We start from the raw sequence: 56,388 nt of genomic DNA on the forward strand, positions 1-56,388 counted from the left end.
GCGGCATGTACCTGCGTCTCTGACCCAAACGGAGCGGAATCATACCCGCGGATCGGGTTCGAATTGCGTAGCAACCGCTCCGTACGACGTTTTCCACGGCTACCCGATACCCGCTTTTCCGCTGTTTCCGGATGGAAACTAACTAGATATAGATAGTAGTTGTAGCAGCCTAAACTCGCTCACCCGCGCTGTTCTGGTAAACGCCCAGGAGAGGCGAGTCTGTGTTCCACGCCGGGCGGCTGGATACTGGGCTGGTGGGAACGATAGATGCACGAAACCGCCCCTCCCGCTCAACTCATAGAGAGGTGGGTAAGATGCGCACGTTACCCCTCCTGTAGGGTTAAAATAGTTTCGTCTGCGCCGGAGAGGCGCGCGGTGCGGCGCTGGAAGACGTCACGGGGTCAAGGGGCGGTGCTGGGTGGCGACGACGAGAGTGCCTCCGTAAGGGCGGCCGAGGGTCTCGCCGACTGTGTCGTGGGCGCGGCCGGACCGTTAGCCGTCTCGGAAAGGTAGCCGAGTGGCGGCACCGTCGGGCTGTATTCGCACTATGAATACACCCCAGCGCTCGGCTACCGGTGGAGGCCTGGTCTTCCCCAACCGGCTACTTACGAGACCAGATCACCTGGAACTCGAGCTCCTCGTCCTCGCCTTCGCGCTCATGTTCGATGTTGAACGTGGCATCCGCGGGAATGCGCAGCCGCTCGCCTGCAACCTGGATCGTGAACGCTCCTTCCTTCTCAATGGCGTCCGCGAGACGGCGGAGCTTCTCGGCGAACTGCTTCCGCGAGTACGTGCGTGTCAGATCACGATCAGGACGCATGCTGAAGTCTCATGGTAAGAGGGTCAGGAGAGGCCTAACGACAAAAGGGTCGGGGGTGCGGGGCCGGTGCGCAAGCCTTTCGTCACGCGAAAACATGGACGGCCCCGCATCCCCTGCAGCCGACTGGTAGGCGGCGGGAAATCCCGAGATCGACGAGAGCGTTACCGGCTGTAGTCGTATGGAAGCTCTGCCGCACCCACGCCAACGAAGTCGGGCTCCGGATCCGCGGTAAGCTGCACGGCCGAAATACTTCTCCTGCCCTCTAGGTAAGCCTTCGCGACGCGATGCATCCCATCCATCACGCGCCCGTCCGCACCCAGGATGATCGGATACTTGAGATCAGCCTCGGCGATCAGCCGAGCATGGTCCGCGACGGCCCGACAGGTGGCTTCGTCCGCCCCACCTCCGAACCAGAAGGGCTCATCGAGCTCACGAATCGCTCCGAGCGGCACCTCCACCCGCGGAGAATCGGTGGTCAGCTCGATGAGCCGATCGACGTCCCACGCGAGAAGACCCAGAGGAGAGGGACGCAGATGATATTGTTTCCGCATGGTGGCTTCAGGGCAGAGACCTGACGACACAAGGGGCAGGGGCCAGGGGCCCGGTGTCCGCCGCAACGCCCTGGTTCGGCGGCGGGTTGTGGGGGCGCATGTACGAACGGACGACACCGGATCAACCGTTCGCCGGCACCCACTCCACATCGATCCGGTATTCAACGGCACGCGGTGACGGGAGCGACTCCGCTCCAGACAGGTCGCCCGCACGCGGGAGCTCCGCTTCGGGCACCCGCCACCACGCAGCAAGGTACACTCCCTCGCTTACGGGAACCTCCAACTCCAACTGGCCAAACGCCACCCGCGCGCGATCTGCGCCCGCGGGCGCATCGTTCCAGAGGACCAGGGTGCCGACTCGATCGTCTCCAGGCACTGCCGTCCAGCCCGGACAGTTGCCGGAGCCGCCTTCCTCCCACCCGTCTTCGCCCCGATGGCAGTTCACACCATACAGATATCGTTGCCCCTGCGACCCAGTATCCAGGAGCACATAGGCGTCAGTGTCATGGGCGGCCCAAGCTACGACGCGCACGGAGCCTGGTGGGAACCCCGCGAGCACCGCATCCACAGGCGTCGTGTATGAGGTCATGAGCAAGAACGTGAGGATACGCACTCGAAAATTCCGAGCTACCGACGACTCGACGAACGTGTGCCACGACGGAAGCTGGAAGCAGATCGTTCGACGGCGCCGTCCAGCAGCCCCATTTCGGCATTGGCCTGCGCTGCGGCCTTCTTGATCGTGCCCATCGCGTGGATGAAGCGGCGCGGGAAGCGGATCCCGCTGATGGGGAAGTTCTCCACCGCGCGCTGGGTCTGCGCGGCGTACAGCGCGTCGGCGGGCACGCGCATCTCGCCGAGCGAATCCTCTCGATGCGGAAGCTGGCGGCGGGGGGCTGCTCACCGCGTCCTCAGGTCTGGAACTGCTTTTCAGTCAGTGGAACGCGGGAAAATGGCGACGCGAGGGGCAGGGCGAAAGTGCGGCGGACCCGGACGAGATGCCCCGCACGTGGATGGTTGAGAGGGGTCGGCAACGGGGTTGAGAGCTCACCGCTAGCTTCCGAATCGATTCTGGCCGGCATGCCGGTCCCGCCCGGCGGACGGACTCCGCCGCCCCTGTGCCCGAGGTGATTTCATGTCCACTCCCATCCAGAGCTGGCCCGTCCTTGACGCGCACCAGTTGCGCATGGTCGCCGAGTTCGCCTCCAGCCGGCGGAGGGTAGGCGGAGACCCCCTCTACGCGGTGACGGACCCGGAGTCCGGGGTGGCGGGGGCGGAGAACACGCTGTACTTCGTGTCGAGCCTGACCGAAGGCCAGGTGCCCCGGTTCGAGATCGACACCCGTGAGGTGGAGATGCGGCCGAAGGTGACGAAGGTGACGTTCGCGGTCGAGGGAGAGACCCTGACGGACAACCTGGCGGACGCGTACGACGCCGTGTTCTGGAGCGAGGCCGCGGTCGAGAAGTTCGTCCTCCCCTACTACGCGTCGAAGTCGCTCTGGGAGGCCGCGGCCGTACTCGACAAGCTGTCGATGTACTGGTACGGACAGATTCCGCCCGACACGGACATGGGCGAGGGCTTCCCGTCGCCCGTGCAATTCCTGGTCGACCCGCCGTTCGCCATCGCGCACACGCCCGACTCGGACTACACGTCCCTCGAATCCGACCTCCACCTGCTGTTCACGGAGGGAGCCGTGGTGCGGGCCCACCGGCTCTCGGACCTTCCGGACCTGCCGGCAAGCGCCGGAAGAGCGGGTCGCGGGCAGCGAACGCCCGCTGCGACGGGCGCCGCGTGAAGCTCCACTCCAGCAGAGCGCGGGCGGTCTCCGGCTGCCCCAGGAGCAGGTAGACGTACGCCTCGTCGTAGGCGAGCGAGAGCCGCAGCTCGGCATCTCCGCTCGCCGCGGCACGCGCCCGGGCAAGCATCGCCCGGGCGCTGTCCGTCTGCCCCGCCCGCGCCATCACCGCGGCCGCGACGGCCAGCCGGAAGACCGGGGCGTACGCGCGCCCCGCCCGCCGCGCCCGCTCGGGCGGGTCCAGCCGTTTGAGCTCCGCCAGGAGCCGGGTCGCGGCCGCGGGGTCCGCCGGCCGCGACGGATCGGCGCGCATCAGGGTCAGGCGGCACTCCACGAACCGCGGATCGCCGGGGAACCGCTCCGCGCCACGGTCGCAGAGCGCGCGCGCCTCGCGGTAGTCTGCGGCGTACAGCGCGGCGAAGTAGAGGCGCGACAGGATGGCGTTGGCCTCGGCAAGGTAGGCGTCTTCCTGCAGCGCCCGCCGCGCCATCGCCGCCGATTCGGCGGTGCGCCCCCGGTACCGCAGCACCTGGCTGAGCTTGTTCCAGGCGCTCGCCAGCCCCGGCTCCGCGGCCACGGCGGCGCGCAGGTCGCGCTCGGCCGCGTCTACCCGCGCGGCCTGCCCGGTGCTGTCCACCCCGCCGACCGCCTGGGTGAAGAAGACGGTGCCGCGCAGCTCCAGCGCGAGCGGGTTACCCGGCTGGCGGGCGAGCGCCCGCTCCGCGAAGGCCAGCGCGGTGTCGGCGCCCGCGGCCGGGTCGTGCAGCAGGGGCCCGCGCTGGAGCGCGATCCATCCCCGCAGCACCGTCGGCCGTGCCCAGGCGCGGTCCGCACGCTCGGCGCGCGCCAGGCGCGCATCGGCATCGCGGAGCGCGCCCAGCGCGGCGGCCTCGTCGGGCGCATCGTCGCCCGCCAGCATCCGCGCCGCGTCGTCGCGCGCCTGCTCGGCTTCGACCACGTCACGCCATGCCACGTCGCTGTGCGTTTCGGCACGCGTGCGGCGCAGCTGGATCTCGCGCCCCAGCCGGCGCCGCAGAAAGCCGGAGACCGAGTCGGCAAGGGCGTCTTCGAGCTCGAAGATGCCGGTCATCGCGTGCACCAGGGTGCGGCTCTCCAGGTGCGCCCGGGTGTTGGCGTCCACCAGCTGCACCGTCACCCGCACGCTGTCGCCCGAGCGCTGCACGCTTCCCTCCACCAGGCTCCCCGCCTTCAGGTCCGCCACCATCGAGTCGAAGCGCACGGGATGGTCGCGGTACGGCTTCACCCCGTTTCGCGAGATCACCTCCAGCGCCTGCACCTGGCTGAGGGTGTGGATCAGCGACTCGGTGAGGCCGTTGGCCAGGTACCCCAGCTCCCCGCCCTTGCTGTAGTCGTCGAGGTAGAGGACGGCGACCCGGCGGGGATCGTAGCCGGGGGGCGCCTGTGCCGCGGCTGCCGAAGGCGGCGGTTCGCCACGGGGCGGGAGAACGCTTGCCGCCGCACCCAGCAGCACTCCCAGCGCCGCCGCCGCCACCGGCTGCGCGGCCATGCGCCTCCATCCGCGCCGGCCCCGCCGCGTGCCCGTTGCCGGCGCGACGACCAGAGGCGTGCCAGGCGGCGGAAGCGCGTCCGGCCAAGGCGCGGCGCGGTCGCCTACGGCCGGTGGAAGAGCGACGCCGACGGACGGGAGCGTGTCTCCGTTCGCCAGCGTCGTTGAATGCAGCTCCGGCTGCGTCGCCCGGCCGACCAGCTCCTCCACGGTGTCGATCGTGACGCGTTCCTCGACAGCGTCACCCGCCGAATCCCCCGTCCGCATCCCGTCGACCGCTTGCAACGGCACCGGGGCGCCCGCCCCGGTCTCGTCCTCCGGTGGCGGGGCCGCGGCCGCGGGCAGATCCGGAGCCGCCATACGAGGGGCGGCACGGTCGGAAGTGGGTACGCGGACGGGTTCCGTACGCAGCCGCTCGACCAGCTCCTCGAAGTCCTCTTCCGGCTCCACCCCCAGCTCGTCGCGCAGGAAGGCGACGTGCTTCTCCGCGAACCAGAGCGCCGCCGCCCGCTCCCCCGACGCGTCGAGCGACAGCATCAGCCGCATGGCCACGCGCGAGTTGTAGGGGTCGAGCGCCACCAGCCGCCGCCACCACCCCGCGGCCTCGGCGGGGCGCCCCTCGCCGTCGCGGGCGGAGGCGAGGCACTCCAGCGCGCGCGTGTGGAGGCGGGCCAGCCGGTCGCGCTCCCCCTCGGCCCAGCGCTCGAACTCGGGCGCGTCGGCCACGGCGAACCCGTCCAGAAAGGGCCCGCGGTAGAGCGCCGCCGCCCGCTCCACGTCGCCCGCCTCGATCTCGCTCTCGAACGCCTCCACGTCGCTCTGGAGGATCTCACCGTTCAGCCCCACCTCGTCGCCCGACGAGACGAAGGCGTTCTCCCCCAGCTCCTTCCGCAGCACGTACAGCGACTCGGAAAGGAGGTGGCGCGCGGCGGCTGTGCGGTGCTCCGGCCAGAGGAGGCCGATGATGCGCTCCCGCCCCACCGTCCGCCCCCGCGCCGCCGCCAGGATGGCCAGCAGCGCGACCCGCCGGGTGTGCGCGGCCTTGCCGGTGACCGGGCCGTTTCGGCCCTGAAACGCCGCGCCGCCAAGGAGGTTGAGAGTGAACATATGAAGGGGTGGATACCGGGGATCACATTGATGGGACAGGAGATTGAGAGGTGGGGACCATAGTTAACCGCGCAACCGAGCCGGGCGCAACCCGCCCGCTTCGGGACGCATGGAGAGCAGCACCGCGCGGCCGCCGGACCGCCGCTCTCCGCCCCGCGGCCCCACTCAGGGGCCCTTGTCTCCAGCGCAGGGCCGGAAACGCCGGCCGAGCTTCGCGATCCAGGGTTCGTCACGCAAACGGCCGCACCGTGACGAAACGTTCAATGAGTGCGGCCACGACAATGGAGAACAACCATGTGTGCAGATGCCCAGAACTCGAGCAGCAACGCGCCGGTGCCGGACTTCGAGGCGGTGGGGTTCGGCGACGCCGAGGCCAACGACCTGACGCAGGCGCATGCCGCCCTGGGTGACGTCAAGGCCCTGTCGCTCCAGGTGTGCGTGAGCGCGACCTATGACCCCGGCACGAAACAGATCTGCTTCACCATTCCCATCTACGGCCAGAAGTGCGTCACGTCGCCGATCGGGATTCCGGTGGGCGGGGCGATCAAGGCCTGCGCCCAGACCTGCGGGAGCCCGCTCCCGCACGGCGTCCGGGTGTCCTTCTACCTGAACAAAGATCCGGCCCCTTTTTACACCAAGGTGTTCGGCCGCTGCTGAGACGCCGCCGAGGGGGGAGACGCGGGTGGCCCGGCCGCCGCGTCTCCCGCCGGCAGAAGCCGCACCCCGACCCGAGCCATGTCCACGAGAGCCCGGGGCCCGCCCCGTCCGCGGCTCGACGCCCTGCGACAACCGACGGAGAGTGCGCCCGCACTTTTCATCATCCATCCATGCACGAAGGAGCCACAATGAGCGCGATCGACCAGATCTACGACCAGATGGACCAGGTGTTCGGCGGCAACAATCCCATGCAGTACTTTACCCTGATGATGCCGGGGATGGTGCTGGACCTGGAGACGTACGCGTACGACGTCGCCGGCGAGAAGCCGGTGCGGGTGGCCGACGCGGAGTCGCGCCTGGTGAACCAGCTGTTCGACGTGTGCCAGGTGACCGGCACCTCCAACGGGCGCCAGCTCTCCAGCCAGTACCTGCAGGCCCTGGGGAAGCTGGTGCCCCGGTTCGATCCCGCGCTGGCGACGGTCAAGACGGCGCTGCGCGCCTACCTGGCGGAGCCGTGCACGTCGGTGCTGGAAGACGGGACCACGTTCACCGGCACACGGCAGGAGCTGTACTTCGTCCTGTACGACGCCTGGGCGCTCCGCAAACAAGCCTGGCAGCAGCTTCAGGACGACCAGCGCCAGAAGTTCCAGGCCCAGTTTCCCAAGGCCCCCGCCGCGGCGCTCTCGGCGTACGACGAGTGGTTCGAGACGGTAGCCGACGCCAACCTGATGCTGGTGGACGCGGCGGAGGCGCGGGTGGCCATCGTGCTGTCGCCGGCGGACATGGACGCCATCCAGGGCGTGCTGGAGGCGGGGACGGGCGGCGAGATCGAGGAGGCGCGCCGCAACGTGACGGACGTGCGCCTGCGCTCCACCAGCGGCGGCTACGTGTACCCGGTGGATCTGAGCCCGGTGGACTGGTTCGAGTCGCTGGTGAGTGACACCGACCCCAAGGACCTGCTGGATGCCCCCGCGTACCTGGCGCTCAAGCTCTCCGCCCGCCGGGGGGCGCTGAGCGCCACCATCAGCCAGGTGCTCTCGCTGCTCTCCAGCGCCACGGGCGACGTGGCCACCCTGGCGCAGAAGCTGAGCGACGCGCAGAACGCGTACGGCAGCGCGCAGAACGCGCTGCTCGGCACCATGACCGGCAACCTGGCCACTGCCGCGGACATGTACCTCGCCAGCCAGCAGAACGGCGGCGCCACGGCGGATCCCACCACCACCGACCTGGATCCCCTGGCCGGCCAGGTGGACGCCACGTCCGATACGCCGCCCTCGACACCCTCCACCTTCACGCAGGCGGACGTGGACGCCATCAAGAACGGCCAGGAGGCCCTGCTCCAGAGCCAGTCCGCCTACCTGACGGCGGCGCAGAACCTGGCGACGTCGGCGCAGAACCTGGCTTCGGCGGAGGCCACCACCTACGCGGGGCTGGAGCCGTACCTGGCCCGGCTTCAGCAGCAGGCCCAGGACCTGGACACGCTCTGGGCCCAGATCGGCACCTCCATGGCGAGCCCCCCGGCGGCCTCCGCCGCGCCCGCCTCCGGCACTCCCTCGCCCGCTCCGCAGCGGTCCGCCGCCTCGGACCGGTTCATGGACCTGACCTTCTACTTTTCGTCGGATGACATGAGCGACTCGTCCAGCCTGCAGAGCAGCGCCTCGCAGACCAGCTGGAGCGGAGGGCTCTTCTTCGGCAGCGCCGGCGGATCGAGCTCCAGTTCGAGCTCCAGCTCCATGCACGCCATGATGGAGGCCAACACCATGATCGAGATCGGGATGCAGGTCATGCGCGTGGACGTGGACCGCGGGTGGTTCGACCCCGGCGTGTTCGCCCTGACGGGCGACCTGGAGTCGCTGAACAGCACGCCCATCGCCGGGGCGCCGGTCACCACGTGGGGGACGACTCCCGTGGCGCCGGCCCCCGCCATCCTGCCCTGCTATCCCGTCTCGTTCCTGGTGGCCAAGGACATCACGCTCAAGTTCCAGGCGAACAAGAGCCAGCTGAACGCCGCACGGCAGGTGGCGGACAGCCAGTCGGCGGTAGGGGGCGGGTTCCTGTGCTTCAGCGCCTCGCATTCCGAGTCGTCGCACAGTGAGTCGCAGTCGGTCACCACGAGCTCCAGCACGAGCGTCCTCACCATCCACATCGGGTCGCCGCAGATCATCGGGTGGGTCATGGAGTTCACGCCGCAGGACCTGAGCACCCAGCCTTCGGACGGCCTCAGCATCCTGCAGTACCTCAAGAACAGCGAGACCCCGGTGCCCGCGCCTGCCCCGGGCTCCACCTCGAGAGTGCCGGCCAGAAGGGTGCCGGTGCCGGCGCTGGTGGGTTCGGCGGGCTGAGGGCCGTCCCTACGCGCCGTTTCCGAACGCGGCGGGTCACCGGGCGAGGGCCCGCTACGCAGCGGTAAGAAGAAACGCAGAGGAGCCGTGCCGCGGCACCTCTGCGTCTCTGCGTGAAACCCTCGGCGTCGCCGCCCGACCCGGCGGCGGCAGATTTCGCTGCTACTTTATAACCGCTTTGGCACCCGCGTTGGGCTCTGACGTGAGAGGCGCGCACCAGCTGCTCGGCTGAAGAAGCCTGGTCCCGCGCTGGGCGAGCCTGCTTGTCTCTACCCGTCCAGCTGGTCTTCTCGGCGCGGAGGTCCTTCACCCGACCGCCGCGCCGTCACCGCGGCACGTCGTGCGCTGCGGGTGGGGTGTGTTGGTGCGCAGAGAGGCTCGGCGGTTCCGGGCACACACCCGGGTCCGGGATAGCCGGAGAAAAGGTCGCGAGCAGCACCGAGTCGGAGGGCGAAGTGTTGTGGAACGCGTGGCACATGCCCTTCGGGATTACGATGGTAGTTCCCGCCGAGGCCTCGATGTTCGTTTCGGGATCCGGTCTCCCCGGCGATTGCTGGACCCATCCTTCGCCATCCAGAACGGAAAAGATCAAATCGGCGTTCGGATGGGTGTGCGGGAGCTCCTGGCCGCGAACGACCACGAGAACTACCATGACGCCGGTATCGGTGAATAGAACCTTCTTCGCCAGTTGCGGCTTATCAGGCGGCAGGCTGGAGATTTCCTCGCGCAGCTGATCCGCTACGGCCTCGATGCTTTCGCCGGACTGGCCGGCAACGATGAACATGGGAGTCACGGGTCCCCCCTCTGCACTTTGGCTGGTGCATGGATGGTTTCGTACGTCCACTTACCGCAGGCGCGGGGGACGATCCCCCGCGTCTGCCACGATGTTTGTCCAGCGGCTTACCGCCACAAGGGTCGGGTGCGCGGGGCCGGCGCACAAGACTTTCATCCGCCCGGAAACATGCAAGGCCCCGCATCCCCTGCAGCAAGCCTTGCGCGCTACCGCGATTCCGAAGCGCGTGGGGTGCCACACCCTGCGGCACTCCTTCGCTACGCACCTGCTCGAGGACGGGTACGATATCCGCACCATGCAGGAGCTGCTGGGGCACAAGGATGTAAAGACCACGATGATCTATACCCACGTGCTGAATCGTGGACGGCGCGCGGTCCGGAGCCCCCTGGACTGATCGGGCACCCTCGGCCGGAGGCCGCTTACCGACAGGAGCGGCACATCGGCAGACCCTGCCGATGCGGTGGAAGCGGCGTTGCGAGTCGGCATTCGGAACTTCATGGCCCGAACTGCCGCGATCAGAGACAACCTGGTGGCCGAGCAGGTGCAATTTGCCGAGGCGCTCGATCTGGATCAGCGTCTGACCAGCTTCCGTGAGACGAATCCGAACGCGCTCTGGCACCATCGGATGTCGCTCTACGGTCCCATCTGTGCGACCTGCGGCAAGCCGCTGCGGACCCCGGAAGCCAGCTTCTGTGCCGCATGTGGTGCCCGTCGAACCCCGTAGCCCGTTGCGTCGGCCCGGGGTCGGATCAGCGGTTCGGCAGTGAGACTTTCCGGAGTTCCTGCCAGTCGATCCGCCCGGCGTCGATAGGCGTGTCGGTGCCGTAATACTGCGTCGGGTTCCGGTTGTCGCGATAGACGTGGTTGGAGCCGTCCTGTAGCTTCACCCGCTCCCCGGTCGTCGGGTCGGCGTAGTTGGCCTCGCCCCGGATGCCGTCGATCCGAGTCTCCTGCTGCCGGTCCATCGAGCCCATGCGGTTGTCGAACGCCGCCTTGTCCCGGTCCATCGCCGCCATGCGGTCGTTGTGCCGGGCGGTGTTGGCGGCGCCCTGTTGCTGGATGTCATTCATCCGGGCGTTGTGCCCCCGGGTCATCGCAGCGGTGTTGGCGTCGATCTGCCCCATCGTCGCCTCGTGCTGCTGGCGACTCAACTCGCTGTTCGCCTGGGCTCCGCGCGTCTGGGCGGCCTGATTCTGTTCCATCCACGTCGGGTTCATCACGATGGATTCCTGGGCGACCACCGTGTGGCCGTGGGCGGTGTCCAGGTCGTCGGCCGTCTGCGTGATAGACGGGATCGCCATCCAAGTGGTGTAAGTGTCGTTGCCGATCTGCTGCACGTTCCGGGTGATGCGGCACTCCACCCGGGCCCGGTTGCCGTTGGGCAGGGTGCCGTCGACCGACCCGCGCGACTCCATCTGTCCGTTCGCGTTCCGCCGCTGCGGCGCGTCCATCTCGTTGCCGACGTTGCGCAGCTGAAACCCGTTCTGCGCCAGGAACGGCAGCAACACCTGCCGGATGTACGTCACGGGCGGCATCGGCGGCAGTTCGTCCGGAAGCCGGGAGATCGGCAGCCCCATCGACTGTTCCATGCCCCGGGTCTGCCGGATCGTCGGGCCTTCCGCGTGGTTGTAGGTGCGCGACGGCAGGTACTCGATCTGGGTGCGACCGTCGGGCGCGCGCAGGTCGAGGTAGATCTGATTCTGCGGCATCGCCCCCACCCAGCGCCGGGTGAACGTCTGCTTCGCCTGCCAGCTGCGCGGCACCTTCATCGCGAAGGCGACCAGGTTGCCCCGTTCAGGGTCGAGCACGCCCAGGAGGCGGTACCCGCCCTCGCCCGGGGATTCGGCGGATGCGGTCATCGCCTGAGGGTCCGAAGATGGGCTGGACGTCCCGTCGCGACCGGTGGAATCGGCGGCGCAGGTACCGGGTTCGGGCTGACCGCGGCAGGCACCCAGGCCCAGCGCGACGACGAGCAGCGACGGCAGGAAAGTACGCATGGTCTTGACGAATAGGAGTGTGAGTAACAACGACGCCGACAAGATACATCTACCGGAGCTGTGCACCTAACCATTTCGCAATCCTCCTGTTCGTACCATGCTTTCCTTCAAGTCCAAGATTCGGAACGAATAAATCCGAAGTGTAGCCGCCGAACGACACAAGGGTCAGGGGTGCGGGGCTGGCGCGCAAGCCTTATCATCGCGCGCGAAAGCATGCAAGGCCCCGCATCCCCTGCAGCCGATTGTTAGGCGGCCCGGCTGGAGGGTCGGTCAGCGGGCAAGTTGTCGCCGATTCAAGAGATTCCGAGTTCGGTTCTCCCATTCTCAGTCATGAACCAGCGCGGACCGTTTTTCCCCGTTCGATGTCCGACGAGGCCACGATCTACCAGACCATCAAGCAGACGAATTGCTTCTGCCTGACTCACCTCTGATTCCTTTGCAATGCCACTTGCTGAGCGGAGTGTCCAACGCCCAGGCACCAATGCACGAAGAACCCGATCTTCAGGCGAGTCGTTGGGAACACTCGTCTGGAGACGCACCAACTGATCTTCTACAGGTATGGCATCTGATTCGGTTTCCTTCGCAACGATCGGTTCGAGGACCGTTTGAACTCTGGCCAACTCCGCTTTCGCTTCCCGAACCTCCTCCCTCGTTTCGCGAGCCTCGCGAAGTATCCGATCTGAAAGCGTATTGATGAATGCCTTTGAGGAGATTGCGGCAACCAGGCAGAAGCCGGCAAACACAAAGAGTTTCGATGGGTCTGCGGCGACGTTGCTGCCACCCCGGATGAGGTCGAGGAGATTGCTCGAAATCATGTTCAAGAAGAGCGGTACCATGAAAGCCGCGCCAGTACCGACCGTTAGGCTCCGAGCCAAGCTGGGCTTCGGGGTATCGTCAGACGAGCTCAGATGGTAGTTGATCGCTCCGCCAAACAAGCCGGCCGACACTATCACCATCAGAATCCAGATGAGCGGATCCAGCATATGATCGTCATTGTGTGAGAGGAACGGGTCGCTACACCTCACGAACGTCTAACGACACAAGGGTCCGGGGTGCGGGGCCGCGCGCAAGACTCTCCTGCGCCCGAAAGCATGCACGGCCCCGCATCACCTGCAGCCGATTGTTAGGCCGCGCCTACGCAGATCGGGTGATAAACTCATTCCTATGCTGCTCGCCACCTCAGAATTGTGCCCCTCGCGCCGGTGCAACCTGGGAGTCCGGCTCAGCTGACCGGGTTATCCGATCGGCACGATGAGTCCGCGCGTCCTACCGGCGCACACAATCGTCGCAGGCTTTCGAACCGTTGCGCATCGTAAACGGGATTTAGCGCATACTCCAGTGGCTCAATGATCTCGAATAAAACGCTCAAGCCGTCGACAGTCGCAACTGCTCTCAGGAATTTCTTGGAAGCATATCCCGTTTCATAGAGCCGATGGGCCCGAACGAAGTAGACCTTAACCGCTCGTCGGGCTAGGTCAACCTGATGAGCCCACTCTTCTCCCTGGTCAAGAGCTTGCTTCCACTTTAAAGCGAAGTGTTCGCCGTGCTCTTCCCTGAACTGACGGAGACGCCGGAGTGCTCGCAGCATCTCGGGCGTCCCATATTCCGTATAGTAAGTAGAATATAACTGCCCCTCGGCTACTTGAGAGGTCGCCTTCGCCGCCTGCCAAGCCGCAACAGCAGCCACCACTGTACCGAGTGCGCTGGCGGCAGTAAAAACGAAACTGAAGGATTCCAGGCTGATCATCTCAGGACAGGCTCATGTGGTATCGATCCGATTTAGATGGCCGTAGATGCAGCGACGTCGAATGCAAGGCGCGGTTAAGATGACCTGCGGCTGCCGCGATGCTTGCCCAGCGGCCTAACGACACAAGGGTCAGGGGTGCGGGGCCAGCGCGCAAGCCTTCCGTCCGGCCGAAGGCATGGACGGCCCCGCATCCCCTGCAGCCGATTGTTAGGCCGCGAATACGGCCGGAGTTGCGCTTATCAGGCGGTGTTTATTCGTTGCCCGGAGTTTCCGACTTCACGCCTTGATCTGCGAGCGAGATAAGCTGAATGCCACGTTCACGCGCAGATTGACTGGACTGCATCGTGCATGACTTCCCATCCATCCACTTCTTGTAGCTCGGCGCGCTGGGGAACGACAACAATGAGAACGTTCGTGATTCTTCTCGCCGTCCTCTGCTGGGCGTGCACGCCGGAAACGGCTGAGAAGCGCACTGCCGCCGCTGGCGCCGCCGCCCCGAATCGCCCGGCCAGAACGCCGGCTACCACCCAAGCCGGCTCCAAGCCCGCGCCCTCTCCCTCTCCCTCGACCGACTCCGCTGCCGATGCCGCGGCGGAGCTGCGACGGCTGGTCGCGGCGCGACAGATGATCCGCTTTCAGCACGACGAGACAGACGTCAGCGAGTTCGAAGTCAGCGAGGCAAACCCTCCCTCGGCGTACGCAGGGGACTACGACTTCGGCGACTCCGAGGGGGAATCGACTCTGACGCTGTCGGTGCGGGGAAACGCCGTCACCGGCACCTTGGGGTATGCCGATTGGGAGAACGAGAGATGGGTCCCGAAGGAAGTGCGGCTCGACAGTGGCAGGATTGAGCGCGGCAAGCTGACCGCGCCTGGGTGGAGCGGGATCTTCGTCAGCTATCAGGGACAGCCGGGCCTCATCATCCTCCGCGCCCCAGCTCACCTCATGGAGGTCGAATTCGGAGAGCGCGTATCAGGCGGGGACATCTCCCAATGACCCCGCGCTCGATCGCCGCCGCCCATCACCGTGCGGCGAGTTGTTGTGCCTCACCGTGTACCGCAGGGCGCCCGAGAAGGGGTGCGGCGGCTCGCCACCTAAGCTGAGCGAGCGGTGAAACACACGGCAGCCGCGGGAGGAGGATCACCTGTGGCTCCCGCGATGCTTGTCCAGCGGCCTAACGACCAAGTTCAGGCGCGTGCGGCCGGACGATGCCTGCCTGAGAAACAATGCCGGGCCGCACGTCGCCTGCAACGCCTTGTTCGGCGACTCAGCGGCCGAGACCCTCATTCACTCAGTAGGACCACATCTGCTGATGGCCCACTGGGTTTGAGAGCGCAAAGCCTTGCAGCACCCACCAGATGAGATCGAGTTGTTCGAACACCTCGGTGACTGCGGCTTCGACCTCTCTGATCTGAACCTCCCATCCCACCGGCAGAAGGAGCTGCCCTTTCTTGTTCAGCCCATAGCGGAAGCTCATGCCCGCTGGATCGAGGTCGTGTACGCGCTTTACCGTCGCGCGGTGGCGATCGATCAAGAAGTCGTAACCGTGGTGCTGAAGCTTAATCGTGAGTTCACGCTCTACCTCCACAAGCGAATGGGTCCCCATCCGTGCCGCGTTCGCAGACGGCGGCGCAGGCTCGTTCTCGGGAGCGGGGCACGGGGTCAGAACGGCGTCGACTTCGCGGAGTACCGCCTTCAGCATCAGTTCGAGAGCGTGACGGAAGCAGTAGAGCGCGGGGATGGCAAGCGTGTGATACGCCGAAGGCGTCGGCTTGGCGACTTCGGTTGTGAGGTGCAGCGCAGCGTCGAGGAACGACCGGGCGTACGCTGGGTCCGTGCCGCGCCCGATCACGACGCCCGTCACGTCGTCCCCTTCGGACCCGCAGGGTGGGTAGTACTCGAACTGACCGACAGACCGGAACATGGGACCCGATCAGGATAACTTGTGAGGTTGAGCTGATGCCTGTGCCGCCGAACTACTCACTAAGTAGACAGAATTCGGGTATGCACGCAAGGATGTGATAACCTAATTCGCGTTGCCAACAACTACCTGCGATGCCTTGAGAATCGGTGTTATCTGGATTCACCGGTTTCCAGAATAACACCCCCCAGTTCGTGGCGAGGTTGCATCAACTTCTGCTTCGGCAGGCAGTTCGGGCGCATAGGAGGAACGTCCTGTCCGGGTATGCGCAGATGCTTGCCAGGTAACACGCCTGTTCGGTGCGTTATCCCGACAAGGGAAGGAACCGCGGCTCAGAACAGACTCGTCTGTGCAGGCAGTCGCGCGGTGCGGCGCTGGGAGACGTCGATGGGGTCGAGGGGGCGGTGCTGGGTGGCGACGACGAGGGTGCCGCCGTAGCGGCGGCCGAGGGCCTCGCCGACGGTGTCGTGGGCGAGGGCGGGGTCGTTGGCCTGCTCGGAGAGGTGGGCGAGGACGACGGCGCAGAGGCCGTCGTGGTGGAGCTCGCGCACCAGCTCGGCGGCGGCGCGGTTGGAGAGGTGGCCGTGGCTCCCGCCGATGCGCGCCTTCACCGACCAGGGGTAGGGGCTCTCGCGCAGCAGGATCTCGTCGTGGTTCGACTCCAGGATCAGCACGTCGCAGCCCTGCAGCGCGTGCCGCACCGTCGCCGTGGCGCGGCCCAGGTCCGTGGCGATGCCCAGCTTCTCGCCGGTGGCGCGCTCGGTGACCGTCACGGCGACGGGGTCGATGGCGTCGTGGACGGTGAGGAAGGGGGTCACGATGAGGCCGCCGATCTCCACCTCGCGGTCGCTGGTGTAGGCGACGACGCGCTCCGTGCCGTCCAGCAGGTCGTCGCAGATGGAGCGGGTCTTGTCCGTGAGGTAGAGCGGGAGGCCCCAGCGCCGCGCGGCCACGCCCATGCCGCGGGTGTGGTCGCTGTGGTCGTGCGTCACCAGGAGCGCCGTGAGGGTGCACGGATCGACTTCCACGGCATCCAGGCGGCGCTCCAGGTCGCGCCCGCTGAACCCTGCATCGACGAGGAGGCGCACGCCGTCCGATTCGATCAGGACGGCGTTGCCCCTGCTTCCGCTTCCCAGGACGGTGACCTTCAAGGTGATGCGTGGGTGCGGGGGACGAACGAAAGTGCTAAGTGCTGAGTCCTAAGTGCTGAACTGCGGTGCGTGAGGGCGTTGATGCGTGAGTGCGCTTTCTACTCAGGACTTAGCACTTAGCACTTAGCACTTAGCACTTAGCACTTAGCACTTCCTTACTCCGGCCGCCCCCGCTTCCAGGCCGCTTCCAGCTGCGCGCGGGCGCCGGGGGCGAGATCCACCTTGCGGCGCGCCATGGCGCGCTCGGCGACTTCGAGGAACTTGTCGACCCGGTACGCCGATAGCTCCTCTCCTGTTCCCCAACTGAAGGGCGGAACGTGCTTGGGAGGCATCTCCGCGCCGTACAGGTTGCTTCCCGCGCCCACCACGGTGCCGGTGTTCAGGAGGAGGCCGATCCCCGTCTTCACGTGGTCGCCCAGGAAGCAGCCCATCTTGATCTCGCCCGTGTCCGTCTCGCCGGCGGGGGTCCAGAGGCGCACGTTGCCGTAGTTGTTCTTGAGGTCGCTGTTGGTGGTGAACGCGCCCAGGTTCACCCACGCGCCCAGGTAGGCGTGGCCGATGTGCCCGTCGTGCGCCTTGTTGACGTACGACAGGCAGATGCTCTCCGCGAACTCGCCGCGGATGCGGCACACCTCGCCGGTGGAGAATGCCTCCAGCGAGCCGCCCAGGATGGTGCTGCGCTTCCCCACGTACGCCGGGCCGGCGATGCGGCTGAAGGCGCGCACCTGCACCCCGTCGTCGAACCAGACGGGGCCGCCGGTGGCGTCGATCACCACGCCGGGCTCGATCCGTACGCCCTCGCCCTGGATGATGGCGTGCTCGCCGAACCAGTGGACGCCGTGGGGCAGGGCAGTGGCCGGCGGCTTCGGAAAGAGCCCCTCCACGTCCAATGCCACCTGCCCGAAGCCCTCCGACATCAGTTCCCACACGCGGTGCAGGGTGCGCCCAGGGAGCTGAACGGCGCCGGTGCGGTCCAGGTGGCGCGCGGGCTCGGTGAACCACTCCGCGTTCGGGGCGGGAGTGCCGGCGGGGGCGTACCACCCCACTACCTCGTCGCCCACCAGCAGCGGCCCCGCGCCGCCGCGCCGCTCGCGCCATGTGTCGCCACTCCCCCACGACGGCACCGCGCGCGCCGCTATGAAGAGCCGGTCGCCCTCGGTGGGGATCTCGTCGAAGGAGAGGACGGGTGCGGCGCCGGGCTCGGCGAAGCCGGCCAGGTGCCCGGCCGCGAGGTGCCCCGCCACGCGCCCTCCAAAGAGCCGCTCCGCCCGCTCCCGAAAGGTCAGCGCCCCAAAGCGGAGCTCCCCCGCCGGCCGCGTGAGGGCGAATGGCTCCCACGCGCGCGTGACGGCGTCGTCGAAGAGGATCAGGGAGAGGTCTGGCATGGAAGAAAGTGCGTGAGTGCGTTAGTGCGTGAGTGCGCTGGATAGTGCCGAGTGCCTGGTGCTCAGTGCCCAGTCGACCGGCGGTTGAAACCGCTGCAACAACCGCGGGAAGTCCGCCTTCGCGAACTGGTGCGGCGCCGGAATCTGCCGCGCCCCTCGACCTCTCCCCCTCACCCGCCCTGCGCCCCCGCAGGCGGGGGAGGGGGCCGGGGGGAGGGGGCCCTCCCCTCACAGCTTCCGCAGCTCCTCCGGCAGCTGCGCCAGCATCTCCTTCAGCTCCGGCGTGCGGTCGCGGTGGGCGACAAAGGTGACGCCGCCCGTGCGCACGATCAGCAGGTCCTCCACGCCGAACGCAACCACCGGACCGTCGTCGGCATAGAGGGTGAGGCCGCGCGACTCGACGGCGTAGGCGGGGCCCAGCACCACGTTGCCGGCCTCGTCGGCGGGGCGGGTGCGGCGGACGGCATCCCAGGCGCCCACGTCGTCCCAGTCGAAGGTAGCGCGCACCACGCCGACGCGGTCGGAGCGCTCGAGGACGGCGTGGTCGATGGAGAGGGTGGGGGCGCGGGCGAAGAAGGCGTCCGTGTCGCCGGCGCGCACCACCGCGACCAGCTCGGAGAGCTCGGGGGAGACGCGCTGCATCTCGTCCAGCAGGTCGGCGGCGCGCCAGACGAAGAGGCCCGTGTTCCACAGGTACTCGCCCGAGGCCAGGTAGCCCGCGGCGGTGGCGGCGTCCGGCTTCTCCACGAACTGCGCCACCCCGTAGCCGGGGTCGCCGAGCGGGTCCGCGTCGGTTCCGGCGAGGGGATCGCCCAGGCGCACGTAGCCGTACCCCGTCTCCGGGCGAGTGGGGACGGCGCCGATGGTGAAGAGGCGGCGGTGCGCCACGGCGAGCTCCGCCGCACGCGCGATCAGCTCGCGGAACTTCTCCGGCGGCGCGATCACGTGGTCGGCGTGCAGCGACACCATGACGGCGTCCGGATCGCGGCGCTCCAGCTCGGCGGCGGCCCAGGCGAGGACCGGGGCGGTGCCGGCGGCGCGCGGCTCCAGAAGCAGATTCTGCTCGCCCAGCTCGGGAAGGGCGCCCAGCAGGGGGCCGGCCAGGTGCGCCCCGGTCAGGATGCGCAGCCGCTCCGCCGGAACCAGCGGGAGGATGCGGTCCACGGTGTCGCGGATCAGCGGCTGCGCCGATGCCAGCGGCAGGAGCTGCTTGGGGCGTGCAGGGGTGCTCACCGGCCAGAAACGCGAACCCACACCGCCGGCAAGGATCACCGTCCAGAGGTGTGGGCTCGGGGCCGGGGCGCCGTTGGTGTCGCTCACGGGTGCGCCTCGGGTCAACTTGAGATGAATGTCAGTCTTCGCTGGGCGGCTCGCCGCCGCCGAACAGCTCGTCCACCCGCGCCAGCAGCTTCTTGGGCGAGAACGGCTTGGTGAAGAAGTCCGTCGCGCCCAGCTCCAGCGCCTGGTGCCGGTCCGCGTCCTGCCCCTTGGCCGTCAGGATGATGACCGGCGTCTCGCGGCGGTGCTCCATCGCGCGCGCCTCCGCCAGCACCTCCAGCCCGGTGACGTAGGGCATCATGATGTCCAGCAGCACCACGTCGATCGGCTCGTCCGACTTCAGCACCTCCAGCGCCTCGCGGCCGTCGGAGACGAGCGTCACCTGGTAGGGGCCCTGCTCCAGCTTCATCTGGATGATGCGGCCGATGTGGGGCTCGTCGTCGGCCACCAGCACGCGGCGCATCACCGGCTCGGCGGACGCGGTGCTCATACCAGCCGGGCGAGGGCCTCGCGGCGCGCGCCCACCTCGTGGAGGAGCGGCGCGAACCCGACCCCGTCGCGCAGGAGGATCGCCAGGAGGAGCTCTTCCGAGAGCACCGCCACCACCGCCACCCCGCTCCCCATCCGCGCCACCACCGTCGATGCCGCCCCGGTGCCCGCGGCCTCGCCCAGCGCGCGCGCCGACTGCGCCACCCCGGGCACCATGGCGGACACCGTCTCGGCGTCCAGCGAGGAGTCGCCCGCGTGCTGGATCAGGAGGCCGTCGCGCCCCAGCACCAGCACGTGCTCCACCCCGGGGTGGGCGCGCAGGGCTTGAAGGGCGTCGTCGAGCTCGGACATGGCGCGGATCTCCGGCGGGCGTGTGTGTCGGTGGCGGTGTGGCGTAGGGGGTCAACGTACCCGCGCACGGGGGGGCGCGTCAACCCTGGCGCCACCCCGGAACCCTTGTGGTGTACTTGACGTGACCCTCGCGCGCGGGCTAGGATTCCCGCGGCGCCCGGAGCTTTCCGGGCGCGTTCCTGTTCCGCGCGCAAACCGCAGTCGATTCTCACGATAGGAAGAACCGTGCGCAGGTTTCTGCTGATCCTCGCCGCCGCGCTTTCCGCGCCGGCCGTCGCCGCGTGCGACGACCCCACGTCGTTCCTCAACGAGCCCATCCTGCGCGCCGATTCCGCGCTGGTGCTGCGCGCGCCCACCGCGCCGGGCGCCGACGCGCCGTCGGCGCTCAACGGCGCCGGGCCGAACACCGTATCGCCGGAGCGCCCGCAGTTCGCGGGGCAGTACGATTTCGCGCTGCGGCAGAGCGGCTCCACCTTCCGCTTCGTCGTGCTGGAGACGCCCACGACCACGGGCCGGCCGGGGATCGCGCTGAGCGCCACGCCGTTCCCGAACATCGAGGAGGCTTCGCGCCGCCGCACGGAGTACTCGGACAGCTCTGTGGTGCTGGTGGCGGGCGCGTCGTACACCTACCGCACGCGCCAGTACCAGAGCGCCGTCGGCCCGTGCTTCAACTACGGCAAGCTGAGGGTGTTGGCCCTCGATCCGGCGCAGGGGACGGCCAGCATTCAGGCGATGGTGAACCTGAACTGCGACGACGAGCGCCTGACCACGGACTGATGCTCGACATCCAGCAGATCCGCCACGACCCGGAGGGAGTCCGCGCGCGCCTTGCCGCCCGCGGCAACCCCGCCGAGACCGACGCCGCCGTGGAGCGCCTCGGCGCGCTGGACGCCGAGCGGCGCGGGCTGGTGGCGGAGGCGGATGCGCTCAAGGCGCGCCGCAACCAGGTCTCGCGCGAGGTGGGCGAGATGAAGCGCCGCGGCGAGGACGCCGATGCGCTCGTCACCGAGATGCGCGCCGTGGGCGACCGCATCGGTGAGATCGACGTGCGCGTGCGCGGGGTGGAGGAGGAGCGCGATCGGCTCCTCCTGAACATCCCCAACGTCACCGACCCCTCCGTCCCCGCCGGCGGCGAGGAGGCGAACACCGTCGTGAGGACGTGGGGAGAGCCGCGGCGCCTCGACTTCGCGGCGCGCCCGCACTGGGAGCTGGCGGCGGAGCTGGGGATGCTGGACCTCGCCGGCGGGGCCAAGGTGGCGGGGAGCGGCTTCCCGGCGTACCGCGGGATCGGGGCGCGGCTGCAGCGCGCCCTCATCAACTTCATGCTCGACCTGCACACCACCGAGCACGGCTACACGGAGATCGAGCCGCCCTTCCTCGTCGGCCGCGACGCCATGACGGGAACGGGGCAGCTTCCCAAGTTCGAGGACGACGCCTACCGCATCGAGAGCGACGACCTCTTTCTGATCCCCACCGCCGAGGTACCGGTCACCAACCTGCACCGCGACGAGCTGCTGGCCGGCGACCGGCTCCCCATCGCCTACGCCGCCTACTCGCCCTGCTTCCGCCGCGAAGCCGGCTCGGCGGGCAAGGACACGCGCGGCCTCCTGCGCCTCCACCAGTTCGACAAAGTGGAGATGGTGCGGTTCGAGCGGCCGGAGGCATCGGACGAGGCGCTGGAGCGGCTGGTGACGCAGGCGGAGCGCGTGCTTCAGCTCCTGGGGCTCCCTTACCGCATCCTGCTGCTGGCCGCGGGGGACACGGGTTTCTCCAGCGCGAAGACGTACGACCTGGAGGTGTGGGCGCCGGGAGTGGAGCGCTGGCTCGAGGTGAGCAGCTGTTCCAACTTCCGCGACTTCCAGGCGCGCCGCGCGGGCATCCGCTTCCGGCCGGAGGCGGGGGCGAAGCCGGAATTCGTGCATACGCTGAACGGCTCGGGCGTGGCCCTGCCGCGCACGGTGGTGGCACTGATCGAGAACGGGCAGCAGGAGGACGGCTCGATCGTCATCCCCGAGGCGCTGCGGCGCTACGTCGGCACGGACCGGATCGCGGCGCCCGCCGGGCCCGCGTAGCATCACCCAGGGGCGCGGCCCGCCGCGCCCCGTACTCCCCCCTCCGCGTATGAGCCGCCGCCTCTGGCCGACGCTGCTGGGCCTGATGGCCGCGGCGATCCTGGCGTCGTACGTCCTCTACAACCAGCTGCTGGTGCGCGAGATGCGCCGCGAAGCCGCGGTGCACACGCGCATGGTCACCGCCATCCTGAGCGGCCTCAACGACCCCAGCGAAGACGCGCCGCTGCAGACGCTCTGGAAGCTGTCGGCCACCATGCCGCAGCTCGACGTCCCCTTTGTGTACCTGGACAGCGAGGGGGTGCCGGCCTACGCCATCAACCTTCCCTTCGAGGCGGACCTGGCGAAGCCGGAGGACGCGGCGCGGGTGAAGGCGTACGCGCGAAAGCTGGGGCGCCGCAACCCGCCCGTGGTGGAGCCGTTGCTGGGGACCACCTACTACGGCGACTCCCCCACGGTGCGCCGCCTGCGCTGGATCCCCTGGCTGCAGGTGACGGCGCTGGCGGGGATCCTGGTGGCGGCGTGGTGGATGGTGCGGCACAACACGCGCACGGAGCGGGAGCGGATCTGGGCCGCGATGGCGCGCGAGTCCGCCCACCAGATGGCGACGCCGCTCTCCTCGCTCGCCGGCTGGGTGGAGATCCTGCGCCTTCCGCAGGAGGAGCGCGAGGACATGGCCTCCCTCCCCGCCGTGGCCGCGGAGATGGAGGCCGACCTGGACCGCCTGGAAAAGGTGGCGCACCGCTTCGAGTGGATCGGCCGCCCCGTGCAGACGCAGGCCGTGGAGGTGCGCACCCTTCTGCGCGTGCTGGAGCGCTACATGCGCGTGCGCCTTCCGCGCCTGGGCCGCAGCGTGCAGATCGAGGTCGACGTCCCCGAGGGCACGCCCCCGGTGCTGGCCAACGCGGTGCTCCTGGAGTGGGCCCTCGAGAACCTGGTCAAGAACGCCCTCGACGCCCTGGCCGGCACCGGCGGCCGCATTTGCGTGGAGGCCGAATCGCGCGGGGAGCGCCGCGTCTCCATCCGCGTGACGGACGACGGCCCCGGCGTGGCTCCCGCCGTGCGCGGCACGCTCTTCGATCCGGGCGTATCCACCAAGAAGGGCGGCTGGGGCGTGGGCCTCTCCCTGGCGCGCCGCATCGTGGAAGACGTGCACGGCGGGCGCCTCGCCCTCCTCCCCGCGGAGCCCGGCGCGCGCGGCGCATCCTTTGAGATCACCCTCCCCGCCGCGTCCGACCCGCCGGGCAACGAAGGCTTCCGTGCCCTGCGCTTCAGCGGTGCGTCACGAGGATGAAAAACCCTCACACAGAGCCACAGAGGAAACCACGAGAAAGGAAAACGGGTGCACCGGAGCCCTCCCCGTCCTTTCTTTACCCCTCTGCGGCTCTGTGTGAAATTGCTGTTTCGCACTAACGCACTAACGCACTGAATGGCAGTCGACCTTTCCCACCTGAACCCCGAACAGCGCGAGGCGGCCGGCCACTTCGAGGGTCCGCTCCTGGTGCTGGCGGGCGCGGGCTCCGGCAAGACGCGCGTGCTCACCACCCGCATCGCGTGGCTGGTGGACGAGATGGGCGTGGACCCGGGGAGCATCCTCTCGCTCACCTTCACCAACAAGGCCGCGGGCGAGATGCGCGAGCGCGTCCGCGCACGGCTGGGCCGCGAGCCCACCGGGATGTGGATCGGGACCTTCCACGCCATCGGCGCGCGCATGCTGCGGCGCGATGCCACGCGGCTGGGGTGGACGCCCAACTTCCTCGTGTACGACGCCGACGATGCGGAAGCGCTCACCAAGCGCATCATCCGCGACGACCTGCGCCTGGACGTCAAGCGCTGGCCGCCGCGCGCGGTGCACTCCGCCATATCGTCCGCCAAGAACGAGCTGACCGGGCCGCGGGCGTACGCCGACAGCGCGGATGACCCCTTCAAGCGCGTGGTGGCGGACGTGTACCCGCGCTACCAGGCGGCGCTCAAGAACGCCAACGCGTTCGACTTCGACGACCTGCTGGTGAAGCCGGTCGAGCTCCTGCGCACGATGCCCGCAGTGCGCGAGCGCTACAGGGAGCGCTTCCCCTTCGTGCTGGTCGACGAGTACCAGGACACCAACCACGCGCAGTACGTCCTTCTCCAGGAGCTGGTGAAGGAGAACGGGAGCGAGAACCTGTTCGTGGTGGGCGACGACGACCAGTCCATCTACGGCTGGCGCGGCGCGGACGTGCGCAACATCCTGGATTTCGAAAAGGACTTCCCCCAGGCGCGCGTCGTGAGGCTGGAGCAGAACTACCGCTCCACGCAGACCATCCTGGCCGCCGCCAACCGCGTCATCGCCGAGAACGTGCGGCGCAAGGGGAAGACGCTGCGAACGGAGAACGCGCGGGGCGAGCTCCTCACGCTGGTGGAGGCCGCGGACGAGAGCGACGAGAGCGAGTGGATCGCCGACGAGGTGCGCGCGCGCCAGGCGGACGACCCGACGCTGGAGCTGCGCAACTTCGTGATCCTGTACCGCACCAACGCCCAGTCGCGCGCCATGGAAGAGGCGCTGCGCCGCCGCGGCATCCCCTACCGCGTGATCGGCGGCACGCGCTTCTACGAGCGGCGCGAGGTACGCGACGCTCTCGCCTATCTGCGCCTGGTGGCGAACCCCGGCGCGGACGAGGCCTTTCTGCGCATCGTCAACGTCCCCCGCCGCGGCATCGGCGACGCGTCGGTGGCGCGGCTGGCGGAGCACGCCTCGCGCGCCGGCATCTCGCTCCTCGCCGCCGCCGAGCACGCGGGCGAGGTGGATGGCATCCGCGGCGCGGCGGCCCGGGCGCTCCCCGACCTCGCGGCGCTCATCCGCAAGCACGCGGCGATGGCCGAGCGGGGGATGCCCGTCCCCGAGCTGATGCGCGATCTGGTGACGGAGAGCGGGCTGGTGCAGTCGCTCAAGGACGAGGGGCCGGAGGGCGACGACCGCGTCGCCAACCTGGAGGAGCTCATCGCCGGCGCCGCGGACCTCCAGCGCCGCCTGGACGAGGAGGACCCCGAGCTGATGATGGAGCTGGAGGAGCTGGGGGAGACGGCGCCGCGCGGCGTGGACCTCTTCCTGGGCCACGTGGCGCTCGTGGCCGACATCGACCAGCACGACGCCTCGGCGGACACGGTGTCGATGATGACGCTTCACAACGCCAAGGGGCTGGAGTTCCCCTTCGTCTTCATCGCTGGGATGGAGGACGGGCTCTTTCCCATGAGCCGCGCGCACGACGAGCCGGCGCAGCTGGAGGAGGAGCGCCGCCTCTTCTACGTGGGGATCACGCGCGCCGAGCGGAAGCTCTACCTGATTCACGCCCGCCGCCGCCGCCGGGGCGCGCAGTGGATGGACTCCATCCCATCTTCGTTCCTGGAGTCGGTGCCGGACGAGCTGACCGAGACGCGCCGCACCGCCCGGATCATGGAGCGCAGCTCGTCGTACTCGCAGCCGTGGAAATTCGTCTCGCCGGACTTCCGCACGCGCCGCGACCGGATCTTCGGCGCACCGGCCCCGCTCGCCTCTCCCGCGGGCGACGACGGGTACACGGTGGACTACTCGGACTCGCAGGACGCGCCGCAGATCATCAAGGGCGCGCGCGTCCGCCACCCGCAGTTCGGCGCGGGCACGGTGGCCGAGCTGGCGGGAGGGGGGCGGGACGTACGCGCTACCATCGACTTCGACTCCGTGGGGCGCAAGTCGGTGGTGCTGCGCTACGCAAACCTGGAGCGCGAATGGGAGTAATGGCGCGATCCGTGCGGGTGCGGAGCCGCTGGCCCGCGTCTTCCATGAGAGTAGCTGCCGGTGACGGAGCGCAGGCGCGAATCGTCATTCTTTCCGGAGCTTCCGGCAATCTGTTCACCCGTGAAATGAAGCCGTGTCCGTCGCGTTACTCAGCAGGCTGAGCCGTGTTCTCGCGATGTGCATGCTCCTCGCCGTGATCGCTTCCGCCGCCGCCGAAGCGCCCGAGCTGGCGCCCGAACCCGGCGACCGGCGCGAGCTGGTGGTGCTGGTGCACGGGATGGGGCGCAGCCGCCTTTCGATGTTCATCATGGCCCGCTCGCTGGAGGGCTCGGGCTACCGCGTGCTCAACTGGGGGTATCCCAGCACCGCCAAGGGCGTCCCCGTGCTCGGCGAGCGCCTGGCCGATGTGGTGCGGAGCCACCGGGGCGAGGCTCCGCGCGTGCACTTCGTCACGCACTCGCTGGGGAGCATCATCGTGCGCTGGGCGCTTGCCAACGATCCGCCGGCGCCGCTGGGGCGCGTGGTGATGCTGGCGCCGCCCAACCAGGGCTCTCGCAGCGCCGACCGCTACACGCCGTGGGTGGGCTGGCTCCTGCCGCCCATCCGCGAGCTGCGCACCGACTCCACCGCCACCGCACGCACGCTCCCCCTGCCGTCGAACGCCGAGGTGGGCGTGATCGCGGGCGAGCGCGACGGCAAGGTGTCGATCACCGAGTCGCACCTGGAGGGGGAGCGAGACCACGTGGTGGTGCGCGCGCACCACACCTTCATCATGAACCGCGGCGACGTGCGGCGCCTGGTGACGCGCTTCCTCGGCACCGGCTCCTTCGGCCACGGGGACGGGCGTCCGGCGCACCCGCACGCGGCAGCGCGGTAGGGCCCTCACCCCCAGCGTCGCTCCGCGACGCATCCCCCTCCCCCCAAACTGCCTGGGGGAGGGGCGAAGAGCCCTCTCCCCGCTCGTTCCTCGCTGCCCCTCCCCCAAACTGCGGGGGAGGGGCGTACGCGTTGATCCCTGCGGGGTCTCTGGATCACGTTTGTTCAGGTGCCCGCTCTCCAGGAGCGAATGAATTCGCCGCTGGAAAAACACAAAGTGCGCCTTCGCGGACTCCGGGTCCAATGCCGCGCTTCTCGAGACCGCTTTAGCGGTCTTCGCGTGGTTCCAGCCGGGGGCTTCAGCCCCCGGTGCTTCCATCCCCCGGTGCTTTCATCCCCCGGCCGTCACCACCTGCTCCAGGTACCCGAACGGCACCGCCGGCAGCGGAAAGAACTCGTCGGCCATCTCGCGGAGGAGCTCGGGGCGGTCCCATGCACCGTCGCGGAGGGCCATGCGGCGCACCTGCTTGGACAGCGACAGGTTGCGGTCGCCGATGGGGTCCAGGCCTGCCGCGATCGCCTCGCCGCGGTGGTTCAGGTAGTCCACCACGTAGTCGAACGAGCGCTCCACGTACCCCTGCACCGTCTCTGGCGCCAGCTCCCAGCGCGAGTTGGTGATGAGGGTGCCGAAGACGTTCTGCCAGCGGTCGTTGTCCTGGAAGCGTATGAGGCCGCGGAAGATGCGGCGGTTGGTGCGGAAGGAGAAGAGGGTGGCGGAGAGCACCTGGTCGAAGAGGGTGTCCGCCGCCGTGTGGTCGTGGTCCATCACCACGCTGCGCGCCAGGCGGATGTACCGCTCGCCCACGTGCTTGTCCATCCGCACTTCCCAGTACGAGTGCCCCAGCCCCTTGGTGGACGACGTCATCAGGAGCTGGCGCGGGACGTACCAGTTGTGCGCGATGGTGTCCGCAGCAAGGTGCGACAGGTACCCCAGCCCTACCGCCCGCAGCCGGTCCGACGGCGCGGAGGAGTGGATCTCCTCGCCGATGTGCCAGTGGTGGCAGTGGCGGCCTTCGGGGGCGTACTTCTTGGCGAGCGAGATGTCGGCCGCGAGGGAGCCGTAGAGGAAGTCCCACGGATGCGCCGCGAGCAGCACCCGCACCGCCTCTGGAACCAGGTGCAGGTTCTGGAGGAGCGTCTGGCCCAGGTACACGTGCGTAGCCGGACCCCATGCGTAGGCGGGGTCCGGCAGCAGGACCAGGAGCAGCGCGGCGATGCCGAAGGCGGCGAGCAGGGCTCCACCTCCCCGGCTACTGGCGGTCCGCGAGATCTTCGGCCTCGGCATCCAGCTCGTCCGAACCGTTGGCGGCGTGGCGGAGCTGCTCGCGGGCGTCCGCGAGGATGCGCTGCACCTCCTCGCGGAACTCCTCCAGCAGCTCGCGTCCCACGTCGATCACCTCTTCCTCGGTCAGCCCCTCCACCTGTGCCGGCTCGGGCACTCGCACCCGCACCGCGTCGGCGGGGACGGTGCCGCGCAGGCGTCCGCGCTTCGGCTTCAGCTCGCGCATCAGCCGCTCGCGCGCGGACTTGGGGCGCGGCCGCAGCAGCAGGGTGGCGCCCACGCCCAGCGCCGTGCCGATGGCGAACGCGGTGAGGAAGTCGGTGGTGTCGTCCTGTTCGGGCATGGGTCCTCGGAAGTGCGTTAGTGCGTGAGTGCGTCAGTGCGCTCGGTTCTCTGGGGCACTCAGGAGTCGGGACCTGGAAGGCGGGACGGCTGCGCGGCGTCTCGCGCTTCGATGCGGATGCTCAGCTCGTCGTCGGTGATCTCGTGGTCCATCGGGTCGGCCGCGGCGCGTTCTCTGGGCGTGCGGCGGAGCTCGCCGGCGCCGGCCTTCACGCCGCGCAGGGTGGAGGCGGTGCGGACGAAGAGCTCCTCGGCCTCCTGCTGCGCCACGTCGAGGAGCGCGTTCAGGTCTGCGGCGCGGGTCTCCGCGCTTTCCACCACGCGTCCGATCCGCTCGTTCGCGTTGGAGACGGTGCGACTGATCTCCGTGACGTTACCCTGGACCGTCGCCACCATGGCGCGGGCAGATTCGCTGGCCGCGATGGCATTGCGCACCGCCGGGTCCACGTCGATGCGCAGCTTCTCCGCCGCCGCCTTCACCTTCTTGTACACCTTCCACGACAGCAGCAGGATCGCCAGCGTGATGATCCCGATCCCGATCAGGGCGAGCGCGATGACGATCTGGGCGATGCTGCTCAGCGTATCCACCCACCCCTGCCACCCGCCCTGCGCCGGTATCGCGACCACCGTGTCGCGCGCCACCGCCTGTGCCAGGCCGGCCACCACCGCCGGGTTGAGTGCTTCGAAAACGATCAAACGGATTGCTCCGGAAGGGGCAGATAAGTGCGTTAGTGCGTTAGTGCGGGCCGCTGCCCCCGCACGCCGGGGGATGAATCCCCCGGCTGGAACGACGGGAAGGCGGCTGAAGCCGGCTCGAGAACCGCGGCTTCCGTCTCACACCTTTTCTCCCACACCATGTCATCCTGAGCAACGCGCTTCGCCGGCCTCGCCCCGTCTCTGACCTTCGGCGCGGAGCGAAGGATCTACTGCGCGTGCCGAGGGGCTCGTCGTTACCCGCCGTCCTCTTGCCTCGCCGGCTAGATCCTTCGGGCGCCGCAGGAGCGCGGTGCCCGCCGCGAAGGTCGCGGAGGCGGCTTCCTCAGGATGACAGGTCGAGGGATCAACGCACTCACGCACTTCGCTCACTCCAGCAGATCCACCCCCAGTGTCCGCGTCCCCAGCTTCGGGACGATGCGCGGAGCGAGGCGGGCGGCGCGGCCGGCCCGGAAGCGGCGCTTCACCTGCTCGGCGGCGTCGGCCGGGAGAGCGTCGAGCGCCGCGGGGTCGCGGCCGTCCAGCCAGCGGCGGAGGGCGGCGTCCAGCGCTTCCACACCACCAGCGGCCGCGGCCAGGGCGCGCACCTCGGACGATGCGAACCAGCCGCCGCACAGGCCCGCCACCTCGCTGGCGTACAGGTCACCCAGCGGAAGAAGCGGCTCGGGAGGAAGCGCCGCGCCCAGCAGCAGCTCCGTCTTGTTGGCCGGGTGCGCCGTCAGCGCGCGCTCCAGCAGCCGCGCCTTCACCCGCCGTATCTCGTCGTGCAGGCGCTCCTGTGACACGCCGGGCGGCAGAAGGTGCAAGAGCGGTTCCACCTCCGCCCCCTTCACCGTCACGCGCACCATGGCGTCATTTCCCAGCGCGGCGGCCAGGAAACGCGCGGCGAGCGCGGCTTCGGGCGAGCCGTCGTCCAGCAGCGCCACGCGTTGGACGCCCCGGTCGGCAAGCGCCTGGCGTGCGACGGCGCCCACGGCATCGCCGATGCGCGCGGCGCGGCGCTCTGCCTCCGTCACCGCGCCTCCACGATGCGCGCCAGCTCGCGCAGGATGATGTCGGGCCGGTCGTCTCGGACCTGCGAAAAGGGGCGGCGCGCGGCGGCCACCGCATCCAGCGACAGCTCCACGGTGAGCCGGTCTTCGGCCACGTCGTCGCCGCGGGCGATGACATCGCCGCCGGGCGCGACCACGATGGAGCCGCCCGCGAAGACGCAACTCCCCTCCACGCCCACCCTGTTCGCGAGCACCACGTATACGCCGTATGCGGCCGCCGCGGAGCAGCACAGGTGCTCCCATGACGCGCGCGAAGACCAGCGCCCACCCGCCGCGCCGCCGGCCCACGCGCCGCGGCCGGAGGCGGCGGACTGCACGAGGATCACGTGCGCGCCGTCCGCTGCGAGGAGGTAGGCGAGGGCGGGGTGCCAAAGGTCCTCGCACACCAGCATCCCCACGCGCCACCCGCCGCCCGCATCGTAGGCGCGCACCCGCTCGCCGCGGCCAAAGAAGCGCCCCTCCTCGAACATCCCGTACGTGGGGAGGTGCACCTTGCGATGGCGATGGAGCACGCGCCCGCCCCGCAGGTGGAGCGCCGCGTTGTAAGGGATGAAGCGCGCGTCGTGCTCGATCGTCCCCACCACGACCTCCGGCCCGTCCGCCAGGGCGGGGAAGGGCTCCGCCACCTCAGGCACGGCCAGCGTGTGGACGGAGTCGCGCACGTCGTAGCCGGTCATGGAGAGCTCGGGCGTCAGCACCACGTCCACCCCGTCGCGTGCGGCGTCGGCCTGGGCGCGGGCGATGCGCGCGAGGTTGGCGGCGGGGTCGGCGAGCGTGGAGGACATCTGCTCCACCCGCAGCCGAACGGTGCGGCCCCAGCTCATCCGTGGCCCAGCTCCCGCGACAGCCCCTCCACGCGCGACACGGGGACGGCGAAGACGATGCCGGTGGTGGGGCCGTCCAGGTCGCCGCACACCTCGCGCACCAGCGCCATCACGCGCTCCACCTTGTCGTCCGCCATCACGCTGAACAGGGTGTGGTTGCGCGGGCGGGCGCGGCGCAGCGCCTCCAGCCCGGCAAAGATGGGGGCCTCGTTCGCCAGCAGCCGTCCCATCCCCTCGCTCTGCAGGACGGTGGCGCCGGTCACGCCCAGCTCCAGGAAACCGGCGAGGAGCTCCTCCGTCTTTTCCTCGTCGACCACGGCGATCACGAGCTGCACGGCGCTCTCCGGTGGGGCGGCATGGCTTGCGCAAAGGGGTTCGCGCATCTTATCCCACGCGGCGAAGGGGTGTCAAGCAAGGCACCGGGCGCCGTGCACGATCTTTGCGCCCGCCCCCGGCGACCCCCCCGCGCGGCGCGGCCATCCGGCCGGCAGCCGGGGCGGCGCACATCCAAACGATCCGGAGCCGAGAGTGCCCAAGTTCATCGTCCACGGCGGCCAGCCGCTGAACGGCGTCATCCGTCCCACCGGCAACAAGAACGCGGCGCTTCCCATGATCGCCGCCACCCTTCTGACAGACGAGGACGTCTTCCTGGAGAACGTCCCCCGCATCAAGGACGTGCTCACGCTGCTGAGCCTCCTGGAGGTGCTGGGCGCGGAGACGGAGTGGACCGGTCCCAGCGAGGTGCGCGTGCGCGCCGCCAGGGTGGGCGAGACCCAGCTCGACGCGGGGCAGGCCGCGCGCATCCGCGCATCCATCCTCCTGGCCGGCCCCATGGTGGCGCGCACGGGCGGGATGAAGCTCCCCCCTCCGGGCGGCGACGTGATCGGCCGGCGGCGCGTGGACACGCACTTCCTGGCGCTCCGCAAGCTGGGCGCGGAGGTGGTGGAGGACCCCGACTTCTTCGGCCTGCGCGCCGAGGGCGGGCTCAAGGGCGCGGACATGTTCCTGGACGAGCCCAGCGTCACGGCCACCGAGAACGCCGTCATGGCCGCATCGCTGGCCAAGGGCACCACGCGCATCCGCAACGCCGCCGCCGAGCCGCACGTCCAGGACCTGTGCAACATGCTGGTCGGGATGGGCGCCAGGATCAACGGCATCGGCACGGGGACGCTGGAGATCGAGGGGCAGGAGCGGCTGCGCGGCGGGCGCTTCCGCATCACCTCGGACCACATCGAGATCGGCTCGTTCATCGGGCTGGCGGTGGTCACGCGCGGCGAGATCACCATCCAGGACGCCGCCGTCCACCACCTGGACTCGACGCTGAACGGCTTCCGCCGCCTGGGCGTCACGGTGGAGGTACGCGGCGAGGACCTGTTCATCCCCGGCGGGCAGGAGCCGGAGGTGCAGATGGACATGGGCGGCCACATCCCCACGCTGGGCGACGGCCCGTGGCCCCAGTTCCCGGCCGACCTCACCTCCATCGCGCTGGTGACGGCCACGCAGTGCCGCGGCACCATCCTGGTGCACGAAAAGATGTTCGAGAGCCGGATGTTCTTTGCGGACAAGCTGGTCTCGATGGGCGCCCGCCTGGTGCTCTGCGACCCGCACCGCGTGCTGGTGATCGGCCCCTCCCCCCTGCGCGGCGCCCCGGTGGAGAGCCCCGACATCCGCGCCGGCATGGCGCTCCTGATCGCGGCCCTCGGCGCCCGGGGCCGCAGCGACATCTACAACATCGCGCAGATCGAGCGCGGCTACGAGCGGATCGACGAGCGCCTGATCGCCCTGGGCGCGCGGATCGAAAAGGCGGATTCGCGGACCTGAGGGGGGGCGTCGCGGCGGCCCCCACCCCCGCTCGTCACCTCGCGGCCCCTCCCCCAAAACCACCTGGGGGAGGGGCGTAGGTCGGCATCAGGCTGCTGCGCACAGGTCGGGTAGGGGCGCGATTATCGCGCCCGTGCCCGGCGCTGCTCCGCTGCCCGGCCGCACACATCAGGGAACGTCGTAGGGGCAGCCCCGCGTGGCTGCCCGTGCCCGCCCCCGCAACATCCCGCACAACCCGCGCGGATGCATGCGGAACGCCCCTCTCCCAGCAGTTTGGGAGAGGGGCAGCGAGGGACGAGCGGGGTGAGGGCCCCCCGCGAAACCCACCCCCACACCGCACCGTTCTCGGACGGAGAGCAACCCGCCACCTCATCACCTGGAAGACCAACATGACAGACGAACAGCGCAAGCGCCCGGCAGGGATCGGCGAGGGTATCCGCACGGGGATCGGGGTCCTGACGGCCTTCAAGGAAGCAATCGAGGAGACCATCCAGGAAACCGTCGACCGCGGCGACCTCAAGCCCGAGCGCGCAAAGCAGGCGCTCACCGACGCACTCACCCGTGCGCATGGTGCCGTGGGCGACGTGCGCGAGCGGCTCGATTTCGTATCGCGCAAGGAGTTCGACGAGCTGCGCGCCGAGGTCGCGGAGCTGCGGCGCAGGCTGGACGGCGGCGGCGCGCCGACGCTCCTCTCGCCTCCCACCGGCGGCGACCGGCCGGGCGGCGAGGGTCCGCTCGAGCAGCGGATGCCATGAGCGTTGCCGACCCCGTCGCCGCGCGCACCGTCGCCGAGGTGCGCGCGGCGGGCGACGTGCCGCTGTGGGTGCACCCCGAGTGGGCGGAGCGCTTCCCCTTTCTCGTGCAGGGCACCACCGGCCGCGGCGACGGGGACGAGCCGTTCGACCTGGGCCTCTCCGGCGAGCAGCCGGTCGGCGCGGTGCTGGGCCGCTGGCGCGCGCTGGCCGCGGGGACCGGGATGGAGACCGTAGCCCATGCGCGCCAGGTGCACGCGGCGGACATCTGGATCCACCGCGAGCGCGGCGCGCCGGGGATCGTGGTGATGGACCGCTTCGACGGCCACGTCACCGACCGCGCGCAGCTCCTGCTGACCGTCAGCGTGGCGGACTGCGTTCCGGTGTTTATCGTCGATCCGGAGGTGCGCGCCGTCGCGCTCGTGCACTCCGGGTGGCGCGGGACGGCGGCGGGGATCGTAGAGCGCGCCACCCACCGGCTGGTGGAGAGCTGGCAGAGCCCGCCCGGGCGGCTCTGGCTGCACTGCGGGCCCTCTATCTGCGGCGCGTGCTACGAGGTGGGGCCGGAGGTGCACGCCGGCGTCCACCCCGGCCGCGAGCCGCCCGCGGGGAAAACGCCCATCGACCTGCGCGCCGCCATCGCCGCGCGCGCCGTGGGCGCGGGGCTCCTGCCGGAGCACGTCTCCGTGTCCTCGCACTGCACGCTGTGCGGCGACGATGACTTCTTCTCGCACCGCGGCGGGTCGCCGGGGCGGCAGATGGGGGTGCTGGGGCTGAGGTAGGCGCCGGAACGGTTCTTCCGTACCCCCGCGTGCACCAACCGCCACGGGGAGAGACGGATGCAGCGCAGGAGCTTCGAAGGGATCGAAGAGATCCGCGTGGAAACGCTGGGCGAGCTGGTGGACCGCACCACGCCCACCGAGTACGATCCGGCCAGCGGGCGCCTGCGCGCGGCCTCCGTGTTCCGCGGCTCCAAGCGCGCGGACTGGGCATTGCTCACCAGCCTGGACCGGCTGGGCGGCACCAACCCGCCTCACGGCAAGCAGCACCTGGAGGAGCACATCCTCCGCAACTTCATCCGCTACTCGCGTCCGCATCTGCAGCAGCTGCCCGCCAACGAGTGGGAGCTGCTGGTGACCGCGCAGCACCACGGCCTTCCCACGCGCCTGCTGGACTGGACCTACTCGCCGCTGGTGGCCGCGCACTTCGCCACCCTCGGCGGCGACCCGCGCGCCGACCGCGTGATCTGGCGGCTGGATTGGGGGAAGCTCCACGAGCACTTCGGCCTGCCGCAGATCGCCTTCCTGGTGCAGGATCTGGACGGCCTGTTGCGCGAAAAGGGCGTGGACTCGCTCTGGAAGCTGTTCGGCGAGTCCGAGGGCGGCCCGGTGGAGCTGGTGTGCATGCTGGACCCGCCCGCCATCGACAATCGCATCGTGGTGCAGGCCGCCGCCTTCACCATCTCCACGGACAAGACCCGCTCGTTCGACGAGATCCTGCGCTCGAACGGCATCCTGCACGCGCTCACCCGCTTCGTGATCCCCGCGGAGCGCATCAACCACCTGCGCGACCAGCTGGACCTGGTCACCGTCGACGAGCGCCGGCTCTTTCCGGACCTGGACGGCGTGGCGGCGGAGATGCGGCGGTACTATGATGCATCGGCGGAGGGGTGAGCGGCGCGCGGCGTAGGCCGTAATTCCTAGTGCCAGCCTCCCGCGTCTCTCCGATGGAGTCTCTCCCCCAACGGGTGAATCACGATGCCCCCCATCCTCGTTTGGAACACCCGTGGTGACGCGCAGAACCAGCACGTGTGGATCACCAACTGGGCCGCGGGAACTGTGCCCTACAACACGCTCGACTGGGCGATCTTCGTGGAGTCAGGGACTGGCAGCCACCATCCGAATTCTTCGGTGGTGCCGGAGTCAGGCGGAAAGGGGCTGGATCTTACCAGGTTCGCAGAACCCTACTTCGCCGCCTGCGCCACCCTCCTGGGCATGACGCGGATCGCCGCCAATGGAGGGGTGAGCCAACTGAGGAACTCGGAGATCACCTCCCCGGTGGGGAACGCGATCCCGGCCGCCTTGGACGTTTCTTTCGAAACGAACACGGAAATCGCCAGGTGGGCGATGCGCCCGCTGGAGCGATTCATCGACATGGCCAAGTACGGCGGCAACGCCCCCATCGTGCCTGCCGGAGGAAGCGGAGGGCCGATCCGCAAGTCGGTGCGCAACCAGGGGGCGGCGAACTCGTACGCCTCCAGCCGGCCGGCGTGGCTTCGCCAGGCGCGCACGTTCCGCGAGTCGAAGCAGGACATCATCAACGAGATCCAAAGGCGGGTGAACCTGCTGGGGCACAGGCGGCCGCACGTGATAGACAGCAACGGGTTCAAAATTTACTTCTGGCACGCGCCGCAGGGAAGCGCGGGTGCGCTCTCCACCGTCGGGCTCGACGACACCATCCCCCAGGCGTATGGCTCGGGCGGCACACTTGCCATCGCGGCCAACCAGTTGCTGTCGATGTACCTGGGGATACAGACGTGGGACGCGGTGCATGCCCAGTGGCGGCACGGAGCGTTTCCCGCCACCGTGGCCATCGCGGGCGACCTGAACGTCAGGGCCGCAGGGATAAGCACCATCTACGGGAATCCGTCCGTTGCTTCGAGCGCGGACGACTGGTGCCACGTGGTGTGGGCCGCGGGGGTGGCCATGCAGAGCCACACGGACACCGCCGCCACCGCGGCCGTCCCGACGCTCTCGGATCACGACCCCGTGGCGATATACTAGTCCGTTCACGGAAATGGAAGCTGCGCGGAGGAGCCCCCCGAGCGGCTGGGCTCTTGCTTTCGCCTGCCGGCCCCTGTCACCTATTCCAGACAGGGTCCCACCCCGAGCCGCGAACACCGGAGAACCCCGATGCGCTGTTCCATCCTCGGCTGGGCAGCCGTCCTCGCGGCCAGCGCCGCCTGCACCCGCGCCACCCCGCCGGCTCCCAGTCCGCCGGGGGGCGGGGTGATCCTGGCGGCGGACCAGGGGGAGCTCTATCACCTGGGGCAGCGCCGGTCGCCGACGCTCATCAAGGTCGATCCCAAGGTGGCGGGCTCCAGGCACCTGTTCATGCTGAGCGAGGTGCTGCCGCCGGGCACGGGCGTGCCGGTGCATCGCCACCTGCACGACGAGGAGATCCTCTTCATCCACCAGGGAACGGTCACGATCACGCTGGGGGACCGGGTGCAGGAGGCGCGGGCGGGGGCCACGGTGTTCATCCCGCCGAACACCTGGATCGGCGTCCGCAACACGGGGAGCGAGCCGGCCACCTTCCTGGCGATCTTCGCCGACCCCGCGACGGGCGACTACTTCCGCGGGATCGGCCGCGCCCCGGGCGACACGCGGCCCGCACCCACCGCCGCCGAGTTCGCCGAGCTGAACCGCCGGCACCACATGGAGTATCGCTGACGCGCCGCCCATTCCCCATTCCCGATTCCCCATTCCCCAGCGGTCCAACCTTGACGCCGCCTGCATTCTCCTGTATTCTTTCACGTTCGATGGTTTGACGGACGCCCCCGGGCGGACCGTCTGTCGAAGTGGGGAGCGGCTGCCCCGCTTTTTTTATTGCCATCCACCGGGATGGACGGAGGCGCGGATGCCGGGAACCTCCCTCGCCGACGAGATCGCGCGGCAGGTAGAGGCCATGGGGCTGGAGGTCGTGGAGCTGGAGCAGGCCGGCAACGCCGTGCGCCCCATCCTGCGCCTCTACATCGACCGGCCGGACTCGGTGCCGGGCGTGGGTGAGACGGGCGTTTCGCTGGCGGACTGCGCCACGGTGTCGCGCGCGCTGGAGCCCCTGCTCGACGCCCGCGAGGATCTCTCCGACCGGTACGTGCTGGAGGTGTCGTCGCCCGGGGTGGAGCGGCCGCTGGTGAGGCTGCGCGACTACACGCGCTTCGCCGGGCAGGACGTGGCGCTGCGCGGCAAGGTGCCCCTCGCCGGGCGGGCGAAGCGGCTGGAGGGAACACTGGGCGGCGTGCGCGGCGAGCCGGGGAGCGAGCAGGTGGCGCTGCGGCTGCCGGACGGCGAAGAAGTGGAGATCCCGCTGAGCGAGATCGACCGGGCGAACCTGGTCTACCGGTGGGAGCGCAAGGCGCGCCCCGCAAGCCGGACCAATCCTGAGGAATAGACGGAGATGAACAACGCGACGCAGGTGCTCGCGGCTTTCCGCGAGATGACCGCCAACAAGGCGATTTCCCGCGACGAGCTGCACGAGCTGATCAAGGACGGCATCCTCGCCGCGCTGGCCAAGCGCTACGGCCCCAACGTGGAGGCGGAGATCAACGTCGACGAGGCCACCGGCCGCATCGACATCACCGTCCTCAAGGAGGTCACGGCCGAGGTGGAAGACCCCTCGCGCCAGATCTCCCTGGAAGAAGCCCGCTGGGACGACCCGGAGTTCGAGGTCGGCGACATCATGGAGGTGCCGGTGGAGTTCGCGCAGTTCGGCCGCAACGCCGTGATGGCGGCCAAGCAGCGCATCCTCCAGCGCGTCCGCGAGGGCGAGCGCCAGAAGATCCGCGACGAGTACGAGCACCGCGTGGGCGAGCTCCTCTCCGGCGAGATCCAGCAGGTGGAGCGCGGCAAGCTGGTCATCCTCCTCAACCGCGCCCGCGACGCCGACGCCATCATCCCCTGGAAGGAGCAGAACCCGCGCGAGCGGTTCCGCCAGGGCGAGACGATCCGCGCCGTGCTCAAAAAGGTGGAGGAGACGCCCAAGGGGCCGCGGCTGATCCTTTCCCGCGCCGACCCGCTCTTCGTGGCCGCGCTCTTCAAGCTCGAAGTGCCCGAGATCCAGCAGGGGATCGTGGAGATCAAGGGCAGCGCGCGTGAAGTGGGCGGGCGCACCAAGGTGGCCGTGTCGTCGCGCGACGAGTCGATCGATCCGGTGGGCGCGTGCGTGGGGCTCAAAGGAAGCCGCGTCCGCGCGGTGGTGCAGGAGCTGGGCGGCGAGCGCATCGACATCGTCCCCTGGCACCCGGACCCGGAGATCTACGCCAAGCGCTCCCTTGCGCCGGCCCGCGTCGCCAAGGTGCTCTCGAACTACGAGACGCGCACCATGACGGCCATCGTGGACGAGGACCAGCTCTCGCTGGCCATCGGCCGCAACGGGCAGAACGTGCGGCTCGCGTCGCAGCTCATCGGCTGGCAGCTGGACCTGTTCGGATCGCGCGAGTGGCTGGAGCGCGGGGCTGAGCAGGCGCTGTTCGGCGGCGGCGGCGGCGACGGGGACTACGAGAGCACCGACTTCTCGCTGCGCGACCTCGCCGAGCTGGCTCCGGCCACGCTGGCGGCGCTGGAGGCGGCGGGGTACAACACCTTCTTCGACATCATCGACATGGAGCGCGAAGACCTGCTGCGCATCCCCGCCATCGGCCCCGCCGAGGCGGACCGGCTGGTGGAGATCATCGAGTCGATGACGGAAGAAGACACCGGCGACGCTCCGGAGGGGTTGACACCCGCCGACGACGCCGAGAATTTGCCGGTACCGGAATGAACAACGCGTGACGCAAGCCCTCCCTCGTCCCACCCAGCCGCCGGAGAAGGCGCTGGCCGACCTGCTGGGCCTTGCCGCCCGCGCACGGGGCCTGGTGCACGGCACGGACATGACGCGCAAGGCCGTGCGCGAGGGCGAGGTGCGCTGCGTCATCCTGGCGGGAGACGCGTCGCGGACGCAGGCGCAGAAGGTTCTTCCCCTTCTGCAGGCGCGCGGAGTACCTTTCCACGTATGTCTTTCGCGGGAGGCGCTGGGCTCCGCCATCGGGCGGGGCCCGGTTTCCGCTGTTGGAATCACGAACGATAGCTTCGCGAAGCGCGCGGCCGTGCTGGCCGCCGCGCTTTCATCACCGCAGGGCTGAGGAACGGAGAGAACAGAACAGATGCGTGTGTTCGAAGTCGCCAAGGAACTGAGCGTTCCCGCTGAGTCCCTGGTGCACCTCCTCCGGGAGATGGACGTCCCCATCCGCAGCCACATGTCGGATCTGGCCGACGAGCACGTCGCCCGGCTCCGCACGCTGATCGAGCGTGAGCGGCGCCTGGGCCACAAGGACGTGGGCGAGGCGCTGGAAGCCGCCATCGGCGACGTCGCCGGCGCCCCCAAGCGCCGCCGCCGCAAGCGCGAAGAGACCGAGGAAGCTCCCGAGAACGCCTCCGACTCGACCGCCGACCCGGTGGCCGACGCCGCCGAGGCGATCATGGCCGAGGCCGCCGAAGCCGCCGCCGAGCGTGGCGCCGCCCTGGTGACCACCGGCGGCGCGCCCCCCACCGGCGTGACCGTGGTGGTGGACTCGTCCGTCGTGCCGGCCGCCGAGCCCGGCGAGACGCTGGAGGCCGCCCCCGGCGCCGCCGCGCCCGTGGAGGAGACGGTGGCCAACGCCCCCGCCTCGCCGCCGCAGCCGGCGGCGGAGGACGTGCCCCCGCGCGCCGCCCCCATCTCGGCGCGCCCGCCGTCGCAGCGTACGCTGCGCCCCGATGCGCGCCCGGAAGGCGCGCCGCGCCAGGAGAACCGGCCCCCGCGCGAGCCGCTGCGTCCCGCGGCATCGTCGGGACCGGCCGCCCCGCCGCGTCCCACCCCGCCCCCCTCGGTGCGCCCGCAGGCGCCCGGCGGGCGTCCGGGGCAGGGCGGCGAGCGCCGTCCCCCGGCGGACACGCGCGGCGCCGCGGAGACTCCGCGTCCGGCGCGTCCCAACGACTTCGTGCCGCGTCCGGCGCGCGCCGGCGCTCCGCCGATGCCGAGCCGCACGGGCGGTGCGCCGCCTTCGGCCCGCACCGGCTCGTTCGGCCCGCCGCGCGCCGGCGGTGACGGCTCGGGGCGCAACGTTCCCGGCGCCGGCGCCAACGCCGGCGTGAGCAGCACGGGCAAAAAGGACAAGAAGAAGGGGAAGAAGGGGAAGGGCTCGGTCGACCAGGGGGCGGTGGACGCCAACTTCCGGAAGACCATGGCCGCCATGGACGGCGGCGGCGACCGGCGCAAGAAGGGCCGGGGCCGTCGCGACCTGGGCCCCACGCAGCACGAGCGTCGCGAGGAAGAGCTGCAGCGCCAGCGCACCGAGGAGGCCACCACCGTCCGCGTCAACGAGTTCCTGACGGTGGCGGAGCTGGCCGAGCTGATCGACGTGCCGGCGAGCCACATCATCGGCTCGGCGTTCAAGAACCTCGGGATGATGGTCACCATCAACCAGCGGCTCGACTTCGACCAGATCGAGCTGCTGCTGGACGAGTTCGGCTTCAGCGCCATCCGCGAGGAGGAGTACGCCGCGGACCACGGCGAGGAAGACGCCGAGCCGGACGCCGAGAGCACGCTGCGCGCGCGGCCGCCGGTGGTCACCGTCATGGGCCACGTGGACCACGGCAAGACGTCGCTCCTGGACTACATCCGCAAGACCAACGTCATCGCGGGCGAGTCCGGCGGCATCACGCAGCACATCGGCGCGTACCACGTGCAGCTCCAGGACGGGCGCGCCATCTCCTTCCTGGACACCCCGGGCCACGCGGCCTTCACCGCGATGCGCGCCCGCGGCGCCGAGGTGACCGACGTGGTCATCCTGGTGGTGGCGGCCGACGACTCGGTGATGCCGCAGACCATCGAAGCGATCTCGCACGCCAGGAACGCCGGCGTGCCGATCGTGGTGGCGGTCAACAAGGTGGACCTGCCGGACGCCAACCCGCAGCGCGTCAAGCAGGACCTCCTCCAGCACGGCATCGTGCTGGAAGACTTCGGCGGCGACGTGATGTCGGCCGAGGTGTCGGCGAAGCGCGGGCTGGGGGTGGAAGACCTGCTGGAGAAGGTCCTCCTGCAGAGCGACCTGCTGGACCTGCGCGCCAACCCGGCGCGCGAGGCCGCGGGCGTCGTCATCGAGGCGCAGCTCGACATCGGCAAGGGGCCGGTCGCCACGGTGCTCGTCACCAACGGCACCCTGCGCGTGGGCGACCACGTGGTGTGCGGCCTGTACAACGGCCGCATCCGCGCGATGCTGGACGAGCGCCAGCACCCGGTGGCGGCGGCCGGACCCGCGATCCCGGTGCAGATCCTCGGCCTTCCCGGCGTCCCCAACGCCGGCGACCAGATGGTGTCGATGGACCAGGACCGCGCCGCCGAGATCGCGCAGACCCGCCAGCGGCTGGAGCGCGAGAAGAGGATGCGCATCCGCAGCCGCGGCGTGAAGCTGACGGACCTGTCGAAGATGCTGGCCAAGGGCGAGCGCGTGACGCTCAACCTGGTCATCAAGGGCGACGTGGACGGCTCGGTGCAGGCGCTCTCCGACTCGCTGGAGCAGCTCTCCACCAGCGAGGTGCAGGTGCAGGTGATCCACCGCGGCGTGGGCGCCATCAACGAGTCGGACGTGCTGCTGGCGTCCACCTCCAGCGCCATCGTCGTGGGCTTCCACGTGCGCCCCACCGGCGAGGCCCGCCAGGTGGCCGAGCGGGAGGACGTGGACATCCGCCTCTACAACATCATCTACGAGGTGGTGGACGAGGTGAAGCTGGCGATGGAGGGCCTCCTGTCGCCCGAGCAGCGCGAGGTGCTGCTGGGCACGGCCGAGGTGCGCCAGCTCTTCAAGGTGCCGCGCGTGGGGACGGTGGCCGGCTGCATGGTCACCCGCGGCGTGCTGGAGCGCCGTGGCCGCATCCGCGTGATCCGCGACGCGGTGCAGATCTACGAGGGCGAGCTGGGGTCGCTGAAACGGTTCAAGGACGATGCGCGCGAGGTCCGCGAGGGCTTCGAGTGCGGCCTGAACGTGTCCAACTTCAACGACATCAAGATCGGCGACGTGCTGGAGTGCTACCGGGTGGAGGAGGTTGCGCGCACGCTGGCCGGTGCCGCCGCCGAGGAAGCCGCCCGCGCCACCTGAGCTGAGCCGTGACGGTGGGGGTGGTCGTGTGGGAGCTCCACATCGCCGGGTGCCAGTCCCTCAAGGACAAGCGCCAGGTGGTGAAGAGCCTCAAGGACCGCCTCCACCATCGTTTCAACGTGTCCGCCGCCGAGACGGGGCACCACGACCTGCATCAGCGCGCCGAGATCGCCGTCTGCGTGGTCTCGGCCGACCGGAAGCATGCCCAGCAGGTCCTCTCCTCGTGCGACACGATGGTGGAGATGGACGGGCGGGCCAGGATCGTGGATTCGTATACGACGTACTACTGACGGGAATGGGGAATGGGGAATGGGGAATGGTAACTGCTAACGACCACCCGCGTTGGCTTTTGCCGTTCCCCATTCCCGATTCCCCACTTCCCCATTCCCCATCTGTACATGCCGCGCTTCAAGCGAACCGACCGAATCAACGAGCAGCTCAGGGAAGAGATCTCTCTGCTGGTGCGCGACGCCGTGCGCGACCCGCGGGTGTCGCTGGCCACCATCACGGCCGTGCAGACCTCGCCCGAGCTGGACCACGCCAAGGTGTACTTCACGGCGCTGGGGACCGACGAGGAGCGCAAGGAGCTGCTGGCCGGCCTGCGCAGCGCGGCGCCCTTCATCCGCAAGGCGCTGGGGCAGCGGCTGCACATGCGCCGCATTCCCGAGCTGCACTTCGAGCAGGACCGGGTGCTGGAGGAGGCGCAGCGGATCGAGCAGCTCCTGCGCGAGGCGCTCCCCTTCGACCGTCTCACCGAGACGCCGCCGGACAGCTCGCTGGCTCCCAAGGAAGAGGACGACGCGTGACCCGCGCCTCACGCGCACGGGGGGCTCTCCGCCGGAGCCCCCCGTTCCCCATTCCCCATTCCCCATTCCCCCGTTGTTGACCGGCGTCCTTCCCGTCGACAAGCCCGTCGGTCCCACGTCGCACGATGCGGTGGCCCACGTGCGCCGCGCCCTGCGCACGCGCCAGGTGGGGCACACCGGGACGCTGGACCCCTTTGCGTCCGGCCTCCTGCTGGTGTGCGTCGGCCAGGCCACGCGCCTCGCCGAGTACCTGACCGGCCTCCCCAAGGCCTACGCCGCCACCCTGCGCCTGGGCGAGACCACCGACACCGATGACCTCACCGGCGAGGTCGTCGGCGGGAGCGCGTCGTGGCGCGACCTGACGTACGACAAAGTCGAGGCCGCGCTCCTGCGCCAGGTGGGGACGATCCAGCAGCTTCCCCCTACTTACTCCGCGAAAAAGGTGGATGGCGAGCGCATGTACGCCGTCGCGCGCCGCGGCGGCGAGGTGGAGCGCAAGCCGGTCACCGTCACCATCCACGAGATCAGGGTGACGCGCGTGGAGCTTCCCGAAGTGGATTTCGAGGTGGTGTGCGGGAGCGGCACCTACATCCGCGCCATCGCCCGCGACGCAGGCGAGGCGCTGGGCACGGGCGCCCACCTACGCGCGCTGCGCCGCACCCGCGTGGGCGCGCACGGCATCGAGCACGCCGTCCCGCTGGACGCGCTGGCGGACGAGGATCGCGTCCGCGCCGCCATGCTCACCCCGCTGGACGCCCTCGCCGGCCTCCCGCGCGTGGCGGTGGATGCGGCCGGGGAAGCGGCGCTCGGCTTCGGCCGTGCCATCCCCGCCCCCCCCGACGCGCCGCAGGGAGTGCCGCTCGCCCTCGCCGGCGCGGACGGCCGCCTCCTGGCCATCGGTGAGCGCGCGGGAGACGCCATCAAGCCGCGCAAGGTCTTCCCCGCGGAGGTGGCAGGGTGACCCCCACGCACCGCGACGAGCCGCGGGAGTTCGCCATCGACCCCGCGCTCCCGCCCGCGCTGCCCCGCGACGGGCGTCCGGCCGTGGTGACCGTGGGCACCTTCGACGGCGTGCATCGCGGCCATCGCGAGGTGCTGGAAGAGATCGGGCGGCGGGCCGAGCGGGTGGGCGGGCGCAGCATCCTGGTGACCTTTCATCCGCACCCGCTGCGCATCGTCCGCCCGGAGCACGCGCCACCGCTGCTGACCACGGTCACGGAGAAGCGCGACATCCTGGCGCAGAGCGGGCTGGAGTACGTCGTCTTCGTCCCCTTCACCCGCACCCTCCAGCGCTACTCCGCGCGCCGCTTCGTCGAGGAGATCCTCGTGCGGCGCGTGGGGATGCGCGAGCTGGTGATCGGCTACGACCACGGCTTCGGCCGCGACCGCGAGGGGAGCGTCGGCACCCTGCGCCAGATCGGCCAGGAGATGGGCTTCGAGGTGGACGTCGTCACAGCCGTGGAGGTGGACGGCGAGCCGATCTCCTCCTCCCGCATCCGCCGCCTCCTCGGCGACGGCGACGTCGGCGCGGCCAACCGGCTCCTGGGCCGCTCCTACACCGTCGACGGCGTCGTGGTGCGCGGCGAGCGCAAGGGGAGGGAGCTGGGCTTCCCCACCGCCAACATCCAGGTCGGCGATCCGGAGAAGATGCTTCCGCGCGAGGGGATCTACGCGGTCCACGGCTGGGTGCGCGGCGAGCGGCTCCCCGGGCTCCTGCACCTGGGCCCGCGCCCCACCTTTGCGGGCTTCGCCCCCAGCGTCGAGCTCTGGCTCATGGACTGGAGCGGCGACATCTACGGCGACCGCGTCCGCGTGGAGTTCGTCGAGCGCATCCGCGACATCCTCCCCTTCACCTCCGCCGACGCCCTCATCCACGCCATGCACGCCGACGAGCAGCGCGGCCGCGAGATCCTGGGTTTCACGTAGTCCCCTGCGGGCCGCCCGTTCCACGACACACGTCGGACGAGCGATGCCGCGCGTGGCGGTGTTCGCTCGGCGACCGCCGGAAAGCTTGACCACCATAGGTGCTGCTTGCATCATCTGAGAGTCGCGGATGCAGCACCTTTACCTCTACCGAGCGCCGGACCCACACCTTCGGGACACCTGTCGAACAGCCGATCTCAGCGTCTGGCCGTCTTCGCTCTTCTCGGGCCTTAACGGTTGACCGTCCGCGCCGACCTCCTCATCCTTCAGTCGACCGGAGGCAGCGGTGAGATCCTCCATTGCCCAGCACGAACGCGGCGCACGGAGGCTCGGATCGGAACACGAAAGCTCAGCCTGAACGACTTCCAAGGCGTCTCGGTGAAGGCGCGGGAGAGCTCATCCGCCACGAGCCGGTCGAACACGGGGTTATCTACAGCGCCGCAGGGAAGGCGTTGTACTATGTGCGTAGCCGCCTGGAAGAGCCAAATCGAGTTACGGTCCCATTGGGCAAAGCGGGCTTGCTTCGGGGCAACGTGTTCGTGCACAATCATCCGAGGAGTGATTCCTTCTCTGAGGCGGACATCTGGATGCTGCTGAGGCATGGCGTGAGAGTGGTGTATGCTTACGGCCCGGAGCGGGCTTACCGTATGACGGCGATGGCGGGCACGCGCCGGTTCGGGTATGCTCAAGAGTCTGCGGGACGTGCGGAGCTGCATGCGGCGTTCTGGAGATCGATGAGCCAGGCACGCGCGCGATTCCGCCGTTTCGCGGAAGCAGGCTTGCTCTCCGAACCGGAGGCATGGATTGGGCAGACGCACAGCGTGGCACGCAAGATGTCATCGCACTTCCGGTTTGCTTATCAGGAGATCTGAGCAATGATCATCGTCGAGCTTCCAGTGGCGCCGTATTCACCGCCGGGGAAGATCCAGGAGTGGATAACCGAACTCGAGGCGATGCGTAAGAGTCCTCACGCAGAGCCTTACGATCTCTGGCTCATCGGGGAGTATCTCGTGATGGCGCAGGGTTGGCTCGACGAAGCACAGTCGAGTCTCGGCACCGAGAGTGGAAGCGCGGCCTAACTTGCCGCGGTTCCAACTCACCTAATCCAGGGGCTAAGCGATGATGATCATCGACGTTCCAGTGGCTTCCTACTCGCAGCCTTCGAAGATCCGAGCCTGGATCGCTGAGCTTGAACTGGCGCGCGAGGACCAGGACGCAGAGCCTTTCGACCTGGTGCGCATCGAGCAGTACCTCGTGAGGACACGAGGGTGGCTGGCCAGAGGTGAGCAGCAGGCTTCGCTCGAGAGTGGAAACGCCGCGTAGCCCAGGTTCAGGAATGCTCGACGCCTAGCGGGTATACGCACAGCGTCGCACCCATCACGGCGTGGTTCGCGTGCTGTCGGGGCCGCTCGGCTTCGCATACCTGGAGATCTGAACGATGCTGCTGATCGACACCCCGGTCACTCCCTACTCCTCCGCGATGCGTATCCGTGCCTGGATCGATGAGCTTGAGGGAATGCGGGTAGAATTTCGTGCGGACAGGGATGCGCTTGCCACGATCGAGCAGCATCTGATCACCGCCCGGGAATGGCTCGAAGGCGTGGAGGCACGAACGAAACATAGGGGCGAGAGCGCAGCCTGAGTTGTTCCACCTCCCACGCGGAGACGAGAGCGATGTTGATCGTCGAGCTTCCGGTGTTCCGCACGTAATGCAGCCGTTCAGGGGATGCCCGGCCGGCGCACCGTGCCGCCTCGACGACGCTGCCCTATGAGCCAGGCCGCGATGGCGAAGGCAGCCACAGCCGCGCACCTAGCACCGATCTCTACGCGGAACTCGACGGCCGTGTTGGCGCGATCCGCCTTCGTAGATCTCAGACCGGGCAGTTCCACCACACCATTTTCGGTTCGCTCCGGCCGCTCTGCCGTCGCAACCGGCGCCCGCTCGGGCTCGGCCCGGGGTGGCCCGGTGGCCGGCTCTTCATCCGCCCGAGTTTCGCCCCCCTCACGGACCCCTAGATTGGTGCCCGCTCCTACGGCTTCATCCGCTCCGACGGTCTCGTCCGTGGCTGCGCCCTTTTTGGACCTGCGGCCGAACGTTCCGGTTCCGAGACGCACGGCCGCAGTGGTAAATCCCAGGACCAGGAGAGCCACGCCGGCCGTGTACCCCGTGCCCAGCATGGCGGTGGTGGCGCGGTTCCAACCCTGCGGGAATCTCTCTGCGCCAGGCGCTCCCCTGTATTCGAGGAACGATTTGAAATGGTGTGGACGGACACCCGCCGACGTGCGAGGGGGTGGGTCATTGAGTTGCTGAAGTTCACGGAGGAGCTCCGGTCCGACCCACCGTGAGGTTCCGATCGGAATCACGATGCGGTACTGCGCGTGATCTTCCCCGAACTCGTAGTTGACCGACCGGCTGTCGAGGAAGTTTCGGTAGAGTGCCAGAATCGCGAGGCTGCCTAGAAGGCACAGCGCGCAGAACTCCGCGACCCTGGACACGTCGAATGCCGCGATACGGGGGCTTGCCACCAGAATGAGTATGGCGATCCCCGATCCAGCTATTTTGGCGATCAACGGAAAGGATTCAGCTCCGACAGGATACCACTGTTGCTCCGCAAGCACGTTATAGCCGGGAATGAACTGCACGAGGGCCGAAATCGCGATCAGCAGCAACTTGGCCCCGTTCGCGATTCCGACCGCGCCTTCCTTCTCGGCCGCCTGCGAGGTATCCTCGCTCATGCCCCACCGCAAGAAAGCGGGGTGCCAGCCTGCATCATGTTCAGGCGGACCACGGTGTTGCTGTTGTTCGATGGACGTACGAGCCGCTGGTATACGCGGCCGTACTGGCGCACGACGAGCACGTAGGAGGTGGCATTCCCGCGCCCCCGGACCGGGTTCCCCGAAGTCGTCCGCCCAAGATAGGGCCTACCCGGCGCCAGGATCGGCCTCAGCGCGCAGAGCGCCGAGTTGGACAGCCCGCCGATCGGCTGCAAAACCAGGTACACGTCCGCACCCGGGGCAGTCGTAGTCACTTCCACGGATCCACCCGATCTCGGCATCGAAGCGGTCGGCGGGCTTGGGGGAACGGGTGGAGGAATGGCGGGGGGCGGTGGAGGTAGATCACCCACTAGAAGCTTTGCGCCCAGGGTCAGGCTTCCCGTGGCCGCGTAGCGATCGCTCGGGCCCGCCGCGGCAGTGTGAGCGGGCGTATTGTACGCGCGAAGGGCGCGATCGCTCGGCCCCGCCGTGGCGTCGTATTGATCACGTGAGCTCGCCGTGGTGAACGACGGCGTGGTGATGTGAGCGGGCGAATCGTACGCGTGCAGAGCGGCTTCCGCGAAAAGGGTGAGCCGGTCGCTCAATGGGAGCAACTCGATGCCCAGCGCGACGACGCCCTGTCCGACGGTGGCGCTGCCCGCATCATTCGCAAAGCATACACTGCTTGGGCCCCCGGGTCCTTCGATGCAGGTCACCTCCGTGCCCCTGGAAACCGTGAGGCCGCCTGCGCCGAGGTACAGGTAGGTAGAGGCGATGGATGGGGGGGCGCTGCTGGGAAGAAAGGGACGGAGCACCACCCCGGCATCGTACAGCGCCATGTGGGTGCGGAACGACCCGTTTAGACCCGTCGGAGGGCCGTTCGGTCTCTCCACGGAGCCGGCCGCGTACGAAGCGCTGGCCCGTGCCCCGACTCTGGGGCTGAACCATAAGGTGGCATGCGCACCCGCGGTTACGCCGGGCCCCACCGATCCACCTCCCTCAGAGGTTGAAAACCAGGGAGTGGTATACGCCGCGCCTGCCTGTGCCGCGAGCTCGAACTGGCTCGCCCGGCGCGGCGGAAGCGACTCCTGCGCGCTGGCCGCGTTGGCGGACGCGGTGAGTGCCGATACCAGAGTGGCTGTCACGAGGCGAAAGCTCTGACACATAGTGAGCGGCGCGGGAGAAGCGGGGGCGCTGAAGGGGGCTTGCAGCAGGGAATCCCGCTGGTGCCGGGTTCACGATAAGCAGCGCTTGTTGTATGTCAAGGTTCTTCCCGGTAGGCGACTCCATGCCGGCGCACCACGGGACGGAGTTGTGCAAAACGGCCGAACCCGCTAAATTCCACGGCTTGCAAGTTGATCCAGCGACGTTTCCGAACAAGAAGCATCGAAGGGTCGGCTACTTCCTGATCAGTATCAACTCCTCTGGAGGTTCCGATCGTGGCCGAGACGCTCGAGCGCGAAGACATCATCAAGAAGTACCAGCTCCACGAGAACGACCGTGGCTCCACCAAGGTGCAGGTTGCGCTGCTCACGTCGCGCATCAACCACCTGACCGGTCACTTCCGCGAGCACAAAAAGGATCACCACAGCCGCCGTGGCCTCCTCAAGATGGTCGGCCAGCGCCGCAGCCTGCTGGACTACCTCAAGCGCAACGACCTGGAAGGGTACCGCGCGCTGATCGCGGACCTCGGGCTGCGCCACTGAGATTGGCCGGCCGGCGGCAGCTTCGCGGGATGGCGGCGGCGCGCTTCGGCGTGCCGTGCCCGGCCGTCCGCGGAGGGTGTACGAAGCACGCATGAGCCACCGCGAGGCCGCACGGGGAAGTCCCCGTGCGGCCTTGTCGCGTGGATAGCAACAAGAAGCGGAAAAACAAGGCGATTCGCGGGCCGTGTGCACGGGGGAGCACGGTGCCGCTCGCGGCCTCCCCCGGCAATCCTGCAGAACGGAAAGAGAAAATGGCAAAGCTGGAAAGACAGTTCGCGGGGCGCCCGCTGATCATCGAGACGGGCCGGATGGCCCGCCAGGCCGATGGCTCGTGCACCCTGCAGTTCGGCGAGACGATGGTGCTGTGCGCGGCGACGGCGCAGGACAACCCCACCCACCTCCCGTTCTTCCCCCTCACCGTGGAGTACCGCGAGCGCACCTACGCCGCGGGGAAGTTCCCCGGCGGGTTCATCAAGCGCGAGGGGCGCCCTTCGGACAAGGAGATCCTGGCCGCCCGTCTGACCGACCGGCCGCTGCGTCCCCTCTTTCCGGAAGGGTTCGCGAACGAGGTGCAGATCTTCGTGACGGTGGTCTCGGCGGACCAGCAGAACGACGCCGACGTGCTGGCGGTGACCGGCGCGTCGATGGCGCTGGCGCTTTCCCGCATTCCGTTCGCGGAGCCGGTGGCGGCGGTGCGCATCGGGCGGATCCAGGGGCACTGGGTGCTGAACCCGACCTTTGAGCAGCTCGGCTACAGCACGCTGGACGTGATCGTGGCCGGCACCGAGAGCGCCATCACCATGGTGGAGGGCGGCGCAAACGAGGTGAGCGAGGACGAGATCGCCGACGCGCTGGTGGCGGCGCACGCCGGGATCCGCGAGCTGATCGCGATCCAGCGCGAGGTGGTGGCGATGATCGACAAGCCGGCGACGATGTCGTGGACGCCCAAGGCCGCTTCGGCCGAGATCCGCGCCCGCGTGGAGTCGCTGGCGGCCGACCGCGTGTCGCAGGCGCTGCGCATCGCGGACAAGCACGGGCGCGCCGACGCGCTGAGCACCGCCCGCACCGAGACGCTGGCCGCGCTGGCCGAGGAGTTCCCGGAGGGCGAGAAGGACATCGGCTCGGTGTTCAAGGACCTGGAGAAGCGCACCATGCGCGAGATGATCCTGGCCGAGGGCGTGCGCTCCGACGGGCGCAGCACGGACCAGGTGCGTGGGATCACGGTGGAGACCGGCGTCCTGCCGCGCGCGCACGGTTCGGCGCTCTTCACCCGCGGGCAGACGCAGTCGCTGGGCACCGCCACGCTCGGCACGCAGGACGACGAGCAGGCGTACGACACCATCGACTTCCCCACGCAGCAGAAGAAGTCGTTCATGCTGCACTACAACTTCCCGCCGTACTCCACCGGCGAGGTGCGCCCCATGCGCGGCACGAGCCGCCGCGAGATCGGGCACGGGCACCTGGCGGAGCGCGCGCTGGAGCCGCTGCTGCCGGCGTACGAGGAGTTCCCGTACACCATCCGCATCGTGAGCGACATCCTGGAGAGCAACGGGTCGTCGTCGATGGCGTCGGTGTGCTCGGGCTCGCTGGCGCTGATGGATGCCGGCGTGCCGATGCGCGCCGCCGTGGCGGGCGTGGCGATGGGGTTGATCAAGGAGGGCGACCGCGTCGCCATCCTGACCGACATCCTGGGCTCCGAGGACGCGCTGGGCGACATGGACTTCAAGGTCGCCGGCACGCGCGAGGGCGTCACCTCCATCCAGATGGACATCAAGCTGGAGGAGGGCCTCTCCACCGACCTGCTGCGCGAGGCGCTGCGCAAGGCGTACACGGGGCGGATGCACATCCTGGACGAGATGGACAAGGCGCTCGCCGCGCCGCGCCCGGAGATGTCGCCGTACGCGCCGCGGATCATCACCATCAAGGTCCCCGTGGCCAAGATCGGCGAGATCATCGGGCCCAAGGGGAAGACGATCCGCGCGATCCAGGAGTCGACCGGCGCGTCGATCAACATCGACGACGACGGCACGGTGACGATCGCCGCGGTCGGGCGCGAGGCCGGCGAGATGGCGCGCCGGATGATCGCCGGGATGACCGAGGAGGCCGAGGTGGGCCGCATCTACGACGGTGTGGTCAAGAACACCACCGCCTTCGGGGCGTTCGTGGAGATCCTTCCGGGTACCGAGGGGCTGCTCCACATCTCCGAGATCCAGGACGGGCGCCTGGACAAGACGGAGGACGCGCTCAAGAAGGGCGACGCCGTGCAGGTGAAGCTCCTCTCGATCGACGAGAAGGGCCGCCTGCGCCTGTCGCGCAAGGCCGCGCTGGCCGAGCTGGCGCAGAAGGGCGATTCGCAGCCGGCCTGAGCCGCGCTGTTGATCTCGTGAGAGCGCCCGGGCACCGTTGCGGTGCCCGGGCGTTTTCCATTGGTCAGATATCGTAACTGCAGCCTCACACAGAGACACAGAGGGTACGGAGAGAACGGCAGAAGGTGTTCTCCGCGGCTTGCGGTTCCCCTCTGTGTCCTCTGTGTGAGGCTTGTTGCGGTTCCGGGGTACGTTTCTGGCTGAGGGGCGCGGAGGCTCGCCAAACGGATGCGGGCGTGCCATATTGTGCGCCCGCCCGCCCCGCGGCTGTCGCGGGCGCTTGCGATACACCTCCCATCAGGCGAAGACCGCTCATGCTGATCGGGGTTCCGAAAGAGATCAAGACCAACGAAAACCGCATCGCCCTGGTGCCCGCCGGGGCCGAGGCGCTCGTGCAGTCCGGCCACCGCGTTATGGTGGAGCGCGGGGGCGGGCTGGGGAGCGGTTTCTCAGACGCACAGTACGAGGCGGCCGGCGCCACCATCCACGACGTGGAAGAGGTGTGGGCCCGCGCCGAGATGATCATGAAGGTCAAGGAGCCGATCGCGGTGGAGTACCCGCGCATCCGGCCCAACCAGCTCCTCTTCACCTACTTCCACTTCGCGGCCGACGAGGTGCTCACCCGCGCCCTGATCGACTCCAACGCGGTGGCGGTGGCGTACGAGACGGTGCAGCTCCCCAACGGCGAGCTCCCGCTGCTCACGCCCATGAGCGAGGTCGCCGGCCGCATGGCGATCCAGGCGGGGGCCAAGTACCTGGAGAAGTACTACGGCGGCCGCGGGATGCTGCTGGGCGGCGTGCCGGGCGTGGCGCCCGCCAACGTGGTGATCATCGGCGGCGGCGTGGTGGGGATCAACGCGGCGAAGATGGCGGCCGGCTTCGGCGCCCGCGTCACCATCCTGGACCTGTCGCTGGACCGCCTGCGCTACCTCTCGGACGTGATGCCGGCGAACGTGGAGATGATCTACTCCAACCGCCACAACATCCTGGAGCGGCTGGAGACGGCCGACCTGCTGGTGGGCGCCGTGCTGGTGCCGGGCGCCAAGGCTCCCAAGCTGGTGCTGCGAGAGGATCTGAAGCGGATGAAGAAGGGCTCCGTGATCGTGGACGTGGCGGTGGACCAGGGCGGGTGCGTGGAGACGATCCGCCCCACGACGCACGAGAACCCGATCTACGAGATCGAGGGCGTGATCCACTACGGCGTCGCCAACATGCCGGGCGGGGTGCCGCGCACCTCCACCCTCGCGCTGACCAACGCAACCTTTCCGTACGCGGCGCGGCTGGCGCGCCTCGGGTGGGAGGAGGCGTGCCGGCAGGATCGCGCGCTCGCCCTGGGGCTGAACGTGGTCGGCGGGCAGGTGGTGTATCCGGGCGTCGCCGAGGCGTTCGGGCTGCCGCTGGTGGCGCTGGACAGCGTCCTGGCGTAACGCTCGCCGGGCGGATGCACGCGGGCCCGCACTCCATCACAGGGGTGCGGGCCTTCGTGCGTGTTCCGCGCTTGCTCTGGTCTCACGCGGAGGCGCAGAGACGCGGAGAGGCGCCGAGGCACCTTCTGAGTTTCCTACTTGACATGCGAACATGATCGTACGCTTTCGCAGGCTTCCCTCCAATCCCGACCTTCCGCTCCCGGCTCGGCAGACGCAGGGGTCGGCGGGGTACGACGTGGCCTCCGCCGAGCCGGACTTCGTGCTGGCGGCGGGGGAGCGAAGGCTGGTGGCGACGGGGCTGGAGATCGAGCTGCCGCCGGACATCGAGTGCCAGGTGCGGCCGCGCTCGGGACTGGCGCTGCGGCACGGGATCACTCTGCCGAACACGCCCGCCACCATCGACCCGGACTACCGTGGCGAGCTGCGGGTGATCGTCTGGAACGCGGGTTCGGAGCCGGTGCCGATTCCGCGCGGGACGCGGATCGCGCAGCTGGTGTTCGCGCGCTTCGAGACGCCGTCGGTGGAGGAGGCGGCGGAGCTGAGCGCCACCGACCGCGGCAGGGGCGGGTTCGGGTCCACGGGCGGGTGAGGGTTCAGCGCGGCAGGGGGGCGGCGGTGAGGGGGCGGGCACGGGGGCGATGAATCGCGCCCCTACGGTTGTGCCCATGCCCCATTCCCCATTCCCCACTTCCCCATTCCCCGCCGTTTCCCCCCCGGCATGCCCCGTGCATCTGAGCGCCCGCGCTGCGCGAACCCTGGATTCCGCCGGGTTGCGTGCGGTCAAGTGGGGGCATAGCTTCGGGTTCACCTAACCCACCCGCTCACAGGGTGCTACGCCTGCCCAGTCCGTCCCGCCGCGCGCGAGCCGCGCCGGGAGCACAGCCTCGGGAAGCAATGGTCTTCAGCTGGCTCAGAAAAGGAAACTTCATCCCGGTCAACGACATCGCCGTCGACCTGGGGACCGCCAATACGCTGGTGTACGTGAAAGGCGAGGGAATCGTCCTCAATGAGCCCTCGGTGGTGGCCGTGGAAAAGGCCACCAACAAGATCAAGGGGATCGGGCTGGAGGCCAAGCGCATGCTGGGGAGGACCCCGGAAGGCATCACCGCCGTGCGCCCCCTAAAGGACGGCGTGATCGCCGACGTGGACGTGACGGAGATCATGCTCCGCTACTTCCTGGAGACGGTCACCTCCAAGCGCTTCCTCAAGCTGAAGCCCACCATGGTGGTGGGCGTCCCCTCGGGGATCACGGAGCTGGAGCGGCGCGCGGTACGGTCCAGCGCGCACGCGGCCGGGGCCAAGGAAGTGTACATGGTGGCCGAGCCCATGGCCGCCGCCATCGGCGTGGGGCTTCCCGTGGAGACGCCCACGGGGAACATGGTGATCGACATCGGCGGCGGGACGACGGAGATCGCCGTGATCGCGCTGAGCGGGATCGTGTGCGACACCTCCATCCGCGTGGGCGGCGACGAGATCGACAACGCCATCGTCACCTTTCTGCGCAAGAACTACAACCTGATGATCGGCGAGGCCACGGCCGAGGCGGTCAAGATCCAGATCGGCAGCGCGTTCAGCACCGGCGACGAGCGGGAGATGGACGTCAAGGGGCGCGACCTCGTCTCCGGCATCCCGAAGACGGTGCGCGTGCACTCGCAGGAGATCCGCGAGTGCATCCAGGAGCCGATCCAGGCCATCGTGGAAGCGGTGCGCCGTGCGCTTGAGATCACCCCGCCGGAGCTGGCGAGCGACATCGTGGACCGCGGCATCGTGATGACCGGGGGCGGGGCGCTGATCCGCGGGCTGGACGTGCTGATCCAGCGCGAGACCAACCTGCCGATCCACGTGGACGAGGAGCCGCTCACCTGCGTGGTGCGCGGCGCCGGGCGCATCCTGGACGACGTGCAGAAGTACAGAGGAGTGTTGACGACGTGAGCACCTTTCGGCCCTACCTCAAAGGCGCGGGCGAGCGCGGGCGCAAGCGGGACCTGGGGATCGCCGCCGGGTTCACCGTGCTTGCGCTCCTCCTGTTCAACCTGCCGGACACGTACCGCACCGGGCTGGCGACGGGGGTGCGCAACACCGCGCTCTTCCCCGTGATCGCCATGCAGGGCGGGGCGGCGGACCGGGCCGGCCGCTTCGGCGACGCGGGCGAGCTGCGCGCCGAGCGCGACTCGCTGGCCGCGTTCCTGGTGGGGCAGGCCAACCTGGCCCAGGAGAACCGCGAGCTGCGGGCGCTGATGGGCTTTCGCGAGCGGCTGGGCTACACCTTCGTGGCGGCCGAGGCTTCGCGCGGGCGCGGCGTGGGCGCCACCGGCACGCTGCAGCTCTCCGCCGGGCGGCGCGAGGGGGTCGGCACCGCCGCGGCCATCGTGACCGCCGAGGGGCTGGTGGGTAGCGTGTGGCGGCTGGGCGACCGCTCGGCCGTGGGGATCGACTGGACGCACCCCGAGTTCGGGCTGAGCGTGATGACGCAGGACGGCGAGACGTACGGGATCGCCAAGCCCACCAACGGCCCGCAGGGCGAGCGGATGCTGGCGCTGACGCCGGTGGCCTTCCACACGCAGCCGCCCAACGGGTCGCTGATCGTGACCTCGGGCGACGGCGGGCTCTACCCGCGCGGAATTCCCGTGGGCCGCGTGGCGGGCGCGGGGCGCGCGGAGGGCGGCTGGCAGCGGGTGTACTACATCCGCCCCCTGGTGAGCCCCGCGCAGATGTCGCACGTGCTGATCCTGGGCGCGCCCACCAAGGCGCCGACCGATCAGGACCTGGCGGCGGCGTGGGGGGTGACGCTGAGCGCGGCCGAGCGCGACTCCGCGCGCGCCACCGGCCCGGCGGTCTCGCCCGACGCGGCGACGCCCACGGCTCCGGTGCGCCCGCAGCCCCGTGCCACGGCGCCGCGCCCCCGGCCCCAGCCGCGGCGCCCGGCGATCGTAGACCCGACTCCGGAGCTTCCCGGGCGCGTGGTGGACCCGAACGCGCCCCGGGTGCCGCCGGGGCTTCCGGCGCCGACCAACCCCTGACCGAGCGGCGGACTATCGATGACGGAAGGAACGCGGTGGCAGTTCGTGGGATTGATCGCGGGGCTGGTGATCCTCCATTTCGTGCTGCGGGTGGGGCT

At 69.3% G+C, this 56,388-nt stretch carries 58 protein-coding genes (1 of these 58 only partly in view); 36 read left to right on the forward strand and 22 right to left on the reverse strand.

Annotated elements, in window-relative coordinates; genetic code table 11:
• Positions 1–601: 601 nt before the first annotated feature.
• The 3 genes from VF584_16075 to VF584_16085 all read right to left on the reverse strand — a co-directional run bounded on the left by VF584_16075 (position 602) and on the right by VF584_16085 (position 2,214).
• On the reverse strand, positions 602–820 hold the full coding sequence (locus VF584_16075) for an amphi-Trp domain-containing protein (GenBank protein HEX8211692.1): 219 nt from the start codon (positions 818–820) through the stop codon (positions 602–604).
• A gap of 161 nt (positions 821–981) precedes the next feature.
• Positions 982–1,371, reverse strand: a complete 390-nt coding sequence (locus tag VF584_16080) for a hypothetical protein (protein ID HEX8211693.1) — start codon at positions 1,369–1,371, stop codon at positions 982–984.
• Positions 1,372–1,998: 627 nt separating this feature from the next.
• Positions 1,999–2,214, reverse strand: a complete 216-nt coding sequence (locus tag VF584_16085; GenBank protein ID HEX8211694.1) for a hypothetical protein — start codon at positions 2,212–2,214, stop codon at positions 1,999–2,001.
• A 289-nt stretch (positions 2,215–2,503) separates the two neighbouring features.
• On the opposite strand from VF584_16085, the gene VF584_16090 reads away from it, so the two are divergent.
• The gene (locus VF584_16090) at positions 2,504–3,163 is read left to right on the forward strand and encodes a hypothetical protein (protein HEX8211695.1); all 660 of its coding nucleotides are present in this window, start codon (positions 2,504–2,506) and stop codon (positions 3,161–3,163) included.
• Here VF584_16090 and VF584_16095 read toward each other — a convergent pair.
• On the reverse strand, positions 3,048–5,798 hold the full coding sequence (locus VF584_16095; protein HEX8211696.1) for a BTAD domain-containing putative transcriptional regulator: 2,751 nt from the start codon (positions 5,796–5,798) through the stop codon (positions 3,048–3,050). The genes VF584_16090 and VF584_16095 overlap by 116 nt on opposite strands.
• A 294-nt stretch (positions 5,799–6,092) precedes the next feature.
• Here VF584_16095 and VF584_16100 point away from each other — a divergent pair, with 294 nt between their 5' ends.
• On the forward strand, positions 6,093–6,455 hold the full coding sequence (locus VF584_16100) for a hypothetical protein (GenBank protein HEX8211697.1): 363 nt from the start codon (positions 6,093–6,095) through the stop codon (positions 6,453–6,455).
• 188 nt (positions 6,456–6,643) lie between these two features.
• The gene (locus VF584_16105; protein ID HEX8211698.1) at positions 6,644–8,797 is read left to right on the forward strand and encodes a hypothetical protein; all 2,154 of its coding nucleotides are present in this window, start codon (positions 6,644–6,646) and stop codon (positions 8,795–8,797) included.
• A 325-nt stretch (positions 8,798–9,122) separates the two neighbouring features.
• Here VF584_16105 and VF584_16110 read toward each other — a convergent pair whose 3' ends face one another.
• Entirely contained in the window at positions 9,123–9,581 is a 459-nt protein-coding gene (locus VF584_16110) for a cupin domain-containing protein (GenBank protein ID HEX8211699.1), read from the reverse strand.
• 100 nt (positions 9,582–9,681) lie between these two features.
• On the opposite strand from VF584_16110, the gene VF584_16115 reads away from it, so the two are divergent.
• Together VF584_16115 and VF584_16120 are read left to right on the forward strand one after the other, a co-directional pair.
• The gene (locus VF584_16115; GenBank protein HEX8211700.1) at positions 9,682–9,984 is read left to right on the forward strand and encodes a tyrosine-type recombinase/integrase; all 303 of its coding nucleotides are present in this window, start codon (positions 9,682–9,684) and stop codon (positions 9,982–9,984) included.
• Positions 9,985–10,086: 102 nt separating this feature from the next.
• On the forward strand, positions 10,087–10,314 hold the full coding sequence (locus VF584_16120; GenBank protein ID HEX8211701.1) for a hypothetical protein: 228 nt from the start codon (positions 10,087–10,089) through the stop codon (positions 10,312–10,314).
• Positions 10,315–10,339: 25 nt separating this feature from the next.
• Here VF584_16120 and VF584_16125 read toward each other — a convergent pair whose 3' ends face one another.
• The 3 genes from VF584_16125 to VF584_16135 all read right to left on the reverse strand — a co-directional run bounded on the left by VF584_16125 (position 10,340) and on the right by VF584_16135 (position 13,334).
• The gene (locus tag VF584_16125; protein ID HEX8211702.1) at positions 10,340–11,587 is read right to left on the reverse strand and encodes a hypothetical protein; all 1,248 of its coding nucleotides are present in this window, start codon (positions 11,585–11,587) and stop codon (positions 10,340–10,342) included.
• A 293-nt stretch (positions 11,588–11,880) separates the two neighbouring features.
• Positions 11,881–12,570: a YEATS-associated helix-containing protein gene (locus VF584_16130; protein HEX8211703.1), complete on the reverse strand. Its 690-nt coding sequence runs from the start codon at positions 12,568–12,570 to the stop codon at positions 11,881–11,883.
• 239 nt (positions 12,571–12,809) lie between these two features.
• Positions 12,810–13,334 (reverse strand): hypothetical protein, encoded by a 525-nt coding sequence (locus VF584_16135; protein HEX8211704.1) that lies wholly within the window; start codon positions 13,332–13,334, stop codon positions 12,810–12,812.
• A gap of 402 nt (positions 13,335–13,736) precedes the next feature.
• On the opposite strand from VF584_16135, the gene VF584_16140 reads away from it, so the two are divergent.
• Entirely contained in the window at positions 13,737–14,330 is a 594-nt protein-coding gene (locus VF584_16140) for a hypothetical protein (GenBank protein ID HEX8211705.1), read from the forward strand.
• Between the two features lie 295 nt (positions 14,331–14,625).
• Here the strand turns inward: VF584_16140 and VF584_16145 are convergent, their stop codons facing one another.
• From VF584_16145 to VF584_16170, 6 genes are all read right to left on the reverse strand, one after another.
• Positions 14,626–15,198, reverse strand: coding sequence for a hypothetical protein (locus VF584_16145; protein ID HEX8211706.1), 573 nt, complete (start codon positions 15,196–15,198; stop codon positions 14,626–14,628).
• A 389-nt stretch (positions 15,199–15,587) separates the two neighbouring features.
• Positions 15,588–16,406, reverse strand: a complete 819-nt coding sequence (locus tag VF584_16150) for an MBL fold metallo-hydrolase (protein ID HEX8211707.1) — start codon at positions 16,404–16,406, stop codon at positions 15,588–15,590.
• A gap of 155 nt (positions 16,407–16,561) precedes the next feature.
• Positions 16,562–17,791 carry a putative sugar nucleotidyl transferase gene (locus VF584_16155; GenBank protein ID HEX8211708.1) on the reverse strand — a complete coding sequence of 410 codons (1,230 nt, stop codon included), beginning with the start codon at positions 17,789–17,791 and terminating at the stop codon, positions 16,562–16,564.
• Between the two features lie 228 nt (positions 17,792–18,019).
• Positions 18,020–19,111, reverse strand: coding sequence for a sugar phosphate nucleotidyltransferase (locus VF584_16160; GenBank protein HEX8211709.1), 1,092 nt, complete (start codon positions 19,109–19,111; stop codon positions 18,020–18,022).
• A gap of 31 nt (positions 19,112–19,142) precedes the next feature.
• On the reverse strand, positions 19,143–19,559 hold the full coding sequence (locus tag VF584_16165; GenBank protein HEX8211710.1) for a response regulator: 417 nt from the start codon (positions 19,557–19,559) through the stop codon (positions 19,143–19,145).
• A complete protein-coding gene (locus VF584_16170; GenBank protein HEX8211711.1) occupies positions 19,556–19,909 on the reverse strand; it encodes a roadblock/LC7 domain-containing protein in 354 nt (117 codons plus the stop codon). Before VF584_16170 ends, VF584_16165 begins: the two co-directional genes overlap by 4 nt.
• A gap of 225 nt (positions 19,910–20,134) precedes the next feature.
• On the opposite strand from VF584_16170, the gene VF584_16175 reads away from it, so the two are divergent.
• The 5 genes from VF584_16175 to VF584_16195 all read left to right on the forward strand — a co-directional run bounded on the left by VF584_16175 (position 20,135) and on the right by VF584_16195 (position 26,606).
• Positions 20,135–20,686 carry a hypothetical protein gene (locus tag VF584_16175; protein HEX8211712.1) on the forward strand — a complete coding sequence of 184 codons (552 nt, stop codon included), beginning with the start codon at positions 20,135–20,137 and terminating at the stop codon, positions 20,684–20,686.
• On the forward strand, positions 20,686–21,981 hold the full coding sequence (gene serS, locus VF584_16180; protein ID HEX8211713.1) for a serine--tRNA ligase: 1,296 nt from the start codon (positions 20,686–20,688) through the stop codon (positions 21,979–21,981). The genes VF584_16175 and serS overlap by 1 nt, the downstream gene beginning before the upstream one ends.
• A 49-nt stretch (positions 21,982–22,030) precedes the next feature.
• Positions 22,031–23,272 (forward strand): HAMP domain-containing sensor histidine kinase, encoded by a 1,242-nt coding sequence (locus VF584_16185; protein HEX8211714.1) that lies wholly within the window; start codon positions 22,031–22,033, stop codon positions 23,270–23,272.
• Positions 23,273–23,407: 135 nt separating this feature from the next.
• On the forward strand, positions 23,408–25,729 hold the full coding sequence (locus tag VF584_16190) for a UvrD-helicase domain-containing protein (protein ID HEX8211715.1): 2,322 nt from the start codon (positions 23,408–23,410) through the stop codon (positions 25,727–25,729).
• Positions 25,730–25,910: 181 nt separating this feature from the next.
• Positions 25,911–26,606, forward strand: a complete 696-nt coding sequence (locus VF584_16195; GenBank protein ID HEX8211716.1) for a hypothetical protein — start codon at positions 25,911–25,913, stop codon at positions 26,604–26,606.
• A gap of 330 nt (positions 26,607–26,936) precedes the next feature.
• Here the strand turns inward: VF584_16195 and VF584_16200 are convergent, their stop codons facing one another.
• From VF584_16200 to VF584_16225, 6 genes are all read right to left on the reverse strand, one after another.
• Entirely contained in the window at positions 26,937–27,890 is a 954-nt protein-coding gene (locus VF584_16200) for a zinc dependent phospholipase C family protein (GenBank protein ID HEX8211717.1), read from the reverse strand.
• Positions 27,856–28,230: a hypothetical protein gene (locus tag VF584_16205; GenBank protein ID HEX8211718.1), complete on the reverse strand. Its 375-nt coding sequence runs from the start codon at positions 28,228–28,230 to the stop codon at positions 27,856–27,858. Before VF584_16205 ends, VF584_16200 begins: the two co-directional genes overlap by 35 nt.
• A gap of 59 nt (positions 28,231–28,289) precedes the next feature.
• Positions 28,290–28,925, reverse strand: coding sequence for a hypothetical protein (locus VF584_16210; GenBank protein ID HEX8211719.1), 636 nt, complete (start codon positions 28,923–28,925; stop codon positions 28,290–28,292).
• A gap of 386 nt (positions 28,926–29,311) precedes the next feature.
• Positions 29,312–29,959: a hypothetical protein gene (locus tag VF584_16215; protein HEX8211720.1), complete on the reverse strand. Its 648-nt coding sequence runs from the start codon at positions 29,957–29,959 to the stop codon at positions 29,312–29,314.
• A complete protein-coding gene (locus VF584_16220) occupies positions 29,956–30,819 on the reverse strand; it encodes a nitrilase-related carbon-nitrogen hydrolase (protein HEX8211721.1) in 864 nt (287 codons plus the stop codon). The genes VF584_16215 and VF584_16220 overlap by 4 nt, the downstream gene beginning before the upstream one ends.
• Positions 30,816–31,154: a P-II family nitrogen regulator gene (locus VF584_16225; protein HEX8211722.1), complete on the reverse strand. Its 339-nt coding sequence runs from the start codon at positions 31,152–31,154 to the stop codon at positions 30,816–30,818. The genes VF584_16220 and VF584_16225 overlap by 4 nt, the downstream gene beginning before the upstream one ends.
• Before the next feature lie 193 nt (positions 31,155–31,347).
• Here VF584_16225 and murA point away from each other — a divergent pair, with 193 nt between their 5' ends.
• From murA to VF584_16315, 18 genes are all read left to right on the forward strand, one after another.
• Entirely contained in the window at positions 31,348–32,640 is a 1,293-nt protein-coding gene (gene murA / locus VF584_16230; protein HEX8211723.1) for a UDP-N-acetylglucosamine 1-carboxyvinyltransferase, read from the forward strand.
• A 389-nt stretch (positions 32,641–33,029) separates the two neighbouring features.
• The gene (locus VF584_16235; GenBank protein HEX8211724.1) at positions 33,030–33,395 is read left to right on the forward strand and encodes a hypothetical protein; all 366 of its coding nucleotides are present in this window, start codon (positions 33,030–33,032) and stop codon (positions 33,393–33,395) included.
• On the forward strand, positions 33,392–34,174 hold the full coding sequence (locus tag VF584_16240) for a polyphenol oxidase family protein (protein ID HEX8211725.1): 783 nt from the start codon (positions 33,392–33,394) through the stop codon (positions 34,172–34,174). Before VF584_16235 ends, VF584_16240 begins: the two co-directional genes overlap by 4 nt.
• Before the next feature lie 57 nt (positions 34,175–34,231).
• A complete protein-coding gene (locus VF584_16245) occupies positions 34,232–35,065 on the forward strand; it encodes an FRG domain-containing protein (protein ID HEX8211726.1) in 834 nt (277 codons plus the stop codon).
• 84 nt (positions 35,066–35,149) lie between these two features.
• Complete coding sequence (locus tag VF584_16250; protein ID HEX8211727.1) at positions 35,150–36,175, forward strand: hypothetical protein; 1,026 nt, start codon at positions 35,150–35,152, stop codon at positions 36,173–36,175.
• Between the two features lie 129 nt (positions 36,176–36,304).
• Complete coding sequence (locus VF584_16255) at positions 36,305–36,844, forward strand: cupin domain-containing protein (protein ID HEX8211728.1); 540 nt, start codon at positions 36,305–36,307, stop codon at positions 36,842–36,844.
• Between the two features lie 187 nt (positions 36,845–37,031).
• Positions 37,032–37,565 carry a ribosome maturation factor RimP gene (gene rimP / locus VF584_16260; protein ID HEX8211729.1) on the forward strand — a complete coding sequence of 178 codons (534 nt, stop codon included), beginning with the start codon at positions 37,032–37,034 and terminating at the stop codon, positions 37,563–37,565.
• Between the two features lie 6 nt (positions 37,566–37,571).
• The gene (nusA, locus tag VF584_16265; protein ID HEX8211730.1) at positions 37,572–38,933 is read left to right on the forward strand and encodes a transcription termination factor NusA; all 1,362 of its coding nucleotides are present in this window, start codon (positions 37,572–37,574) and stop codon (positions 38,931–38,933) included.
• A gap of 7 nt (positions 38,934–38,940) precedes the next feature.
• Complete coding sequence (locus tag VF584_16270) at positions 38,941–39,294, forward strand: ribosomal L7Ae/L30e/S12e/Gadd45 family protein (GenBank protein HEX8211731.1); 354 nt, start codon at positions 38,941–38,943, stop codon at positions 39,292–39,294.
• Between the two features lie 21 nt (positions 39,295–39,315).
• Positions 39,316–42,288 (forward strand): translation initiation factor IF-2, encoded by a 2,973-nt coding sequence (gene infB / locus VF584_16275; protein HEX8211732.1) that lies wholly within the window; start codon positions 39,316–39,318, stop codon positions 42,286–42,288.
• Between the two features lie 8 nt (positions 42,289–42,296).
• Positions 42,297–42,578, forward strand: coding sequence for a DUF503 domain-containing protein (locus VF584_16280; GenBank protein ID HEX8211733.1), 282 nt, complete (start codon positions 42,297–42,299; stop codon positions 42,576–42,578).
• 108 nt (positions 42,579–42,686) lie between these two features.
• On the forward strand, positions 42,687–43,094 hold the full coding sequence (gene rbfA / locus VF584_16285; protein ID HEX8211734.1) for a 30S ribosome-binding factor RbfA: 408 nt from the start codon (positions 42,687–42,689) through the stop codon (positions 43,092–43,094).
• A 76-nt stretch (positions 43,095–43,170) separates the two neighbouring features.
• Entirely contained in the window at positions 43,171–44,055 is an 885-nt protein-coding gene (gene truB / locus VF584_16290; protein HEX8211735.1) for a tRNA pseudouridine(55) synthase TruB, read from the forward strand.
• Complete coding sequence (locus VF584_16295) at positions 44,052–45,020, forward strand: bifunctional riboflavin kinase/FAD synthetase (GenBank protein HEX8211736.1); 969 nt, start codon at positions 44,052–44,054, stop codon at positions 45,018–45,020. The genes truB and VF584_16295 overlap by 4 nt, the downstream gene beginning before the upstream one ends.
• 584 nt (positions 45,021–45,604) lie before the next feature.
• Positions 45,605–45,889 (forward strand): hypothetical protein, encoded by a 285-nt coding sequence (locus tag VF584_16300; protein ID HEX8211737.1) that lies wholly within the window; start codon positions 45,605–45,607, stop codon positions 45,887–45,889.
• A gap of 3 nt (positions 45,890–45,892) precedes the next feature.
• On the forward strand, positions 45,893–46,096 hold the full coding sequence (locus tag VF584_16305) for a hypothetical protein (protein HEX8211738.1): 204 nt from the start codon (positions 45,893–45,895) through the stop codon (positions 46,094–46,096).
• 40 nt (positions 46,097–46,136) lie between these two features.
• Positions 46,137–46,340, forward strand: coding sequence for a hypothetical protein (locus VF584_16310; GenBank protein HEX8211739.1), 204 nt, complete (start codon positions 46,137–46,139; stop codon positions 46,338–46,340).
• Positions 46,341–46,455: 115 nt separating this feature from the next.
• Positions 46,456–46,659: a hypothetical protein gene (locus VF584_16315; protein ID HEX8211740.1), complete on the forward strand. Its 204-nt coding sequence runs from the start codon at positions 46,456–46,458 to the stop codon at positions 46,657–46,659.
• A 77-nt stretch (positions 46,660–46,736) separates the two neighbouring features.
• Here VF584_16315 and VF584_16320 read toward each other — a convergent pair whose 3' ends face one another.
• A complete protein-coding gene (locus VF584_16320; GenBank protein ID HEX8211741.1) occupies positions 46,737–47,753 on the reverse strand; it encodes a hypothetical protein in 1,017 nt (338 codons plus the stop codon).
• Complete coding sequence (locus tag VF584_16325) at positions 47,750–48,046, reverse strand: hypothetical protein (GenBank protein ID HEX8211742.1); 297 nt, start codon at positions 48,044–48,046, stop codon at positions 47,750–47,752. The genes VF584_16320 and VF584_16325 overlap by 4 nt, the downstream gene beginning before the upstream one ends.
• 1,164 nt (positions 48,047–49,210) lie before the next feature.
• On the opposite strand from VF584_16325, the gene rpsO reads away from it, so the two are divergent.
• The 7 genes from rpsO to mreD all read left to right on the forward strand — a co-directional run.
• Entirely contained in the window at positions 49,211–49,477 is a 267-nt protein-coding gene (rpsO, locus tag VF584_16330; protein ID HEX8211743.1) for a 30S ribosomal protein S15, read from the forward strand.
• 251 nt (positions 49,478–49,728) lie between these two features.
• Positions 49,729–51,843, forward strand: coding sequence for a polyribonucleotide nucleotidyltransferase (locus tag VF584_16335; protein ID HEX8211744.1), 2,115 nt, complete (start codon positions 49,729–49,731; stop codon positions 51,841–51,843).
• A gap of 314 nt (positions 51,844–52,157) precedes the next feature.
• The gene (gene ald, locus VF584_16340) at positions 52,158–53,270 is read left to right on the forward strand and encodes an alanine dehydrogenase (protein ID HEX8211745.1); all 1,113 of its coding nucleotides are present in this window, start codon (positions 52,158–52,160) and stop codon (positions 53,268–53,270) included.
• A 151-nt stretch (positions 53,271–53,421) separates the two neighbouring features.
• A complete protein-coding gene (gene dut, locus VF584_16345) occupies positions 53,422–53,859 on the forward strand; it encodes a dUTP diphosphatase (GenBank protein HEX8211746.1) in 438 nt (145 codons plus the stop codon).
• 305 nt (positions 53,860–54,164) lie between these two features.
• Positions 54,165–55,202, forward strand: a complete 1,038-nt coding sequence (locus VF584_16350; GenBank protein HEX8211747.1) for a rod shape-determining protein — start codon at positions 54,165–54,167, stop codon at positions 55,200–55,202.
• A complete protein-coding gene (gene mreC / locus VF584_16355; protein ID HEX8211748.1) occupies positions 55,199–56,290 on the forward strand; it encodes a rod shape-determining protein MreC in 1,092 nt (363 codons plus the stop codon). The genes VF584_16350 and mreC overlap by 4 nt, the downstream gene beginning before the upstream one ends.
• Positions 56,291–56,308: 18 nt before the next feature.
• On the forward strand, positions 56,309–56,388 hold the 5' end (the start) of the coding sequence (mreD, locus tag VF584_16360; GenBank protein HEX8211749.1) for a rod shape-determining protein MreD. 397 nt of this gene lie beyond the right edge of the window; 80 of the gene's 477 nt are visible here — the first part of the coding sequence; its start codon is at positions 56,309–56,311; its stop codon lies off the right edge, out of view.

It is taken from the genome of Longimicrobium sp. (assembly GCA_036389135.1).
GTDB lineage: Bacteria > Gemmatimonadota > Gemmatimonadetes > Longimicrobiales > Longimicrobiaceae > Longimicrobium.

What these genes read in the sequence shown, in the direction of transcription:
- VF584_16130 (HEX8211703.1), bottom strand. Translation starts at nt 12,570, where the DNA reads ATGCTGGATCCGCTCATCTGGATTCTGATGGTGATAGTGTCGGCCGGC.
- rimP (HEX8211729.1), top strand. Translation starts at nt 37,032, where the DNA reads ATGCCGGGAACCTCCCTCGCCGACGAGATCGCGCGGCAGGTAGAGGCC.
- VF584_16335 (HEX8211744.1), top strand. Translation starts at nt 49,729, where the DNA reads ATGGCAAAGCTGGAAAGACAGTTCGCGGGGCGCCCGCTGATCATCGAG.
- VF584_16095 (HEX8211696.1), bottom strand. Translation starts at nt 5,798, where the DNA reads ATGTTCACTCTCAACCTCCTTGGCGGCGCGGCGTTTCAGGGCCGAAAC.
- VF584_16220 (HEX8211721.1), bottom strand. Translation starts at nt 30,819, where the DNA reads ATGAGCTGGGGCCGCACCGTTCGGCTGCGGGTGGAGCAGATGTCCTCC.
- VF584_16250 (HEX8211727.1), top strand. Translation starts at nt 35,150, where the DNA reads ATGCCCCCCATCCTCGTTTGGAACACCCGTGGTGACGCGCAGAACCAG.
- VF584_16185 (HEX8211714.1), top strand. Translation starts at nt 22,031, where the DNA reads ATGAGCCGCCGCCTCTGGCCGACGCTGCTGGGCCTGATGGCCGCGGCG.
- VF584_16115 (HEX8211700.1), top strand. Translation starts at nt 9,682, where the DNA reads ATGTTTGTCCAGCGGCTTACCGCCACAAGGGTCGGGTGCGCGGGGCCG.
- VF584_16245 (HEX8211726.1), top strand. Translation starts at nt 34,232, where the DNA reads ATGCAGCGCAGGAGCTTCGAAGGGATCGAAGAGATCCGCGTGGAAACG.
- VF584_16075 (HEX8211692.1), bottom strand. Translation starts at nt 820, where the DNA reads ATGCGTCCTGATCGTGATCTGACACGCACGTACTCGCGGAAGCAGTTC.
- VF584_16140 (HEX8211705.1), top strand. Translation starts at nt 13,737, where the DNA reads ATGAGAACGTTCGTGATTCTTCTCGCCGTCCTCTGCTGGGCGTGCACG.
- dut (HEX8211746.1), top strand. Translation starts at nt 53,422, where the DNA reads ATGATCGTACGCTTTCGCAGGCTTCCCTCCAATCCCGACCTTCCGCTC.
- VF584_16120 (HEX8211701.1), top strand. Translation starts at nt 10,087, where the DNA reads ATGGCCCGAACTGCCGCGATCAGAGACAACCTGGTGGCCGAGCAGGTG.
- nusA (HEX8211730.1), top strand. Translation starts at nt 37,572, where the DNA reads ATGAACAACGCGACGCAGGTGCTCGCGGCTTTCCGCGAGATGACCGCC.
- VF584_16090 (HEX8211695.1), top strand. Translation starts at nt 2,504, where the DNA reads ATGTCCACTCCCATCCAGAGCTGGCCCGTCCTTGACGCGCACCAGTTG.
- VF584_16205 (HEX8211718.1), bottom strand. Translation starts at nt 28,230, where the DNA reads ATGCCCGAACAGGACGACACCACCGACTTCCTCACCGCGTTCGCCATC.
- VF584_16190 (HEX8211715.1), top strand. Translation starts at nt 23,408, where the DNA reads ATGGCAGTCGACCTTTCCCACCTGAACCCCGAACAGCGCGAGGCGGCC.
- VF584_16300 (HEX8211737.1), top strand. Translation starts at nt 45,605, where the DNA reads ATGCTGCTGAGGCATGGCGTGAGAGTGGTGTATGCTTACGGCCCGGAG.
- VF584_16110 (HEX8211699.1), bottom strand. Translation starts at nt 9,581, where the DNA reads ATGTTCATCGTTGCCGGCCAGTCCGGCGAAAGCATCGAGGCCGTAGCG.
- VF584_16170 (HEX8211711.1), bottom strand. Translation starts at nt 19,909, where the DNA reads ATGTCCGAGCTCGACGACGCCCTTCAAGCCCTGCGCGCCCACCCCGGG.
- VF584_16195 (HEX8211716.1), top strand. Translation starts at nt 25,911, where the DNA reads ATGCTCCTCGCCGTGATCGCTTCCGCCGCCGCCGAAGCGCCCGAGCTG.
- VF584_16080 (HEX8211693.1), bottom strand. Translation starts at nt 1,371, where the DNA reads ATGCGGAAACAATATCATCTGCGTCCCTCTCCTCTGGGTCTTCTCGCG.
- VF584_16240 (HEX8211725.1), top strand. Translation starts at nt 33,392, where the DNA reads ATGAGCGTTGCCGACCCCGTCGCCGCGCGCACCGTCGCCGAGGTGCGC.
- VF584_16105 (HEX8211698.1), top strand. Translation starts at nt 6,644, where the DNA reads ATGAGCGCGATCGACCAGATCTACGACCAGATGGACCAGGTGTTCGGC.
- VF584_16350 (HEX8211747.1), top strand. Translation starts at nt 54,165, where the DNA reads ATGGTCTTCAGCTGGCTCAGAAAAGGAAACTTCATCCCGGTCAACGAC.
- VF584_16135 (HEX8211704.1), bottom strand. Translation starts at nt 13,334, where the DNA reads ATGATCAGCCTGGAATCCTTCAGTTTCGTTTTTACTGCCGCCAGCGCA.
- VF584_16165 (HEX8211710.1), bottom strand. Translation starts at nt 19,559, where the DNA reads ATGAGCACCGCGTCCGCCGAGCCGGTGATGCGCCGCGTGCTGGTGGCC.
- serS (HEX8211713.1), top strand. Translation starts at nt 20,686, where the DNA reads ATGCTCGACATCCAGCAGATCCGCCACGACCCGGAGGGAGTCCGCGCG.
- VF584_16235 (HEX8211724.1), top strand. Translation starts at nt 33,030, where the DNA reads ATGACAGACGAACAGCGCAAGCGCCCGGCAGGGATCGGCGAGGGTATC.
- VF584_16255 (HEX8211728.1), top strand. Translation starts at nt 36,305, where the DNA reads ATGCGCTGTTCCATCCTCGGCTGGGCAGCCGTCCTCGCGGCCAGCGCC.
- rbfA (HEX8211734.1), top strand. Translation starts at nt 42,687, where the DNA reads ATGCCGCGCTTCAAGCGAACCGACCGAATCAACGAGCAGCTCAGGGAA.
- VF584_16310 (HEX8211739.1), top strand. Translation starts at nt 46,137, where the DNA reads ATGATGATCATCGACGTTCCAGTGGCTTCCTACTCGCAGCCTTCGAAG.
- VF584_16125 (HEX8211702.1), bottom strand. Translation starts at nt 11,587, where the DNA reads ATGCGTACTTTCCTGCCGTCGCTGCTCGTCGTCGCGCTGGGCCTGGGT.
- VF584_16200 (HEX8211717.1), bottom strand. Translation starts at nt 27,890, where the DNA reads ATGCCGAGGCCGAAGATCTCGCGGACCGCCAGTAGCCGGGGAGGTGGA.
- VF584_16305 (HEX8211738.1), top strand. Translation starts at nt 45,893, where the DNA reads ATGATCATCGTCGAGCTTCCAGTGGCGCCGTATTCACCGCCGGGGAAG.
- VF584_16315 (HEX8211740.1), top strand. Translation starts at nt 46,456, where the DNA reads ATGCTGCTGATCGACACCCCGGTCACTCCCTACTCCTCCGCGATGCGT.
- VF584_16320 (HEX8211741.1), bottom strand. Translation starts at nt 47,753, where the DNA reads ATGAGCGAGGATACCTCGCAGGCGGCCGAGAAGGAAGGCGCGGTCGGA.
- ald (HEX8211745.1), top strand. Translation starts at nt 52,158, where the DNA reads ATGCTGATCGGGGTTCCGAAAGAGATCAAGACCAACGAAAACCGCATC.
- VF584_16100 (HEX8211697.1), top strand. Translation starts at nt 6,093, where the DNA reads ATGTGTGCAGATGCCCAGAACTCGAGCAGCAACGCGCCGGTGCCGGAC.
- VF584_16155 (HEX8211708.1), bottom strand. Translation starts at nt 17,791, where the DNA reads ATGCCAGACCTCTCCCTGATCCTCTTCGACGACGCCGTCACGCGCGCG.
- infB (HEX8211732.1), top strand. Translation starts at nt 39,316, where the DNA reads ATGCGTGTGTTCGAAGTCGCCAAGGAACTGAGCGTTCCCGCTGAGTCC.